Origin of the sequence: Chelatococcus sp. CO-6 (assembly GCF_001271345.1) — a bacterium.
Lineage (GTDB): Bacteria > Pseudomonadota > Alphaproteobacteria > Rhizobiales > Beijerinckiaceae > Chelatococcus_A > Chelatococcus_A caeni.
This window is the reverse complement of sequence record NZ_CP012398.1, coordinates 4,343,423-4,394,046: the sequence shown is the minus strand read 5'-3', so window position 1 is coordinate 4,394,046 and position 50,624 is coordinate 4,343,423. Positions and strand designations below refer to the sequence as shown.

General features: G+C 68.2%; 51 protein-coding genes, 2 tRNA genes and 1 pseudogene (1 of these 54 cut by a window edge). 34 read left to right on the top strand and 20 right to left on the bottom strand.

All coding sequences use genetic code 11. From position 1 onward, the window contains the following. Positions 1 to 73 precede the first annotated feature (73 nt). From AL346_RS20485 to AL346_RS25220, 10 genes and pseudogenes are all read left to right on the top strand, one after another. Positions 74 to 697, top strand: a complete 624-nt coding sequence (locus AL346_RS20485) for a hypothetical protein (protein ID WP_019403032.1) — start codon at positions 74 to 76, stop codon at positions 695 to 697. Between the two features lie 781 nt (positions 698 to 1,478). After that, a complete protein-coding gene (locus tag AL346_RS25455; RefSeq protein ID WP_197286583.1) occupies positions 1,479 to 2,123 on the top strand; it encodes a hypothetical protein in 645 nt (214 codons plus the stop codon). After that, a complete protein-coding gene (locus AL346_RS20465; RefSeq protein WP_020424491.1) occupies positions 2,101 to 5,091 on the top strand; it encodes a hypothetical protein in 2,991 nt (996 codons plus the stop codon). The genes AL346_RS25455 and AL346_RS20465 overlap by 23 nt, the downstream gene beginning before the upstream one ends. A gap of 2 nt (positions 5,092 to 5,093) precedes the next feature. After that, entirely contained in the window at positions 5,094 to 5,750 is a 657-nt protein-coding gene (locus tag AL346_RS20460) for a lysozyme (protein WP_019403034.1), read from the top strand. After that, a complete protein-coding gene (locus AL346_RS20455; RefSeq protein ID WP_019403035.1) occupies positions 5,747 to 5,986 on the top strand; it encodes a hypothetical protein in 240 nt (79 codons plus the stop codon). Before AL346_RS20460 ends, AL346_RS20455 begins: the two co-directional genes overlap by 4 nt. A gap of 144 nt (positions 5,987 to 6,130) precedes the next feature. Further along, positions 6,131 to 6,766 carry a M15 family metallopeptidase gene (locus tag AL346_RS20450; protein ID WP_019403037.1) on the top strand — a complete coding sequence of 212 codons (636 nt, stop codon included), beginning with the start codon at positions 6,131 to 6,133 and terminating at the stop codon, positions 6,764 to 6,766. A gap of 87 nt (positions 6,767 to 6,853) precedes the next feature. Next, positions 6,854 to 7,300: a helix-turn-helix domain-containing protein gene (locus AL346_RS24850; RefSeq protein ID WP_157672257.1), complete on the top strand. Its 447-nt coding sequence runs from the start codon at positions 6,854 to 6,856 to the stop codon at positions 7,298 to 7,300. Next, positions 7,281 to 7,376 (top strand): annotated as a pseudogene (locus AL346_RS25975) (helix-turn-helix domain-containing protein); the annotation flags it as partial. The gene AL346_RS24850 and the pseudogene AL346_RS25975, both read left to right, overlap by 20 nt. Positions 7,377 to 7,438: 62 nt before the next feature. Further along, on the top strand, positions 7,439 to 8,605 hold the full coding sequence (locus AL346_RS20440; protein ID WP_019403039.1) for a site-specific integrase: 1,167 nt from the start codon (positions 7,439 to 7,441) through the stop codon (positions 8,603 to 8,605). Further along, complete coding sequence (locus AL346_RS25220; RefSeq protein WP_019403040.1) at positions 8,580 to 8,741, top strand: hypothetical protein; 162 nt, start codon at positions 8,580 to 8,582, stop codon at positions 8,739 to 8,741. The genes AL346_RS20440 and AL346_RS25220 overlap by 26 nt, the downstream gene beginning before the upstream one ends. A 592-nt stretch (positions 8,742 to 9,333) precedes the next feature. Here AL346_RS25220 and AL346_RS24840 read toward each other — a convergent pair. Both AL346_RS24840 and AL346_RS20435 read right to left on the bottom strand, forming a co-directional pair. Further along, a complete protein-coding gene (locus tag AL346_RS24840) occupies positions 9,334 to 9,495 on the bottom strand; it encodes a DUF1328 family protein (RefSeq protein ID WP_019403041.1) in 162 nt (53 codons plus the stop codon). Positions 9,496 to 9,840: 345 nt separating this feature from the next. Next, on the bottom strand, positions 9,841 to 10,152 hold the full coding sequence (locus tag AL346_RS20435; RefSeq protein WP_019403042.1) for a hypothetical protein: 312 nt from the start codon (positions 10,150 to 10,152) through the stop codon (positions 9,841 to 9,843). A gap of 311 nt (positions 10,153 to 10,463) precedes the next feature. On the opposite strand from AL346_RS20435, the gene AL346_RS20430 reads away from it, so the two are divergent. Continuing rightward, on the top strand, positions 10,464 to 10,778 hold the full coding sequence (locus AL346_RS20430; protein WP_019403043.1) for a DUF2853 family protein: 315 nt from the start codon (positions 10,464 to 10,466) through the stop codon (positions 10,776 to 10,778). Between the two features lie 86 nt (positions 10,779 to 10,864). Here AL346_RS20430 and AL346_RS20425 read toward each other — a convergent pair whose 3' ends face one another. The 4 genes from AL346_RS20425 to AL346_RS20410 all read right to left on the bottom strand — a co-directional run bounded on the left by AL346_RS20425 (position 10,865) and on the right by AL346_RS20410 (position 11,843). Continuing rightward, positions 10,865 to 11,125, bottom strand: coding sequence for a hypothetical protein (locus AL346_RS20425; RefSeq protein WP_053194096.1), 261 nt, complete (start codon positions 11,123 to 11,125; stop codon positions 10,865 to 10,867). A gap of 148 nt (positions 11,126 to 11,273) precedes the next feature. Continuing rightward, positions 11,274 to 11,350: transfer RNA gene (locus tag AL346_RS20420), tRNA-Arg, on the bottom strand. A 22-nt stretch (positions 11,351 to 11,372) separates the two neighbouring features. Further along, positions 11,373 to 11,678 carry an ETC complex I subunit gene (locus tag AL346_RS20415; protein ID WP_019402415.1) on the bottom strand — a complete coding sequence of 102 codons (306 nt, stop codon included), beginning with the start codon at positions 11,676 to 11,678 and terminating at the stop codon, positions 11,373 to 11,375. Between the two features lie 88 nt (positions 11,679 to 11,766). Then, positions 11,767 to 11,843: transfer RNA gene (locus AL346_RS20410), tRNA-Pro, on the bottom strand. Between the two features lie 8 nt (positions 11,844 to 11,851). Between AL346_RS20410 and AL346_RS25215 the strand changes: the two genes are divergently transcribed. After that, a complete protein-coding gene (locus AL346_RS25215) occupies positions 11,852 to 12,199 on the top strand; it encodes a hypothetical protein (protein WP_156332817.1) in 348 nt (115 codons plus the stop codon). A gap of 165 nt (positions 12,200 to 12,364) precedes the next feature. On the opposite strand, the gene AL346_RS20405 is transcribed toward AL346_RS25215, so the two are convergent. The 3 genes from AL346_RS20405 to AL346_RS20395 form a co-directional block, all read right to left on the bottom strand. Next, positions 12,365 to 12,610, bottom strand: coding sequence for a hypothetical protein (locus AL346_RS20405; RefSeq protein WP_019402416.1), 246 nt, complete (start codon positions 12,608 to 12,610; stop codon positions 12,365 to 12,367). Between the two features lie 138 nt (positions 12,611 to 12,748). After that, on the bottom strand, positions 12,749 to 13,138 hold the full coding sequence (locus tag AL346_RS25450) for a hypothetical protein (RefSeq protein WP_019402417.1): 390 nt from the start codon (positions 13,136 to 13,138) through the stop codon (positions 12,749 to 12,751). Positions 13,139 to 13,960: 822 nt separating this feature from the next. Beyond that, entirely contained in the window at positions 13,961 to 14,170 is a 210-nt protein-coding gene (locus AL346_RS20395) for a cold-shock protein (RefSeq protein ID WP_019402418.1), read from the bottom strand. A 356-nt stretch (positions 14,171 to 14,526) separates the two neighbouring features. On the opposite strand from AL346_RS20395, the gene AL346_RS20390 reads away from it, so the two are divergent. The 3 genes from AL346_RS20390 to AL346_RS20380 are packed head-to-tail and all read left to right on the top strand — an operon-like array spanning position 14,527 to position 17,404. Beyond that, positions 14,527 to 16,257, top strand: a complete 1,731-nt coding sequence (locus AL346_RS20390; RefSeq protein WP_053193995.1) for a glycosyltransferase family 39 protein — start codon at positions 14,527 to 14,529, stop codon at positions 16,255 to 16,257. Between the two features lie 53 nt (positions 16,258 to 16,310). After that, complete coding sequence (locus AL346_RS20385; RefSeq protein WP_053193992.1) at positions 16,311 to 17,063, top strand: glycosyltransferase family 2 protein; 753 nt, start codon at positions 16,311 to 16,313, stop codon at positions 17,061 to 17,063. Then, positions 17,063 to 17,404, top strand: a complete 342-nt coding sequence (locus AL346_RS20380; RefSeq protein WP_019401434.1) for a lipid-A-disaccharide synthase N-terminal domain-containing protein — start codon at positions 17,063 to 17,065, stop codon at positions 17,402 to 17,404. Before AL346_RS20385 ends, AL346_RS20380 begins: the two co-directional genes overlap by 1 nt. A gap of 79 nt (positions 17,405 to 17,483) precedes the next feature. Here AL346_RS20380 and metC read toward each other — a convergent pair whose 3' ends face one another. Further along, positions 17,484 to 18,662 (bottom strand): cystathionine beta-lyase, encoded by a 1,179-nt coding sequence (metC, locus tag AL346_RS20375; RefSeq protein ID WP_019401433.1) that lies wholly within the window; start codon positions 18,660 to 18,662, stop codon positions 17,484 to 17,486. 356 nt (positions 18,663 to 19,018) lie between these two features. On the opposite strand from metC, the gene AL346_RS20370 reads away from it, so the two are divergent. The 5 genes from AL346_RS20370 to AL346_RS20350 all read left to right on the top strand — a co-directional run bounded on the left by AL346_RS20370 (position 19,019) and on the right by AL346_RS20350 (position 24,302). Then, positions 19,019 to 20,035 carry an amino acid ABC transporter substrate-binding protein gene (locus AL346_RS20370; RefSeq protein WP_026015001.1) on the top strand — a complete coding sequence of 339 codons (1,017 nt, stop codon included), beginning with the start codon at positions 19,019 to 19,021 and terminating at the stop codon, positions 20,033 to 20,035. A gap of 305 nt (positions 20,036 to 20,340) precedes the next feature. Next, on the top strand, positions 20,341 to 21,537 hold the full coding sequence (locus AL346_RS20365) for an amino acid ABC transporter permease (RefSeq protein ID WP_040403862.1): 1,197 nt from the start codon (positions 20,341 to 20,343) through the stop codon (positions 21,535 to 21,537). Between the two features lie 10 nt (positions 21,538 to 21,547). After that, entirely contained in the window at positions 21,548 to 22,699 is a 1,152-nt protein-coding gene (locus AL346_RS20360; protein ID WP_019401430.1) for an amino acid ABC transporter permease, read from the top strand. 81 nt (positions 22,700 to 22,780) lie between these two features. Further along, positions 22,781 to 23,497 (top strand): amino acid ABC transporter ATP-binding protein, encoded by a 717-nt coding sequence (locus AL346_RS20355; RefSeq protein WP_198301021.1) that lies wholly within the window; start codon positions 22,781 to 22,783, stop codon positions 23,495 to 23,497. 298 nt (positions 23,498 to 23,795) lie between these two features. Then, entirely contained in the window at positions 23,796 to 24,302 is a 507-nt protein-coding gene (locus tag AL346_RS20350) for a hypothetical protein (RefSeq protein WP_019401428.1), read from the top strand. A 12-nt stretch (positions 24,303 to 24,314) separates the two neighbouring features. On the opposite strand, the gene AL346_RS20345 is transcribed toward AL346_RS20350, so the two are convergent. Both AL346_RS20345 and AL346_RS20340 read right to left on the bottom strand, forming a co-directional pair. Then, the gene (locus AL346_RS20345; RefSeq protein ID WP_019401427.1) at positions 24,315 to 24,596 is read right to left on the bottom strand and encodes a hypothetical protein; all 282 of its coding nucleotides are present in this window, start codon (positions 24,594 to 24,596) and stop codon (positions 24,315 to 24,317) included. Positions 24,597 to 24,794: 198 nt separating this feature from the next. Next, the gene (locus AL346_RS20340) at positions 24,795 to 25,154 is read right to left on the bottom strand and encodes a hypothetical protein (RefSeq protein ID WP_156332816.1); all 360 of its coding nucleotides are present in this window, start codon (positions 25,152 to 25,154) and stop codon (positions 24,795 to 24,797) included. A gap of 169 nt (positions 25,155 to 25,323) precedes the next feature. Between AL346_RS20340 and uxuA the strand changes: the two genes are divergently transcribed. Then, a complete protein-coding gene (uxuA, locus tag AL346_RS20335; RefSeq protein WP_053193988.1) occupies positions 25,324 to 26,508 on the top strand; it encodes a mannonate dehydratase in 1,185 nt (394 codons plus the stop codon). 378 nt (positions 26,509 to 26,886) lie between these two features. On the opposite strand, the gene kduD is transcribed toward uxuA, so the two are convergent. From kduD to AL346_RS20320, 3 genes are read right to left on the bottom strand one after another with little or no spacing between them, the layout of a single operon-like run. Further along, positions 26,887 to 27,675 carry a 2-dehydro-3-deoxy-D-gluconate 5-dehydrogenase KduD gene (kduD, locus tag AL346_RS20330; RefSeq protein ID WP_019400237.1) on the bottom strand — a complete coding sequence of 263 codons (789 nt, stop codon included), beginning with the start codon at positions 27,673 to 27,675 and terminating at the stop codon, positions 26,887 to 26,889. 11 nt (positions 27,676 to 27,686) lie between these two features. Next, entirely contained in the window at positions 27,687 to 28,550 is an 864-nt protein-coding gene (gene kduI, locus AL346_RS20325) for a 5-dehydro-4-deoxy-D-glucuronate isomerase (RefSeq protein ID WP_053193986.1), read from the bottom strand. A 43-nt stretch (positions 28,551 to 28,593) separates the two neighbouring features. After that, complete coding sequence (locus tag AL346_RS20320) at positions 28,594 to 29,271, bottom strand: GntR family transcriptional regulator (RefSeq protein ID WP_019400235.1); 678 nt, start codon at positions 29,269 to 29,271, stop codon at positions 28,594 to 28,596. 196 nt (positions 29,272 to 29,467) lie between these two features. Between AL346_RS20320 and AL346_RS20315 the strand changes: the two genes are divergently transcribed. The 10 genes from AL346_RS20315 to AL346_RS20270 all read left to right on the top strand — a co-directional run bounded on the left by AL346_RS20315 (position 29,468) and on the right by AL346_RS20270 (position 41,946). Beyond that, positions 29,468 to 30,289 carry a 2-keto-4-pentenoate hydratase gene (locus AL346_RS20315; RefSeq protein ID WP_019400234.1) on the top strand — a complete coding sequence of 274 codons (822 nt, stop codon included), beginning with the start codon at positions 29,468 to 29,470 and terminating at the stop codon, positions 30,287 to 30,289. Between the two features lie 120 nt (positions 30,290 to 30,409). Next, a complete protein-coding gene (locus tag AL346_RS20310; protein ID WP_019400233.1) occupies positions 30,410 to 31,387 on the top strand; it encodes a TRAP transporter substrate-binding protein in 978 nt (325 codons plus the stop codon). 221 nt (positions 31,388 to 31,608) lie between these two features. Then, positions 31,609 to 32,142, top strand: coding sequence for a TRAP transporter small permease (locus AL346_RS20305; RefSeq protein ID WP_019400232.1), 534 nt, complete (start codon positions 31,609 to 31,611; stop codon positions 32,140 to 32,142). Next, positions 32,142 to 33,422, top strand: coding sequence for a TRAP transporter large permease (locus AL346_RS20300; RefSeq protein WP_019400231.1), 1,281 nt, complete (start codon positions 32,142 to 32,144; stop codon positions 33,420 to 33,422). The genes AL346_RS20305 and AL346_RS20300 overlap by 1 nt, the downstream gene beginning before the upstream one ends. Before the next feature lie 103 nt (positions 33,423 to 33,525). Next, positions 33,526 to 34,806 (top strand): acetylornithine deacetylase/succinyl-diaminopimelate desuccinylase family protein, encoded by a 1,281-nt coding sequence (locus tag AL346_RS20295; RefSeq protein WP_019400230.1) that lies wholly within the window; start codon positions 33,526 to 33,528, stop codon positions 34,804 to 34,806. 224 nt (positions 34,807 to 35,030) lie between these two features. Next, positions 35,031 to 36,530: an ABC transporter substrate-binding protein gene (locus AL346_RS20290; RefSeq protein ID WP_019402310.1), complete on the top strand. Its 1,500-nt coding sequence runs from the start codon at positions 35,031 to 35,033 to the stop codon at positions 36,528 to 36,530. 267 nt (positions 36,531 to 36,797) lie between these two features. Beyond that, the gene (locus AL346_RS20285; protein ID WP_019401765.1) at positions 36,798 to 37,745 is read left to right on the top strand and encodes an ABC transporter permease; all 948 of its coding nucleotides are present in this window, start codon (positions 36,798 to 36,800) and stop codon (positions 37,743 to 37,745) included. Next, positions 37,742 to 38,602 carry an ABC transporter permease gene (locus AL346_RS20280; RefSeq protein WP_019401764.1) on the top strand — a complete coding sequence of 287 codons (861 nt, stop codon included), beginning with the start codon at positions 37,742 to 37,744 and terminating at the stop codon, positions 38,600 to 38,602. The genes AL346_RS20285 and AL346_RS20280 overlap by 4 nt, the downstream gene beginning before the upstream one ends. Before the next feature lie 3 nt (positions 38,603 to 38,605). After that, a complete protein-coding gene (locus tag AL346_RS24835) occupies positions 38,606 to 40,447 on the top strand; it encodes an ABC transporter ATP-binding protein (RefSeq protein WP_082312590.1) in 1,842 nt (613 codons plus the stop codon). 47 nt (positions 40,448 to 40,494) lie between these two features. Further along, positions 40,495 to 41,946 (top strand): aldehyde dehydrogenase family protein, encoded by a 1,452-nt coding sequence (locus AL346_RS20270; protein WP_026015040.1) that lies wholly within the window; start codon positions 40,495 to 40,497, stop codon positions 41,944 to 41,946. A 141-nt stretch (positions 41,947 to 42,087) separates the two neighbouring features. On the opposite strand, the gene AL346_RS20265 is transcribed toward AL346_RS20270, so the two are convergent. Both AL346_RS20265 and purU read right to left on the bottom strand, forming a co-directional pair. Continuing rightward, the gene (locus AL346_RS20265) at positions 42,088 to 42,303 is read right to left on the bottom strand and encodes a hypothetical protein (RefSeq protein ID WP_026015039.1); all 216 of its coding nucleotides are present in this window, start codon (positions 42,301 to 42,303) and stop codon (positions 42,088 to 42,090) included. Positions 42,304 to 42,558: 255 nt separating this feature from the next. Then, the gene (gene purU, locus AL346_RS20260) at positions 42,559 to 43,422 is read right to left on the bottom strand and encodes a formyltetrahydrofolate deformylase (protein ID WP_019401636.1); all 864 of its coding nucleotides are present in this window, start codon (positions 43,420 to 43,422) and stop codon (positions 42,559 to 42,561) included. Between the two features lie 179 nt (positions 43,423 to 43,601). Between purU and AL346_RS20255 the strand changes: the two genes are divergently transcribed. Then, positions 43,602 to 45,371, top strand: coding sequence for an ethylbenzene dehydrogenase-related protein (locus AL346_RS20255; RefSeq protein WP_019401635.1), 1,770 nt, complete (start codon positions 43,602 to 43,604; stop codon positions 45,369 to 45,371). Between the two features lie 71 nt (positions 45,372 to 45,442). Continuing rightward, positions 45,443 to 46,591, top strand: coding sequence for a 2Fe-2S iron-sulfur cluster-binding protein (locus AL346_RS20250; RefSeq protein WP_019401634.1), 1,149 nt, complete (start codon positions 45,443 to 45,445; stop codon positions 46,589 to 46,591). 113 nt (positions 46,592 to 46,704) lie between these two features. On the opposite strand, the gene AL346_RS20245 is transcribed toward AL346_RS20250, so the two are convergent. The 3 genes from AL346_RS20245 to AL346_RS20235 all read right to left on the bottom strand — a co-directional run bounded on the left by AL346_RS20245 (position 46,705) and on the right by AL346_RS20235 (position 50,397). Beyond that, complete coding sequence (locus AL346_RS20245) at positions 46,705 to 48,744, bottom strand: methyl-accepting chemotaxis protein (protein ID WP_019401633.1); 2,040 nt, start codon at positions 48,742 to 48,744, stop codon at positions 46,705 to 46,707. Positions 48,745 to 48,751: 7 nt separating this feature from the next. After that, positions 48,752 to 49,546: a PstS family phosphate ABC transporter substrate-binding protein gene (locus AL346_RS20240; protein ID WP_019401632.1), complete on the bottom strand. Its 795-nt coding sequence runs from the start codon at positions 49,544 to 49,546 to the stop codon at positions 48,752 to 48,754. Positions 49,547 to 49,740: 194 nt separating this feature from the next. Further along, positions 49,741 to 50,397 carry a GntR family transcriptional regulator gene (locus AL346_RS20235; RefSeq protein ID WP_019401631.1) on the bottom strand — a complete coding sequence of 219 codons (657 nt, stop codon included), beginning with the start codon at positions 50,395 to 50,397 and terminating at the stop codon, positions 49,741 to 49,743. 137 nt (positions 50,398 to 50,534) lie between these two features. On the opposite strand from AL346_RS20235, the gene dctP reads away from it, so the two are divergent. Next, positions 50,535 to 50,624, top strand: partial view of a TRAP transporter substrate-binding protein DctP gene (gene dctP, locus AL346_RS20230; RefSeq protein WP_019401630.1) — the start only. Its footprint extends 909 nt past the window's final position; the window shows 90 of its 999 coding nt (coding positions 1-90); its start codon is at positions 50,535 to 50,537; its stop codon lies beyond the right edge, outside the window.

Here is a 50,624-nt window from a genome sequence, read left to right as displayed (position 1 = left end):
GGCGGGGGCTTTCTCGCCCGGATCTGCGTCGGGGTCGTCTTCGAGCTACGTGCGAGGGTGATGAGCCATGGGAATGGAGATCGTCCTCCCGCTGCTCGCCTCCGCGGCCCTCAGCGGCGCGGGCACCGTCATGTCGGCTCGCGAGCAGAACAGCGCGCGCCAGCGTGACGCGATGGCGCGCCTCGCCGCGACGGACCAGGAGATACAGAAGCAGCGCAAGTTCCAGCAGGAAGCGGCCGACATCTTCGGCAACACGATGCAGCGCTTCACGCCGGAACAGCAGCAGGCGACGCAGCAGGGCGAGACCGACAAGCGCACGCAGGCGCTCGTCGACAACCTGGAATCCAACGCGCCGAACTACACGCCGCCGATCTCCGGTTCGGCGCCGACCATCGTCGGGCAGACCCTTGCCGACGCCATGACGAAGGCCATGGACCGCAGCAAGGCGGATGCGACGCGCCTCGGAAAGCTCCTCGGCAGCGAAGGAACCATGCTGTCGAACAGCCTCGGCCTCACGCAGGGCGCCCGCGGCATCAGCACCGTGAACGACTTCTCCAACGTGTCGGCGAGCCTCTTCCCGACCCGCATGGAGTCCATAAGGAACGCAGCCTTCAAGCAGCCGTCCGGCTTCGGCGACGTGCTCCGCTCCGGCGGCCAGCTCTTCGCTTACGGCGCCGGCCGCGGCTGGTTCGGGTGAGGTAACAGATGCCGTCGCAGCGCATTCCCGGTGTCCTCTCGCCGGTGGCTGATTCCATGAGCAGCCTGCTCAAGGTGCTCATGTCGGCGCCGGACGACGCCACGGTGGCCGCGAAGCGCGGTACGGCCGAGAAGCTGATGCGCGAGAACGAGGCCGCGGCGGCCCTCGGCACGCTCATGTCCGGCTTCAAGCCCGGCGGCAGCGTGGCCGACCTTTACGGAACCGCACTGCGCGGCGGCATCAACCCGCAGCACGTCGGCGACGCCATTCGCGGCGTCACGGCGGTGGCCCCCGACGTTGACGACCTGATGCGGTCGCGCGCCTTCCTCGGTGCGGGAGGCGCCTGGAGCAGCACGCCGACCGGCTTCGCGCAGGGGCAGGCGACCGAGATCCAGAAGCAGCGGTTGGCCAACGACGCCGCGATGGCGCGAGCGCAATTCGAGCTGAACAACAAGCCGACCGAGATCATGACGCCGGAAGGGCCGCGCATTGCTCGGACGCAGGACGCTATCGGGCAGATGCCGCTCGCGGCCGAGTCCAACGTGCGGGCGGCTTCCTCGCGCAGAACTTCGGCAACGTCGGCGCGCTGCCGCCGGCCGAGCAGCGCATCCTTGGCGCGGAGAGCAAGACGCAGCCGACGCCGCGGAACTACGTCGCCGGGGGCCAAAGCTTCATCACTTACGACGGCGTCACCGACGCGCGCAGCGGCCAGCCGCTGCCGGCCGGCGGCTATATCGCCAACGCGCAGGGCACCGCGAACGACGTCGGGCTGCGGCCGAACGTGCAGGGCGACCTCCAGACGCGCGTCATCAACGCGAACTCGGCGCTGGAGGTCGGCAACCAGATCCTCGGCATTCTCGCAAAAGACCCCGCGGTGGTCGGCCCGACCGGCAACACGCGCCGCCTATTGCAGGACGCGACCGACGTCTTCGGCTCGGTGGCGACGGTGTTCGGGGGGCAACAGCAGCTCGTCGGGGAGATCGACCGGGCGCGCCAGGATCTCGTGCAGACGCTCGGCCCGCAGGCGCAGACGCTGCTCCCCGAACTGTTCAACCCGAACCTCAACAGCATCGAGACGCTCAACGGCTTCCTCGTCTACAAGGTTGCCGAGGCCTCGGGCAGTCCGGGCGGGGCGCCAGCGACCAAGACATCCAGCGTGTCATTCAGATGGTCGGCTCGCCGTCGAGCTGGCTCACCGGCCCGACCACCTACGAGAACAAGATCCGCACGATCCTCGACCTGGTCACGTCCAGTCGTGATGCGGCGCAGCGGGCGCTGTCCGGCGGAGCCGGCGCCTCGGCCGGTGCGGCACCCGCAGGCGACCCCACGGTCGGCACAACCCCGGCGCCGGCCGGCGATCAGCCGCGCCGTCGCCGCTACAACCCGGCAACGGGGCAGATCGAATGATCGAGATCGAGGCCCCTGACGGCAGCATCGTCGAGTTTCCCGATGGCACGCCGGACGACGTGATCACCGACGCCATGCGGCGCGCCTTCGGCGGCCCGCAACAGAGCGGCACGCCCGTGGCGCAGGCCCCGGCGGCTGCGCCGCAACCGGCGCCGGGCGCTCAGCCCGCGCCGCCGATCTCCCTCGGCGACTCGCAGGTCAACTGGCAGGACCAGGTGCCCCCGCCTGCGGCGGCGCAGGCTCCCATTGAGCCGCCGGGCGCGGCCAAGTCGCTTCTGTTCGGCACGCAGGCGGTCGGCCGTGGCCTCGCCGACGCGGCGGGCGCACTGCCGGACCTGTCGAATTTCGCAGCCAACATCCTGCTCGGCGGCGCGGACCTCGCAGCCCGGCCGTTCGGTGGCAGCGTGGACTTCCGCTTTGGCCCGAGCCCGATCGGGTCGAACGCCATCGCCGACAGGGCGTCGCAGCTTGTCGAGAGCGCGGGCATAGACTTGGTGGACCCGCAGGAGATGCCGGCCGGTCAGCGTGTCCTGTACGATGCGGCCCGAGGCGGCACCGCCGCGGCGGCGACCGCCGCGCCGCTCGCCCGCGCGGCGCCCACCCTCGTGGCGGCGCGGGAAGGCGGTCAGCGCATCGCGCCCCCGGCGGCCGAGCGGCTGATCGAACCCTACGTCTCGAGTCCGGCCCGGACGATCGTCGGCGACATCGCGGGGGGCGCCGGTGCGCAGACCGCCGCCGGCCAGGTGGAGCGCAGCGAGACAGTTCAGGATGCCCCGCCGTGGTTGAAGGGTATTGTTCAGATCCTCGCGCCGTTCGTCGGTGCCGTTGGCGGAGTCGGCCTCACCGAGGGCGTAGGCGGCCTCGGCAGCGCCGCACGGACTGCGGCATTGCGCCGGTCGACTGACACGAACCTCGCGCCCGATCCGTTCACCGGCCAGTCGTTCAACCGGGCCGACGTCGAGCAGGTGGCGCGCGAGGTGCAGGACGCCAGCCGGCAGGGGCTCCCGATGCGCCAGGCTGGTGCAGCGCCGGAGCGCGCCGCGCAGACGATCGAGGATCGGGCAAACGAGTTCCGCGCTGCCGGCCTGCCGGTGCCGACAACCGGGCTCATCGCCGACAACGTCGGATTGGCCGGCCTGGAAGGGCAGCAGCGCGTCACGAATCGCGCGCCCTTCATCAACAGGGATGACACGGTCTCGGGCGCCGCGAGCGAGCGTGTGCGCTCCATCCGCGACGAGACGGCCGACCCGCAGGCCGCGCGGGAGTATGCACAGCGCTATGGCGAGACGCGTCTCGACCAGGCACAACGGGAGGTGGACCGCGAGCGCGGCCGGCTGCGGGAAGTCGAGACGGCGCAGGCCGCCGACCGCGGTGCGCAGGTGCCGCTGGCCTCGCGCGCGGCCCGCGATGAGGCCAGCGGCCGGCTGCACCAGTCGGTCGTCGAGGACTACACCGCCGCGCGCGCCGAGAAGAACCGCCAGTTCGACGAGGCGCCGGGGCGCGTTGAGCAACTCCCAGCCGACAGCGTGACTGCCGCTGCGCAGCGCGTGCGGGAGCGTGTCAATGCGCTCAATCCCCGCCAACGTGAGGAACTTCCCGGCGATTTCGTCGAGCGGCTGGAGGCTCTCGCACCGGACATTCGACAGCGGACGGTTACAAGCCCGGTCCTCGATGAGAGCGGCCGGCCGATCACCCGCGTAGAGGAGGTGAATGTCGGCGGTCCCGGCACGGCAGCAGGTGGCGACTTGGCCGAGCTGCGTAAGACGCTCAGCACTGCCGAGGAGGTTGCGCGCACGCGGGGCAACTTCAAGCTGGCCGATGGCATCCGCGATCTGCGCGGCGCCATCAACCGGACCATCGAGGAGGCGCCCGGCTACGCCGAGGCCAACCAAACGTACCGCGAGTTCGCCGGCCGCTACCGGCCGACTCCGACCGACGAGATGGCGAAGTTCACGCGCGAGATTGATCGGGGGCGCGAACCGCCGCCGTCGCAGACCGCGTCGCGCTTCCTCGGCAGCGGCCCCGAGAAGGTCGCGTCGCTCCGGCGCGTCATCAGCGAGCGGGGGGAGGGCGCCGCGACGGATTACCTGCTCGGCGAGGTGGCGAACATCGCCCTGTCCGGCAGCAACCGTCTCAACTGGCAGGCCGTGTCGAATTGGGCTTCGCGTAATGCCTCGGTGCTGCGCGAGTTCCCGGCCGCGCAGCGGGAGGTCAACAGCATCATCGCGCGGGCGCGCCGCGGCGACCAGCTCTCGACGGAGCAGCTCGACCGCCTCCGGCAGGCCGAGCGCCAGCTCGGCGCAACGCAGCGCGACCTCGATCGGAGCGCCGCCGGCATCCTGATGGACAAGGATCCGCAGCGTGCCGCGCGCGCCATCCTTAACGACAGCGACGACCCGGTTGGGAGGATGCGCGAGGCCGTCAAGCTCCTCGGCCGCAACGAGAAGGCGCTCCGTGGCTTCCGGGCGGCGGTGGCCGACGAGATGCTTGAGCGTGTCACGACCACCAAGCCGGATGCGCTCAAGCCGGACGAGTTCGCGACCACCTACGCGCAGCTCACGCGGAACTTCGAGAAGAACCGCGCAGCGCTGGCCGAGGTGCTGACGCCGGAGCAGATGAACGCGCTCCAGCAGGCGCACAGCCTGCTCAAGAGCTTCACGACCATGGGCAAGCAGGCGCTCCCCGGCTCGCAGACGGGCGAGCGCTTCGGGAACTTCCTCCGGCCGCTCGAAATGGCCGTGCGCATCCGCTACGGCGCCCTCCAGGGCGGCAGCATCATGAAAAAGGCGCGGCTGCTCCTGTCGAACATCCCGACCAACGAGGAGAGCGTCAACGCCCTCAAGCTCATGATGGCCACCGACCCTGATGTGGCCGTCTACCTGCTCCGCAAGGACGTGCGGAACTTCGACGCCCCGGCGGCCAACGGCCGCCTGCAACGCCTTCTCGCCACCGCCAGCGCCGCCCGTGCCACCAACGAAGAGGATTGAGGATGGCACGTAGGGTCAATGCGGAAGGGCTCCGGCTCATCAAACAGTGGGAGGGCCTGCGGCTGCGGGCCTATCGGGATTCGGGCGGTATCTGGACGATCGGCTACGGCCACACGTCGGACGAGAAGCTCACCGTTCGCGAGGGGCTCACTATCACGGAGGCGATGGCCGAGGAGATGCTCGTGCACGACCTGCGCGAGGCCGAGGCCGCCGTCGAGCGCCTGGTGAAGGTGCCTCTCACCGACAACCAGTTCGCCGTTCTGGTGTCCTTCGTCTTCAATATCGGCGTCGGGGCTTTCGAGAAGTCGACCCTGCTCAGGAAGCTCAATGCCGGGCAGCACGACGCCGTGCCGGGCGAGCTGGCCCGGTGGGTGCACGTCAAGGGGCAGCGCGTGCAGGGGCTCGTCAACCGCCGGGCGGCCGAGGCCGGGTTGTGGGCCAAGGGCTCGTTCGTCTGCTCGAACACCGTCGAGCCGCAGCCCGACAAGCCGCCGGTCGTGGACAAGGAGACGGTGTCGTGGGGCGCCGGCATCCTGTCGACCCTTGGCGCGCTCTTCGCCGGCAGCGGGCCGGTGCAGTGGGCGCTTGCGGTCGTCATCGTTGCGAGCTTCGGCGTCGGGCTCTGGTTCTTCATCAGGAAGCGGGTGAGGGCGGCATGACGGCGGCGCTGGCGTGGTTGTGGGGCAAGGCGAAGGACTTCGCCATCTGGATCGGAATCGCTGTCGCGCTGCTCGTCACCATTGTGGTCGAGGCGCGTCGGGCCGGCGCCTACAAGGAGCGCCTCGCGCAGCGCGAGAAGACGGATGCGATGCGGGAGAAGTGGGATGAGGTTGATCGCGAGCGTGTTGATTTTGACGCTTCCCTTGGCCGCCTGCGCGACAGGTCGAAGCGTTGAGTGCCCGCCGCTTGCCGGCCCGCCCTCCGCGGTGGTCGACGCTCTGGAGAGCGCTGGCCGCACGGATCCGAGCGCGGCGGCGTGGGTGATCGATCTCGACCGCCACTACCAGAAGCTCGACGCGTGCCGGTGAGGAGGTAGACCGTGGCCAACATCGACCTCGCCAACTTCCTCGCTCCTGGGCAGGACGTCAGCCACCTCCGGCTGCAAGAGGCGCTGATGCGCGGCCTCACGGGATTGCTCGCCGAGGCGCCGGACATTGTCCGGCAGAACCTCCGCATCAACAGCGGCTATCGAAGCCCCGAGCGCCAGGCGCAGCTCTTTGACCAGGCGCTCGCCAAGTACGGCTCGGAGCAGGCGGCGCGGAAGTGGGTCGCACCGCCCGGCCGCAGCCGGCACAACTTCGGCATGGCGGTCGACCTCGGCTACGGCCAGAAGGGGACGCCGATCTACGACGAGGTTCGGCAGTGGGTCCACCAGAACGCCAATCGCTTCGGCCTGCACTTCCCGATGGCTCATGAGCCGTGGCATGTCGAGCCGATAGGCTCCCGCCGCGAGATTCCGGGTAGCGCTCCTGTTGCAGTTTTCGCACATAATTCTCAATTCCCGACATCCGCAAGCGGATACGCGCCCGAATCGACGCCCGCGCCGCAGGAGAACCTCGGCTTCTTCCTGCGCAACGCGTATCTGCAAAAGGATTTGGGATCAGGCGCTTACCTCGATCCGAAGAAGGCGGAGATGGCGCTGGCCGAACTTGCGAGGCTCGGCCCCTTCGGTTGAGCGGCTCAGTTGTGCCCGTGCGCGTTAATGTCTATATTCGCGTTTGTCGCGAAAACGCGATTTTTGACATTTCCGCACGAGGAGAGGATGGCCAAACACTACATAAACCCGCCCCCGACGAGTGAACCGTCCGAGGGGGTATCGTCCCTGGATGCGCGTAAGGAGTTCGCTCGGCGCCTCCAGGCGCTTCGCAGCGCCAAGGGATGGAACCAGTCGGAGCTTGCCCGTCATGCGTCCAAGCACATGACGGCGGGAACCGACTTCAACCGCAGCAACATCTCAGCCTACGAGCGCGCAGTGACCCTGCCGCGCACCGAGCATCTGCACGCGCTGGCGAAGACGCTCGGTGTCAACCCGGCCGATCTTATCCCGGCCCGCGGCGTCGCGTCGGTCAACACCAAAGCCTCGCCGGTGTCGATGCAAGATCTCGGCGACGGTCGCGTTTGGTTGCGCGTCAACAGCACGGTGCCGTGGGAGACGGCGCTGGAGATCATTCGAAAGGTGAAAGAGTCGGATGAGCCTACTGACAAGTAAGGACGTCGCCGCCGCGCTCGGGGTTGACACTCGCACGGTGCAGTCGTGGGTCCGCAGGGGTGCCCTCGTGCCGGATTCCATCACCCTCGGCGGCCACGCTCGATACTCGCCCGAGACCGTTGAGGAGCTGAAATCCAAATGTCTAGAGCGAAACGGGATCTCCCCTGGGTCGACACCAGGGGCGGTGTCTACTACGTCCTCTGGAGCGTCAGCAGCGTCGATGCTGCCGGCCGGAAGCGGACGTCAGTTGAGCGCCTCAGCCTTCGCACGCGCGACCCGGACGAAGCGCAAACTCGCTTCGCTGCCTTCCTCGCGGAAGGGCAAGACGTCCTGCGCCCCGCTGCCGAGCGTCGAGGAAATGCTGGCCTGACGATCAAGCAGGCACTCGACGACTATTGGCGCGAGCACGTCAACGCGCTGGACGACCGGGGGCGGCCGAACGTCGCCGACCCGACCCGCCAGGAGAATGCCATCCGTCACCTCAAGGCCTTCTTCAAGGAAGACCTCGTGACGGACATCGACATCCCGAAGTGCCGGGCCTACACGGCGGCCCGCCGGGCAGGGACGATCGGCGGCGGCAAGCGGCGCAAGAACAAGAAGGGCAGCGACAGCACCATTCGGCGCGAGCTGGTAACTCTGCATGCGGCGGTCGAGCACGCCATCAAATGGAAGCGGCTTACCGGCATCACCGTCGACCAGCTCCCGCAATTCGAATACCCGTCCGATCGTCGCGACACAGAGGAGAGCGGGGAGGCCCCGTGGCTGACGCATGCGGAGCTGGCGATGCTGCGCGCCGCAGCCACTGGTCGGCTCGCCGACTTCATCGAGATCGCCTACTACACGGCCAGCCGCAAGCGCGCCGTCGAGACGCTCCAATGGTCGCAGGTGAGGCTCGCCGAGGGCAAGATCCATCTGGCCAAGGTGGGCGAGCGGAAGACCAAGAAGCGGCGCCCCATCGTGCCTATTGATGCAGAGCTACGGCCGACACTGGAGCGTCTGCACCAGGAGCACGTCGCAGAGAAGAGGGCGACCGATTGGGTGCTCGGCACCCCGACTTCGCTCTATCGCCCTTTCGTGAAGCTGTGCGCGAGCCTCGGCATCAAGGCGAGCCCGCACATTCTGCGTCACACCCGCGCGACGCATCTCCTCATGGACGGGGTGTCGATCTACGACGTGGCGCGCCTGCTCGGCGACACGGTGCCGACTGTCGAACGGGTCTACGGCCACCACTCGGCCGAGTACCTCGCGAAGTCGATCGAGAAGAAGAAGGGGAAGCGAAATGGAGAAGGCCGAGAAGCTGCTTGAGACGACCGCCGCAGCGGTCGGCGCGTTCGAGTGGACCGACATTGGGGCTGCGTGGGGCTGGTTCGGAATCGCGGTCGCGCTGTCGCTGGGAATCATCCAGATCGGCGACCGGATCCTGGCGAAGTTTGGCTTGTGATACTGGCCATTGATTGTCGCGTTTTGCGCGTTTCAGTTATGGCAGATTGTTGATTTATAAGGCGAAAATGCGTTTTTGCAACTTGCACGCAGCCCTTTCACGGCGAAAACAGGGGTTCGAGTCCCCTTGGGCGCGCCACTTCGGAACCAATCTGCGAACGCTTGCTGTAGCCGCCTTCGCGCCCGAAGCGTCCATTTCGATCCCATCATCCGAATTTGCAGCTCTTCCACTCTGACGCGTTGCGGAATGTCAGGCGTATCGCTGTCGGGCAGGCGGAGACGTTTACGTGCCGCCTGCGAACGCTGACGGACGACCATCGGCTTCGTCGTTCGTCTCGGGGCCTCGCGGACGCAGCCCTCGGACGTCCTGCAGCCCGAAGACGGCCTCAGGCACGACGGCCTCTCGTCGTGATGCGGGGCGCATGGCCGAGGCTGATCTTGGTGAGCGGTGGAGAGCGCGAGAAATGGCCGGAGAGGGGACCGGCGCCGGGGGCTGCGCCGATCCGTTCCGTCGGCTCGGTGGCGTCGGCTGCGATGCCGCAGCGACGATCGCAGGGCGATGATCGCCAGGGTTCCTTGCCCTTAGCGCGTGCTCAGGCGATGGCAACGACGCCGAAGAGGACCAGGAGGAAGAGGACGAGCACGATGGCGATCAGAATGCGAGCGCCCGTCGCCGCTGCACCCGCCAAGGCGTGAAAGCCGAGAAGGCTGGCAACGGCCGCGACGACGAGAAGAATCAGAATCCACTTGAGCATGGCGAAGTCCTTCCATCGGCGGAAACGTCCACCGCCGGTACAGACATGAAACACCTTCGCCCGAATTTCGGTTCCAGATCCGATCCGCCCCGGTCATTCAAGCCGGGATCTCACCGCAGGCTGCTCTTGCCGGCATTTCAGCCGCAAAAGAGGGGGGCGGCGTTCGGGAAGCGCTTGCGTCATCCGCAGCGCACGCGCCAAAGACACGAAGGGAGCAGCACCGCTGCTCCCTTGTCGGCCGTGAACGGATCCTGTCCGCTTGTACGGCGCGGGAGACGTTTCGGGGCGCTTTCGCGCCCCGACGATGTCGCTCCCGTCAAACGGTCGATTCGCGCCTGTGGCGCGTCAGGCGTCGTCTTCCCCGTCGTCGATCGGCACGAGGAAGAGCACGTCGAGACCTTCCTCTTCGCCGTCGAGCGTTTCGTCCTCGTCGAAGGCTTCCGCGTCCTCTTCCATCATCAGGTCGAAGGTCTCGGATTCCTCCTCGCTTGCCGGGCGCAGATTCAGCGGCGCCACGCCGTCCCACAGCGGCTCGCCGTCGCTCGTCATCTGCCTGAGGTCGTTCCTGAAGGCCTCCTGATCGAAGACGGAGCGGGCCTGTTCCTCGTCGGCGTCGATCACGGCGACGGCCTTGCGGCCGATTTCCAGTGTATACATGTGAGGTCCTTCATCTCGGAAAGCGACGCGAAAGCCTCTGCGCGCTCGGCTGCGGCTGTAGCGCGTCCGGGCCGGCGGCACCAGCGCCATCTCAGCGAATTTCTGTGTCGGATGCGTGGCGGATGCAGCGCCGGAAGCGGCGCGGCCGGTCATTGCCAAACCGGGCGGCAACGCTTTGAATGGCGCCGCGGCGCTTCCGCCGCCTCTGATGGCCGGCGATTCGAGGAGGCAGCAGGCCGGCGCTTCTCTTCCTGATCTTTACAGCTCGTGTTGCGTACTTCCATCCAGCAACCCAAGCCCGGAGAGGGACGATGTCGGAACAACTTGCCGATGTTCAGAAGTATGCGAAGAAACCGGTCAACGAGGCCGCCTTGGCGGGCCTCGCCAAAACGTATCAGCTGGTGCTCGGCAAGTCCGACAGCCGCTATGTCGCATGCTCCGATCCGGAAGAATGCGCCCGTATCCGCGAGAATTTCCTGAAGAAGAAGCTGGGGCTGACGAGCGGCGATCTCGACGGCGCCATCAAGACGGTCTGCCAGACCATGAAGGACGACCGCACGAAGTCGCGTCTGACCTTCTATTACCTGCTGGCCGAGCATTTCGGCAAGCTGGACGCCTTCGCCTGAGCGCGGAAGGCGCTCGCCGGAGCTTCGAGCCCAGAAAAAAGGCCGGCGGGATGTCCGCCGGCCTTTTGCATGGAATGACACCCGTGTCAGCAGTCGCGATAGCGGCGGCCGCGGTAGTAGTAGGTCTGGCACTGGGGCGCCGTGGCCGCGCCGATCATGGCGCCGCCGGCCGCGCCGATGGCGCCGCCGACGACCGCGCCGCCGGCCGTGCCCGTGGCCAGGCCGCCGACGAGGGCGCCGGCGCCGCCGCCGATGAGAGCGCCGCCGACCGCACGGTCACCAGGGTTGTTGGTGTTGCAGGCGGCGAGACCGAAGGCCAGTGCGCCCAGAAGAATGATCTTTTTCATGAACGGGCCCCTCGAAAGGAACAAGCGAATCCGGGCGCACCGCGCCCGGCACCTTTCCTCATACGTGGCCGAGGCCGGAAAGCAAATGGCCTTTGCGCACGGTGGCGATGCCGCCACTGCCGCGCGTGCCGCCCCGGCACCGGAGTGTTGGCGACCCCTGCAGGGCTCGAACCTGCGACCTAGTGCTTAGAAGGCACTTGCTCTATCCAGCTGAGCTAAGGGGCCGTCGCGTGGCTCGCCGGCGGCGTCAGTGCGTCCAGGGCGTCACGCGGTTGAACTTGAAATTGTCCGAATAGGAGATGATGCGGCGCTTCGGGGCAAACGGCTGCTCGATGCGATAGGGGATGCCGTTGCGGCGCGCGTAGGCCTCGGCCTCCTCCCGGCTGTCAAAGGACAGCTTGAGCTGCTGGCGCATGTCCGACGAACTCGTCCAGCCCATCAGCGGCTCGACCTCGCGCGGCTTCTCCGGCTCGAATTCGAGCAGCCAGCGCTTCGTCTTGGCGGTGCCGGATTGCATGGCCGTCTTCGTCGGCCTGTAGATGCGTGCGATCATTGGTCGTCGCGGCTTTCTCTAGGAACTGGCCCCAACCGCGCCGGAGAGGGGCCAGAAGGCGACCTGCCGGCGCAGCCGTCGAACATGATGGTCGGGGCAGCAGGATTTGAACCTGCGACCCTCTGCTCCCAAAGCAGATGCGCTACCAGACTGCGCTATGCCCCGAACCGTTCATGCTCAAGGTTTTCCTAGTGTTTCCGACGGGGGAAGGCAAGGGCATCCAGCGCCGATGTGGAACGGAACGGAACCGACATGCACAGTTCGGGACCGAAAGTCCCGAAAAAATCCCGAAGCGTGTTCCCACCCTGTTCACGGTGCACTCGTTCCCTTTTCCGGGGCTGGGCCGGCCGCTTCCGACGTCCCTTGGCGACATCCTCCATCGCCTCCCTCAGATCGTCGTCATCGGCGTGGGCGTACTTCATCGTCGTCGCGATATGCGCGTCTATGTCTGTTCCATTTTAGATACATCTGTCGGCGGGAGTTCCACTTTTGTTGATCACCGCGGCGAGTTGCCCTGCTAAGGAGAAACGATCCCTTCCGGGGGCTTCCGGCAGATTTGCGATGCGCGTATAGGCGGCAGCCTGCCGGCGCGAGAGCAGCACCAAACATGAGGGACGGTTAATCGATGGCTACGCTCTCCCTGTCGTCGTGCTCGTCATTCTGAGCAGAGAAATCGAATTTCATGGCTATCCGGGAGTGTGCGTCAGGAAGCCGAACAGCAGAATAGCTGCACCAACGACAATCATCGCAAGCCCCGGCCAATTGTCCCTAACGCCAAGAACGCGGATGCCGCTGCGCTTCGGTTCCAGCGTAGGAACTCCCGCCTGCGTCGTGTGGGGATTGCTCATGCGGCCGCGAAAGATAGCGACGTGTGCCGAATAGAGCACTCCGATCATGACGAGAGCGGCGCCTAGCCAAGTGATCCACACCATTTCTAACCTCCACCACGATGAACGAGCGTAGTGCTGGCAAGGTTCCGGTGGCCAGAGTGGGACAGCGGCGCTGCCCTCCGGGCGTTTCCTCCCTGACTTGGCCCGCCCGGTTCGCCGATGGCGGGGCCTTTTTGCGTTTCAGGGCGTCGTTTGGTCGATCAGGGACATCAGGCGGCGCCTGCTTGCCTCGCGGTCGCATTTTCCACCATCGCACCATTTGTCATAGGTAGAGCGCGGCACGCGCAGCTCCTCGGTGCACTGGTTGCGCGTCCAGCCATGGGCGGCGCAGGCGGCGGCGAACGTGAGGCCGGGATCATAGTTGCCCCGGATGCGCTCCGGCGGCGTCGGCATGCCCCAGGTCGCCATAACCATCTCTCGCTCACCGTCCGTGCCGATGCGGACGATCGGTGCGAGCGTGCCGGGGTAGATGTCGCGCGACGGCTCGTTCCAACCGATTCGGTCGACCATGCCGCGGGTAAGATCGAGGATCGCCTCGCGGTTGGATCGGACGTTGTAGAGGTTGCACATGGGCCGCTCCAGTCGTGATCCGACGGGCGTAACAGAATTTCCCGAAAAAAGTCCCCAACTGGAGCGGGCAGACCTGTCAAGGTCCTTGCTGGCCAATGGGTCCAGCAGATTGGAACCGATGCTCGGTCGCGGAGGCTACCCAAAGGCGAAGGTCGGTCGCAGCCTGCCGCGCCGCAATCCACCCATCGTGGCGGAGATCTCATTGCGAGCGCTTCGCGAATCGTGGCAAATTCTAGGCAAGAAAGAGTTGAAGCGGCGGCGTGGAAAGCAGACACGCGGGTTGCGGAGACAGTGGTTAATAACACGCACCGGAGTGGGTGTGTCTCTCATGGAGCACAGCGCGCCACTAGAGCGAAGAGCGAAGCAACCGGACCACTAACCCTCATCTAGCAGGATGTTCGCCGGAGTTGCGCCCGGCCCGTATCAACCAGACTGAAGCCTTGGACCGCTCCAAACCAGAGCGGTTTTTTTATGCCGCCTGGTGCTGCTGAACGGATATCGGGGCAGGGCGCGCCATCGCCATTGGCCCGGTGCCGACCGTCCGGGCGTGCCTGAGCCGCTGGACAACGCTGCCTTGCAGTTGTCGCCGCCACGCCCTCGCGGCGCGTCTTGCCCTGGAGGAGCCGAGCTGCAGCCTTTCGCCAGCCCGCACTGGTCCGGCGCCTGGCGACTGCGGGCCGAGGAGGAAGGCCCGGTATCTCATCGATGTCGTGCTGAAGATGCGGCGGCGCCGGGATGGTCCGGATTGGTGCCTGCACGCGGGCTCGCGCGAGGGCGCGGCCGAAGGGGGAGGGCGCTTGCGCCCTCCCGCCGGGGCAGGCCTCAGGCGGCCTGGAGGTTGCCGGCAGAGGTCTTGCCGGTGCGGCGGTCCGTCTCGAGCTCGTAAGAGATCTTCTGGCCCTCGTTCAGGCTGCGCAGGCCGGCGCGCTCGACGGCGCTGATGTGGACGAACACGTCCTTGCCGCCGTCGTCAGGCTGAATGAAGCCATAACCCTTCTGCTCGTTGAACCACTTCACGGTGCCGGTGCTCATTGTCGTATCCTTCGTCTTCAGGTTGCACGCGGGCGCGCGCACGCCAAGCGGGCGAGCGCCATTGTCGTCGCAGATTTTGGGGAAGAAGTAGGTAGGTGCGCCTGACTGCGAGGCGTGACAGACCAATATTCCGGCCAAATCTCGATAAGGTAACGATAGGGCCCAATTGTGGTCGATGCAAGGCGCTTGGCCGGCCGGGCGGCGAGAGCGGCTCAAAGGGGCGGCAGGGCAAGCCATTGCCGGCAGCGCATGCCGCCGCTAAAACGGCGCTCGTTCGACATGCGGGGCGTCGAGGGCGAATGCGGGCCAGGGCGCCGGGGGCGGCGCTGGGCGGGATTTCCGGAACGGGCGAGAGAATGGCCTTGATCGGTGAAAGCACGGCGCCAGCCGGTGTGCGGAAAAAGGGCGCGGTGCAGGGCGGCGACTGGGCGCAGCGGCTCGTCGCGGCCCTGAGTGCGAGCCATGCGAGGGCGCTCGTCGTCCTCTTCCTCCTGTCCTGCGCGGCCTTCGCGCCGGGTTTCGCTTCCCTCCAGCCGATGGACCGGGACGAGCCCCGCTTCGCCCAGGCGAGCAAGCAGATGCTCGAGACCGGCGATTTCGTCGACATCCGCTTCCAGGACGAGGCGCGCCACAAGAAGCCCGTCGGCATCTACTGGCTGCAGAGCGCTGTCGTCGCCGGGGCGGAGGCGCTCGGCGTCGACAACGCGCGCGCCACCATCGCCTATTATCGCATTCCCTCCTTCCTCGGCGCGGTGGCGACGGTGCTCGTCACCTATTGGGCGGCGCTCGCCTTCGTGTCACCGGGCGGGGCGCTGCTCGCCGGCGCCTTCATGGCCGCTTCCGTCCTCCTCGGCGTCGAGGCGCGGCTCGCCAAGACGGATGCGGTGCTGACGGCCACGACCGTCGTGCTGTTCGGCGGGCTGGCGCGGCTCTACCTCTGGCGCGACAGGATCATCCCGGCCGGCACGATCGCCGCCTTCTGGGCGGCCTTCGCCCTGTCCATCCTCGTCAAGGGACCGATCGGCCCCATGGTGGTCGGCCTTGCCGGGGCCGCCCTGTCGGCCCGCGCCCGCACCGTCGGCTGGCTGAAGGGCCTCAGGCCCGGCTGGGGGCTGCTGCTGACGGCTCTCATCGTCGCGCCGTGGTTCATCGCCATCGCCATGAAGACGGGCGGCGCCTTCTTCGATGAATCGGTCGGCAAGGACATGCTGGCCAAGGTCGGCTCGGGCCAGGAGAAGCACTGGGCTCCGCCCGGCTTCTATCTCCTCGCCTTCTTCGGCACGTTCTGGCCGGCGGCCGTGCTCACGGCCATCGCCCTGCCGCTCGCCTGGCGATGGCGGGCGGAGCCCTGGGTCGCGGTGTGCCTCGCCTGGGTGCTGCCGTCCTGGATCATCTTCGAGGCCGTGCCGACCAAGCTGCCGCATTACGTGCTGCCCCTCTATCCGGCCCTTGCCATCTTCACGGTCAAGGTCATGGAGCTCGGCGAGGTCGGGCCGCATCGCCCCGCGGCGGTGCCGGCGGCCCTGCTCATTCCCCTCATTCCGCTCGGCTTGCTGATCGGCCTCGGCATCGCCGGCTATCAGCTCGACGGGGTGCCGCCCTATGCGGGCATGCCGGGCATGCTCGTCGCCACCCTCGTCGCCTTCTGGGCGTGGCTTGCCTTCCGGCGCCGCGCGGTCGTCAAGACGGCGGTGCTCGCCGTCGCCGCCTCGCTCGTGCTGTCGGTCTCCGTCTGGGGCCTCACCCAGCCGCTGCTGCGCGCGCTGAAGCTGTCGCCGCGCCTTGCGGCGGCGGTCGAAGCCATCGGCTGCCCGTCGCCGCAGGTCGTGACGGTCGGCTATCGCGAGCCGAGCCTCGTCTTCCTCGTCGGCACCGATCTGGCGATGGCGTCGGACGGAAAGGCGGCGGCCGCCTTCCTCGATGGTCCGGGGTGCCGCATCGCGCTCGTCGAAGCGCGGGCGGAAGAGGAATTCCTTGCGTCGCTCGGTGAGATGGGAAAAACACCACGTCTCGTCACACGGGTGCCGGGATTCAATATCAACGGAGGGCGCAAGCTCGACATCGGCGTCTACGCCACGGGCGATTGAGCGAGAGCCACCCGTGAGCCACGCCGGTCCTTCGGCCGCCTGCAAGGTTTGAAATGAACGATCAATCTGAGATCGACGCCCCGGCACCGCGTGTGAGCATCGTCGTGCCGGTCAAGAACGAGGCCGGCAACATCGCGCCGCTTGTGGCCGAGATCGAGCGCGCCTGCGCCGGGCTGGCCCCTTTCGAGGTGGTCTACGTCGACGACGGGTCGAGCGACGGCACGGGCGCGGAGCTGGCGCGGCTCGCGGCCGAGCGGCCGTGGCTGAGGCGGTTGCGGCGCGAGCGCTCGGCCGGGCAGAGCGCCGCCGTCCGGGCGGGCGCGCGCGTGGCGCGGGCGCCGATCATCGTGACCATCGACGGCGACGGCCAGAACGACCCCGCCTTCATCCCCGAGCTCGTCGCCGCGCTCGAAGCGGGCGGGCCGGGCGTCGGGCTGGCGGCCGGCCAGCGTCTCGGGCGCAAGGACACGGGCTTCAAGCGCGTGCAGTCGCGCATCGCCAACAAGGTGCGCAGGGCCGTGCTCGGCGACGGCACCCGCGATACCGGCTGCGGCCTCAAGGCGGTGCGGCGGGACGTCTTCCTGAGCCTGCCCTATTTCGACGCCATCCATCGCTTCATGCCGGCCCTCGTCAAGCGCGAGGGCTATGACGTGGTGCTCGTCGACGTGGTCGACCGGCCGCGCCTGACCGGGCAGTCCAACTACGGGCTGTTCGACCGCCTGTGGGTCGGCATCCTCGATCTCTGCGGCGTGTGGTGGCTCATCCGCCGCTGCCGGCGGGCGGCGCCCGCCGAGGAGTTGAAGTAATGCTCATCATGTCGTTGTCGCGCGAGATCGGCGGCTACCTCTACGAGGTCTTCATCGCCAACTTCGACGTCTGGCTGGCGCTCGGCCTCATCGGCCAGCTGCTCTTCGCCATGCGCTTCGTCGTGCAGTGGGTGGCGAGCGAGCGCGAGCAGCGCAGCGTCATCCCGGTCGCCTTCTGGTTCTTCTCCATCGGCGGCGGGCTCATCACGCTCGTCTACGGGCTCTACAAGCGCGAGCCGGTGATCATCCTCGGCCAGGCATTCAGCATCTTCATCTACCTGCGCAACCTCGTCTTCATCACCCGCGAGCGGCGCGCCGCGCGCTCGGCCGCCAAGGGCTGAAGGCGCCGCGCTGGTTGTCGGGCGGGAAACGCAAGCGGGAGCAACGCGTTATGCCGCGTTGCTCGGAAAGTGAATCCGCTCAGCCGGCAGCTTTCAGCCGCGCGAAGCCGGCATCGAGATCGGCCTTCAGGTCGTCGAGGTCCTCGAGGCCGACCTGCAGGCGCAGGCACGGCCCGCCGGGATTCCAGGCGCTCGCGGTGCGATAGCTGCGGCAGTCGAAGGGGATGATCAGGCTCTCGAAGCCGCCCCATGAAAAGCCCATGCCGAAGAGTTCGAGCCCGTCGAGCAGCGCGGCGACCGCCTTCTGCGACGCCGGATGAAGGACGATGGAGAACACGCCGGTCGAGCCGAGGAAGTCGCGCTTCCAGGTCTCGTGGCCGGGGCAGGAGGGGAGCGCCGGATGCAGCACCTGCTTCACCTCCGGGCGCGCCTCGAGCCAGGCCGCGAGGTCGAGCGCCTGCTTCTCGGCTTCCTTGAGGCGCAACTGCATGGTGCGCATGCCGCGCAGGGCGAGGAACGTGTCTTCCGGGCCGGCGCAGGCGCCGAAGGCGTCGAAGGTGGCGCGCAGGGCCGGCCAGCAGCGCTCGTTGGCGGAGACGAGGCCGATGAGCAGGTCGGAATGGCCGCCGAGATATTTGGTGCCGGCCTCGATGGCGATGTCGGCGCCGCGCTCGTGCGGGGGATAGAACAGCGGGGTCGCCCAGGTGTTGTCGAGCAGCACGAGGGCGCCGCGCTGATGGGCCACCTCGGCGATGGCCGGCACGTCCTGCACCTCGAAGGTCTGCGAGCCCGGCGTCTCGGTGAAGACGACCGACGTGTTGTCCCTCATCAGCGCGGCGATGCCGGCGCCGACGAGCGGGTCGAAATAGTCGACCGCGACGCCCATGCGCTTCAGCACCGTGTCGCAGAAATGGCGCGTCGGCTGGTAGACGCTGTCGGTCATGAGCACGTGGTCGCCCGCCTTGACTGAGGCGAGTAGCGCGATCGTGACCGCCGCGAGGCCGGAGGGGACGACGACCGTGCCGGCGGCGCCGGTCAGGTCCGTCCAGGCGCTTTCGAGGGCCGAGATCGTCGGCGTGCCCTTGGTGCCATAGGTATAGCGGGCCTTGCGATGGACCAGCGCATCCATCGTCGGATAGAGCACCGTCGAGCCGCGGTAGACCGGCGTGTTGATGAAGCCGAACTGCTCGTCCGGGTTGCGCCCGGCGGTGACGAGGCGCGTGCGGATGCCGCGCGGTCTATCGGTGCTGGAAGACATGCCTGTGGAAAACCCTGGGGGTCGTGAGCGTGGATGTCCGGATGTTTGGACTGGCGTTCCCGCTGCCGTCAAGCCGTGCCGCTGCGACGGAGCCACGTGTTTTGCGGGGAGAGCGGCGGGCGACCGTCGTTCTGCCCCTTTTGCGCCATGAGTTTGTCACGGTTGTGCTTGACCGGCTCAACAAAGTCGAATGTGATGCATAACAGTCCGTGATGCATGGAGCCTGCGCCGGTGATGCCGTTCCCCGCATGGCCGGGTATGGTGACCGGTCGCGAAGGGCCAGCCCGGAGCGACGGAAGTCCGATGCACTGGCCTTCCCCGGCTCCGACGGACCTTCAGAGTGGGAGATTCAATCAATGAAACGTATGATCGCTTCGGTCGTAGTCGGGCTGGCGGCCGGCTTCGCGGCAACGGCTGCCTCGGCTGCGACGCTCGACCAGATCAAGCAGAAGGGCTTCATCCAGTGCGGCGCCAACACCGGCCTTGCCGGCTTCGGCGTGCCGGACGACAAGGGCAACTGGACCGGCCTCGACGTCGACCTCTGCCGCGCGCTGGCCGCGGCCGTCTTCGACGATCCGAACAAGGTCAAGTTCATCCCGCTGTCCGCGAAGGACCGCTTCACGGCCCTTCAGTCGGGCGAGGCGGACGTCCTCATCCGCAACACCACCTGGACGATGTCGCGCGACACCTCGCTCGGCCTCAACTTCACCGGCGTCAACTACTACGACGGCCAGGGCTTCATGGTCCGCAAGAGCCTCGGCATCTCCTCGGCGCTCGAGCTCGACGGCGCCTCGGTGTGCACGCAGCAGGGCACGACGACGGAGCTCAACCTCGCGGACTATTTCCGCGCCAACAACATGAAGTACGAGGTGGTGGCCTTCGCGACGTCGGACGAGACGGTCAAGGCTTATGATTCGGGCCGCTGCGACGCCTTCACTACCGACGCCTCGGGCCTCTATGCCGAGCGCCTGAAGCTCACGAACCCCGACGATCACATCGTTCTGCCCGAGATCATCTCCAAGGAGCCGCTCGGCCCGTCCGTGCGCCATGGCGACGACCAGTGGTTCGATATCGTGAAGTGGGTTCACAACGCCATGCTGAACGCCGAGGAGCTCGGCGTCACCAAGGCCAACGTCGACGAGCAGCTGAAGTCGGACAACCCCGAGGTCAAGCGTCTGCTCGGCACCGAGGGCAAGTTCGGCGAGGCGATCGGCCTCACCAACGACTGGGCCTATCGCGTCGTCAAGCACGTGGGCAACTACGGGGAGATCTTCGAGAAGAACGTGGGCGAGGGATCGCTCCTGAAGATCAAGCGCGGCCTCAACGCGCTGTGGACCAAGGGCGGCCTGCAGTACGCGCCGCCGATCCGCTGAGATGAGCGGCGCCCCGGGCCGGGGAGGACGGCCCGGGGCGCCGGTGACGGTCACAAGCAAGCAACCGCCTGTAAACAGGTGAAGGAATCCGGCTGGCGGTGCTATAATAAAAAACGTCCAAGGTGGGCCGTCAGACGCCTGCCGTTACAAGGGGAATGAAAATGAAAAAAGAACGGAAGATGACGGGAGTGGGGTGCTTCGGCTGTTAGCCTGACCGACAAGCGAACGCTGGCCGACATCTTTCATGCCGGCCGGAATGAAGTTGCCAAAACGGGAGCGTTCCGCGCGTTCCCGTGTCGGGAGGCATGTCAGTGACCGACATTACCCAGAGCACAAGTCCGCGCACGAGCGTAATCAACGATCCTCGGGTGCGCGGCGTCGCCTATCAAGTAATCCTCGTCGTCGTTCTCGCCTTCCTCGTCTACGAAGCGACGACCAACGCCATCGAGAACCTGCGCCGGGCGAGGATCGCCTCGGGCTTCGACTTCCTCTCGACCACCGCGGGTTTCGACGTCAACCAGACGCTCATTCCCTTCAGCAGCTCGGGCGGCTCGACCTATGGCGACGCCTTCATCGTCGGCCTGCTCAACACGCTGCTGGTCGCCGCCATCGGCATCGTGCTCGCGACGATCCTCGGCTTCATCGTCGGCGTCGCGCGCCTGTCGTCGAACTGGATGGTCGCGAAGCTCGCCAAGGTCTATGTCGAGGCGATCCGCAACGTGCCGCTGCTGCTGCAGCTGTTCATCTGGTACAACGCGGTCCTCAAGGCGCTGCCCAATCCGCGCCAGTCGTACGAGGTGGGCGGCGGCGTCTTCCTCAACAACCGCGGCCTCTTCGCGCCCCAGCCGCTGCTCGAGCCGGGGGCGGGCCTCGTCATCGGCGCCGTCGTCGTCGGCCTCATCGGCTCCTTCGTCTTCCGCGCGTGGGCACGGCGCCGGCAGGAGGCGACGGGGCAGCAGGCGCCCATCGGCACCGTGGCGCTGGCGCTCATCGTCGGCCTGCCGCTGCTGGTGTTCCTCCTGACGGGACGGCCGATCGCCTTCAGCTATCCCGAGCTGCGCGGCTTCAATTTCGCGGGCGGGGTGCAGATCTTCCCCGAATTCGTGGCGCTGCTCGTCGGCCTGTCGACCTATACGGCGGCCTTCATCGCCGAGATCGTGCGCGCCGGCATCCTTGCCGTCTCGCGCGGGCAGACCGAGGCGGCGCACGCGCTCGGCCTGCGCGAGGGGCCGACGCTGAGGCTCGTCATCATCCCGCAGGCGATGCGCGTCATCGTCCCGCCGCTGACGAGCCAGTACCTCAACCTCACCAAGAACTCGTCGCTGGCGGTGGCCATCGGCTATCCCGATCTTGCGCAGGTCTTCATGGGCACCGTGCTCAACCAGACGGGGCAGGCTGTCGAGGTGATCGCGATCACCATGGCGGTCTATCTCGCCATCAGCCTCATCACCTCGCTGGTGATGAACCTCTACAACCGCCGCGCGGCGATCGTCGAGCGATGAGGAGGTGACGATGGCCATCACGACCGAACCCGTCGCCTACGTCCGTGGCACTCCCATCGCCGAACAGCCGCCGCCGCTGCTGGCGCGCGGCTGGGTCGCCTGGGTGCGCGAGAATCTGTTCTCGTCCGTCGGCAACACCATCCTGACGCTGATCGCGCTCTACATCATCTACCTCGTCGTGCCCCCGGCGATCCGCTTCTTCTTCCTCGATGCGGTGTGGACCGGCAGCGACCGCGAGGCCTGCCTTGCGGCCAACGTCGGCCGCGAGGTGGGGGCCTGCTGGGCCTATGTGGACGCCAAGTTCAGCTATTTCGTCTACGGCTCCTATCCGTGGGACGAGCGCTGGCGCGTCGACATCGTCTTCGTGCTCGGCGCCATCGGCATCGCCTGGCTTCTGTGGCTCGACGCGCCGAAGCGCAACCTCGGGGCGCTCTACTTCTTCGTCATCTTCCCCGTCGTCGCCTTCATCCTGCTGCGCGGCTGGACGGCGGTCGGCCTCGAGCGGGTCGACACCTCGCTGTGGGGCGGCATCCTCGTGACGCTCGTCGTCTCCATCGTCGGCATCGTCGTGTCGCTGCCGCTCGGCGTGCTGCTCGCCCTCGGCCGGCGCTCGCGCCTGCCGCTCGTCAGGCTCGCCAGCGTCATCTTCATCGAGGTCGTGCGCGGCGTGCCGCTGATCACCGTGCTGTTCATGGCCAACACGATGCTGCCGCTGTTCCTGCCGGGCAACATGTCGCCCGACAGGCTGCTGCGGCCGCTGGTGGGCGTCGCGCTCTTCGCCTCCGCCTACATGGCCGAGGTGGTGCGCGGCGGGCTGCAGGCGATCCCCAAGGGCCAGTACGAGGGGGCGATGTCGCTCGGGCTCGGCTACTGGCGGATGATGCGCCTCATCATCCTGCCGCAGGCGCTGCGCATCGTCATTCCCGGCATCGTCAACACCTTCATCGGCCTGTTCAAGGACACGACGCTGGTGTCGATCGTCGGCATCTTCGACCTCATCAAGACCGTCGAGGTGACGCTCGTCGACCCGACCTGGGCCACGCCCGTGACACGGCTCACCGGCTACGCCTTCGCGGGACTTTTCTATTTCATCTGCTGCTACGGCATGTCGCGCTATTCACTGGCGGTGGAACGCCGGCTCGCGGCTGGACAAAAGAGGTAAGAAACGATGGCAATGGCAACCGCAACGGACCGTCCGGCCCAGCTCAAGCCCGTTTCGCTGAAGACCGAGACCGCGGTCGAGATGCTCGGCGTGCACAAGTGGTACGGGGAATTTCACGTGCTGCGCGACATCAATCTCAAGGTGACGCGCGGCGAGCGCATCGTCGTGTGCGGTCCGTCGGGATCGGGCAAGTCGACCATGATCCGCTGCATCAACCGGCTGGAGGAGCACCAGCAGGGCAAGATCATCGTCGACGGGGTGGAACTGACGAACGACCTGAAGCGCATCGACGAGATCCGCCGCGACGTCGGCATGGTGTTCCAGCACTTCAACCTGTTCCCGCATCTCACCATCCTCGAGAACTGCACGCTGGCGCCGATCTGGGTGCGCAAGATGCCGAAGAAGGACGCGGAAGAGGTCGCGATGCACTATCTCAAGCGCGTCAAGATCCCCGAGCAGGCCAATAAATACCCGGGCCAGCTGTCGGGCGGGCAGCAGCAGCGTGTCGCCATCGCGCGCTCGCTGTGCATGAGCCCGAAGATCATGCTCTTCGACGAGCCGACCTCGGCGCTCGACCCGGAGATGGTCAAGGAAGTGCTCGACACCATGGTCACGCTCGCCGAGGAGGGCATGACCATGATCGTCGTCACCCACGAGATGGGCTTCGCCCGGCAGGTGGCGAACCGCGTCATCTTCATGGATGCGGGCCAGATCGTCGAGATGAACACCCCCGACGATTTCTTCAAGAACCCGCAGCACGAGCGCACCAAGCTCTTCCTGAGCCAGATCCTGCACTGAGGCGGGCCGCGGGGCACGGATGGCCTGCCATCCGGCACGCGTCGCGGGCTGGCGGCTGCCACAGGGCGGGGACCTGCGGAGCAGCATGCAACGTTTCCCGCGTCATGGCCGGGTTTATCCCGGCCATCCACGCCTTCGACCTTGCAGGCTTTCGAGCCGTGGATACCCCGCGACGAGCGGGCATGACGGCGGCCGGCGTCACGCATGTCGCGTCGCGTGGTCATTGACAGTTCGGCAGCGTGTGAAAACCATCGGGCGGGCCGGGCGGTCCGCCCGATGGCCGTTTGGGGGGAAGAGCATGTTGCGCCTCGTGCTGCTGATCGCTGCCGCGCTTGCGGTTGCCTTTGCGATTTCCTTCGTTCTCGGGCGCAGGGGCGTCTTCGTCGCCGCGGCGGCCTTCGTGGTCGGCGCGGCGAGCGGCATTCTCTCGACCATCGTTACGGCCTGCAACCAGTGCTGGACGGAGGCGCTGAGCGTCGGCGCCTTCGTGTCCATGCCCTTCTTCGTGGTCGGCTGGTTCGCGCTGGCGCAGGCGGAGGTCGAGCGCCGGCACAGGCGGCTGCTCCTCGGCCTCGGCGCGCTGATGCTGGTGCAGGTCATCTGGGCGGCGCGCATGACGGTGCTCGCCACCTTCCAGGGCGTCTGCCCCTGCGGTGCGCAGCTGTGGTGGCTGCGCACCAGCGAGATCGCCTCCGTCGGTTTCGACAGGCTGGCGGGGCCCTGGTTCATGCTCGAGGCGGTGATGACGCTCGCGGTGCTGTTCAGCGCCGGCCGCCGGCTCGTCGAGGACGCGCCGGCGCGGTGAGCCTCCCGAGCCTCAGGGGCTCTGGTCCTCGGCCGGTTGCCGGTCGAGGATCTCGACGGAATGGCCCTTCAGCTCGACGTCGATCACCCGGCGGGTGAACTTTGCGAGGATGGCGAGCCCGCCGGCGGCGAGCAGGGCCGTCAGCGCCAGGGTGACGACGTCGCCGAGCTCCATGAGGCCGCCGATGGCCCAGCCGGTGGCGACGGCGACGCCGAGGATCTCGGTGCCGACGAGAATGACCGCGCTCACGGCGGTCGCGCGGGCGACGCCCTTCCTGGAAAATTGGACGGACATCGCTCACCTCCGCGGCGACTGGAGAGGGGCGGCGGGGTGAAGGGCGCGCGCAGCTGCGCGCAAGCGGCCGGCAGCGGCCGCAGGATCGGTCGAAGAATACATGGACGTGACCTCGTCAGCCGCCCGACGGGCGGCGAGGCAAGCTCCAGCCGGCATGGCCGACTGCGTGAAACCGGCGCGGCGGACCGCGCCGCCGGTTCACGCCGCGGGCGGGCCCGTCTGCGGACGGGCGCAGGGGGCGTGGGAGCGCGCCGGCCAGGCGGCCGGCCGGTCGAACGTGCACCGCGGAGCGGCTTCGGGTGCGGCCGCTGCGGCCGCACAGGGCGTCAGCGGTGCCGGCGGATCGGAGGGACCGGCGAACGGCTGGCTGCTTCCGCCGCGCGGGGCCAGGACATCGTGGAGCGTGGCCGGCGAGAGGTCGCCGGTGGCGACGGTCCGCGCCGCGACCACGATGTCGGGGGACGGCGGCACGAGCGGCCGCCCGCCCTGCAGGGCAAGGAAGAGGATGCCTGCGAGGAGCGCCAGCAATGTCAGCGGTGCGTGGGAGCGCTCCGTCACCGTTCGTTCGACCCTTCTCCTGGCGTGTGCGGCTCCGCTATAGCGCGTGACGCCGCAGGCCGCAAAGTGGACAGCCGCGGCGGGGGCTTCGCGCCGCAGGCTAAATCGATATAAGGGGCGGCAGCATGGTTGAGATGGGCGCGCCGCGCCCGAAAAGCGAGGGGCTGTGATGGAACAGACTTGGCGGTGGTTCGGCCCGCAGGATCCTGTGACCCTGGCCGATGTGCGCCAGACGGGCGCCACGGGCATCGTCAGCGCGTTGCACCAGATCACCAGCGGCGAGGCCTGGACCGTCGAGGCGGTCACCGAGCGGCGCGCCATGATCGAGAAGGCGGGCCTCACCTGGTCCGTCGTCGAGAGCATCCCGGTCCACGACGACATCAAGACGCGCTCCGGCAACTTCCGGCGCTACATCGACAACTGGATCGCGTCGCTGCGCGCCTGCGCCGCCGGCGGCGTCACCACCATCTGCTACAACTTCATGCCCGTGGTGGACTGGACGCGCACCAACCTGATGTGGCAGGTCGCCGACGGCAGCTATGCCCTGCGCTTCGACATGGTGGATTTCGCCGCCTACGACGTCTTCATCCTGGAGCGCCGGGGCGCCGAGGCGAGCTATCCCGAGGCCATCCTCTCGGCGGCCCGCGCGCGCCTCGCCGCCATGAGCGAGGCCGACAGGGACGCGCTCGAGCGCAACATCATCGCCGGCCTGCCGGGCTCGGACTTCACCCATGACCGCGCGGGCATGCGCAAGCTGCTTTCCGCCTATGACGGCATCGGCCCGGCCGAGCTGCGCGCCAATCTCGTCGCCTTCCTGCAGGAGGTGGCGCCGGTGGCGGAGGAGGTGGGCGCGCGCCTGTGCATCCATCCGGACGATCCGCCGTTCTCGCTCTTCGGCCTGCCGCGCGTCGTCTCCACGGCCGAGGACGCCCGCGCCGTCCTGGCCGCGGCGGACACGCCGGCGAACGGGCTCACCTTCTGCGTCGGCTCCTACGGCGCGCGGGCGGACAACGATCTCGTCGCCATGGTGCGCGAGTTCGGCCCGCGCATCCATTTCGCCCACCTGCGCAACGTGAAACGCGAGGACGACGGCTCCTTCTTCGAGGACGACCATCTCGCCGGCTCGTCCGACATGATCGGCGTCATCGGGGCGCTCCTCGACGAGGAGGCGCGCCGGCGCGGCGAGGGGCGGGCGGATGCCGCCATCCCCATGCGGCCGGACCACGGCCACCTCATGCTCGACGACGTCGGCAAGAAGACCAACCCCGGCTATTCCTGCATCGGCCGCCTGCGCGGCCTCGCCGAGCTGCGCGGCGTGATGATGGCGCTGGAGCGGGTGCAGGGCAGGGCGTAAGGGCGCGCCGGCCATCCCCGGGGGCATGGCCGCGCTCGTCCATGGCCGTCGTTTGGCAAGACGAAGCCACGGAGTGCAACGCCCCAGTCGTCATGCCCCGCGCCTGATCGGCCGCCTGCGCGACAGGCCGCGCAGTGCCAGTCCCCCGCCGTCATGCCCGCGCTCGTCGCGGGCATCCGCGGGGCGACGCTGGCACGAGCGCAAAAGGCGTGGATGGCCGGGACAAGCCCGGCCATGACGGGGGGGGGGGGAGGCGTCGCTCGCGTCCGCGGGCTTCGGCGGCCTGCACGCGTTGCGGCGCGCGCGGCAGGGTTCGGCGGTGCGGGGAGACTTCGGCGGTGCGGGGAGACTTCGGCCGCGATGGCTATCCGTATGCCGTCACCGCGCCATCCAGCCGCCGTCGACCGGCAGCACCGTGCCGGTGACGTAGCCGCTTGCCGGGGCGGCGAAGAAGAGGACGGCGGTGGCGAGGTCCTGCGGCGCGCCCCAGCGGCCGGCGGGGATGCGGTCCATGAGCTGGCGCGTGCGCTCGGGGTCCGCCCTGAGGGCCGCCGTGTTGTCCGTCTCCATGTAGCCCGGGGCGATGGCGTTGACGGTGATGCCCTTCGGCGCCAGCTCGTTCGCCATGAGCTTGGTGAGGCCGGCGACGCCGTGCTTCGCTGCCGTGTAGGCCGGCACCCGGATGCCGCCCTGGAAGGAGAGGAGCGAGGCGACGTTGACGATGCGGCCCTGCCGGCCGCTCGCCACCATGTGCCGCCCGACCGCCTGCGAGAGCTGGAAGAGGCTCTTGAGGTTCACCGTCATTACCGCGTCCCAGTCCTCCTCCGTATAGTCGAGCACGTCCTCGCGGCGGATGATGCCGGCGTTGTTGACGAGGATGTCGATGCCGCCGGCTCTTGCGACGATGTCGGCGACGAGGGCGTGGAAATCCTGCGGCTTCTCGAGGTCGCAGACGACCTCGTGGAAGCTGCGGCCCTGGGCGGCGACGGCACTGGCCGTCTCGGGCATCGGCCGCGAGCCGAGGCCGACGACATCGGCCCCGGCGCTGGCGAGCGCCTCGGCCAGCGCCTTGCCGAGGCCCGTGCGCGCGCCGGTGACGAGGGCGACCTTGCCGGAGAGGTCGAAGAGGCTGGCGAAAGCCGGCGCAGGGCTGGTCGTGGTCGTCATGGGCCGGCTCCTCAGCGAAGGTCCTGCATGGCGATCATGTCCATGTCGGTGAAGGTCTGGTTGTCGCCGGCCATGCTCCAGATGAAGGCATAGCTCGTGGTGCCGGCGCCGCAGTGGATCGACCAGGGCGGGGAGACGATGGCCTGTTCGTTGCGCACGACGAGATGGCGCGTCGCCTCGGGCCGGCCCATCAGGTGTACCGTGAAGGCGTTCTCCGGCAGTTCGAAATAGAGATAGGCCTCCATGCGCCGGTCGTGGGTATGGGCCGGCATCGTGTTCCAGACGCTGCCGCTCTCGAGGCGGGTGAGGCCCATGACGAGTTGACAGGTCGGCAGCACGTCCGGGTGCAGGTACTGGAAAATGGTGCGCTTGTTGGCGGTCTCCTGGCTGCCGAGCGGGACGGCCTTCGCCGCCTCCTTGGTGATGTGCCGGGCGGGATGGCGCGCGTGGGCCGGGGCCGTGTTGATGTAGAACTTGGCCGGATTGGCGGGATCGACGCTGGCGAAGGTCACGTCGGCCGTGCCGGAGCCGAGATAGAGCGCGTCCTGGAAGCTGAGATCGAAGGTCGTGCCGTCGGCGGTCACGCGGCCGGGGCCGCCGATGTTGATGAGGCCGAGCTCGCGGCGGGCGAGATGATGCTCGCTGCCGACGAGCTGCGCATGGGCCTCGGTGAAGGCGAGGGGCTCGCCGAGCGGCACGGCGCCGGCGAGCATCAGCCGGTCGTAGTGGGTGTAGGTGACGTTGAGCGCGCCGGGCACGAGCAGGCCGGGCACGAGGAAGTTCTCGCGCAGCGCTTCCGTGTCGAAGGTCTCCGCCTCGCGCCAGTGGATGGCGTGGCGGGTCTCGATGGACGTAGGGGTTCCTTGGGCGGGCATGGATTCGGCCTCGTGGTTGTGGATGGACGGTGCCGCCGGCCGCTCACTCGAAGAGGTGAGGGTGGTCGGCCTCCACGCGCGGCAGGGCGCGCAGGATCTCGTTGAGGTGATGGCGCATGGCCTTCTCGGCGGCATCGGCATCGCGCGCGTCGATGGCGGCCATGATGCCGCGGTGCTGGGCGACGAGCGGGCGCATTGCCTCGATGCCCGGCAGCGTGAGGTAGCAGACCCGGTCCATGTGGGCCTTCAGGTCCTCGATCGCCTGCCAGGCGAGCATGCAGCCGGTGCCCTCGACGAGGGCGAGATGGAACAGCTCGTCCGCACGCTGGAAGGACGTGTGGTCGCCGCGCTCGGCCGCCTTCTCCTGCAGGTCGAGCAGGTCGTCGATGCGCCGGCGGCTTTCGAAGGAGAAGCCTTCGCAGGCGCGGCGGACGACGGCCGCCTCCACCGCCTCGCGCACGAAGCGCGCCTCCATCATCTGGCGCGCGGAGAGCAGGGCGACGATCGTCCCGCGCTGCGGCAGCGTCGCGACGAGGCGCGACTTGGCGAGGGCGATGAGCGCCTCGCGCACGGGCTGGCGCGACACGCCCCAGCGCTGGGCGATCTCCACCTCCGACAGGCGCGTGCCGGGGGCGATGGCGAGCGTGATGATGGCTCGCCGCAGCTCGCGCTCCACGCGCCGCGCTGCCGATTCGAAAGTGGTCTGCGCCTCTGCCAGCACGGGCTTCGCCCCCTATTCAAACGGTTCAAACTATGTTTAAAACGTTTCAAATGGCTGTTGCTCGATATAGCAGAGCATACTACCATACACAAATATACGATTGCGGAGGGAGCCGCGGCGGTCGACATTCACCGCCAGGGACGCAATCTGGAAGGATAAAATGCCGGGCAATACCGGCAGGGGAAGGGGAGGAGACATGCAGGATCTCGGGCGCTCGCCTGCAGCTTCCGCCGAAATCGCGAATCGCTTCGTCGCGGCCCGCCGCGCGGCTGTGGCGCTCGATTCCTTTCCCGGTCCGCTGCCCGCCTCTCTTGATGCGGCCTATGCCGTTCAGGACGAGGCGATCCGCCAATGGGGCGCGCCCGTCGTCGGCTGGAAGGTCGCTATCATCCATCCGGACCTTCGCCCGGCCTACGGCGGCGCGGAGCGGCTCGTCGGCCCGGTCTTCGCCGGCACGCTGGTCGAAGCGCGGGGCGAGACGGTGGCCGCGCCGGTCATCGAGGGCGGCTTTGCGGCCATCGAGGCCGAGTTCGCGGTCCGCCTCGGCGCGGACCTGCCGGCGCGCGAGGCGCCTTACGGCCTCGACGAGGTGACCCGGGCGGTGGACGACCTCCTCCTCGCCGTGGAGGTCGCCAGCAATCCGCTCGCCGCCATCAACGATCTCGGGCCGGCCGCCATCATCAGCGGCTTCGGCAACAATGCCGGCATCATCGTCGGGCCGCAGGTGAAGGGCTGGCGCGACGCGCCGCTCGATGCGCTCGCGACCCGTGTCGTGGTCGACGGTGCGACCGTCGGCGAGGGCAGCGCGGCGAAGGTGCCGGGCGGGCCGCTCGGCGCCCTCGTCTTCGCCGCCAATTGCCTGTCGGCACGAGGCCTGGGCCTCAGGGCCGGCGACATCGTCTCGACCGGGGCGAGCACCGGCATCCATCCGGTGCGCCCCGGCATGGGGGCGATCGTGTCGTGCGGCGCGGCCGGCGACATCCGTCTTTCGGTTACCCGCGCCGTCGGCGAGGGGTGATCCGCGGCCGGCCGGCGCCGGGGGCTTTCCCCGCTGCCACCGCCGCCGCTGCGGCCTGTCGGGTCCGCCAAGAAAACGAGGGCGAAAAGCCCCGGTTCCATTTCCAGGGAGGCATCTTCAATGCTCAGGTTCGGCACTCTCGTCGGCACGGCGCTCGCGGCAGCGGCGCTGGCCATCGCGCCCGCATCGGCGCAGACCGTCCTTCGTTCGGCGGACGTTCACCCCGACGGCTATCCCACCGTCGAGGCCGTGAAATACATGGGCTCCCTGCTCAAGGAGGCCACCAACGGGCGCTATGACATCAAGGTCTTCGTCTCCGAGCAGCTCGGCAGCGAGAAGGACACGATCGAGCAGACGCGCTTCGGCGTGCTCGACCTCAACCGCGTCAACATGGCGCCATTCAACAATCTCATTCCGGAAACGGGCGTGCTCTCGCTGCCGTTCCTCTTCCGCTCGGTCGACCACATGCACAAGGTCGTCGACGGGCCGATCGGCGACGAGATCCTGAAGGCGTTCGAGGCGCACGACCTCGTCGGGCTCGCCTTCTACGATTCCGGCGCACGCAGCCTCTACACGACGAAGAAGCCCGTGCGGGGCCTCGATGACGTGAAGGGGCTCAAGATCCGCGTGCAGCAGTCGGATCTCTTCATCGGCATGGTCAAGGCCATGGGCGGCAACCCGACGCCGATGCCCTACGGCGAGGTCTACTCGGCGCTGCAGACGGGCGTCATCGACGGGGCCGAGAACAACTGGCCGAGCCTCGAGAGCTCCAAGCACTTCGAGGTGGCGAAGTTCTACACGCTCACCGAGCACTCCCTGTCGCCGGAGGTGCTGGTGATGTCGAAGAAGGTGTGGGACAAGCTCTCGCCCGAGGATCAGGCGGCCTTCCGCGACGCGGCGAAGAAGTCCGTCGTCAAGATGCGCGAGCTCTGGCAGGCGCGCGAGAAGAAGTCCGAGGATATCGTGCGGCAGGCCGGCGTTGAGGTGATCACCATCGACAAGGCGCCGTTCGAGGAGGCGATGAAGCCCTTCTACGAATCCTTCGTGAAGGATCCCAAGCTGCAGGCGCTGGTCGAGAAGATCCGCGCGGTGCAGTGACCGGATAAAGCGCGCCGTCCGGACCTGCCGCGGTCCGGACGGGGAAGCGCCATACCAACGGCCCCGATTTCACCACCGTCATGCCCGCGCTCGTCGCGGGCATCCACGCCTTGGAAACGCGAGCAGCGTCGGAGGCGTGGACGGCCGGGACAAGCCCGGCCAGGACGCCGGGGAACGTCGTTTGCGACGACTGATGACAACGGACTGCCATCGGACCGCCCATGACATCCATCCTGACATCCCTGCACCGCCTGCTGCGCGTCCTGTCGACGGCGGCGCTCTGGCTTTCCGCCGCCGGGCTCGTGGCGATGACCGCCGCCGTCGCCTGGCAGGTCTTCGGCCGCTACGTCCTCAACGACACGCCGAGCTGGACGGAGCCGATCTCGCTCCTCCTGATGAGCTGGTTCATTCTGCTCGGGGCGGCCGTGGGGGTGCGCGAGAACTTCCATCTCGGGCTCGACATCGTCCGCTTCTTCGCCCCTGACCGTGTGACACGCTTCATGGACGGGGTCAGCCTCGTCGCCATCACGGGCTTCGGCATCGCCATGGCCTGGTTCGGCTGGACGCTGGTCGTCGGCACCTGGTCCGCCACCCTTCCGGTGCTCGGCATACCGGGCGGCATCGACTATCTGCCGCTCGTCGTCGGCGGCGGGCTCATCGCGCTCTTCGCCGTCGAGCGGCTCGTCGGCATGATCGCCCACCCGCGCGAAGACATCGTGGCCGCGAAGACCGCCGCGGATCTGGAGGCGCACTGATGGAACTCTGGGTCCTCTTCGGCACGTTCTTCGGCCTGCTCGTCCTCGGCACGCCGGTGGCCTTCTGCCTCGGCATCGCGTCGCTCGCGACGGTGCTCTACATGGACATGCCGCCCTTCATCGTCTTCCAGCGGCTCAATTCCGGCATCAATGCCTTTGCGCTGATGGCCATTCCCTTCTTCGTCTATGCCGGCGACCTCATGGTGCGCGGCGGTATCGCCGGCAAGCTGGTGCGCCTCGCGGCCGCCCTCGTCGGCCACCTGCGCGGTGGCCTCGGGCAGGTCAACATCGTTGCTTCCACGCTCTTCGGCGGCGTCTCCGGCTCGGCGGTGGCGGATGCCTCGGCGGTCGGCGGGCTGATGATCCCGCAGATGCGCGAGCGCGGCTATGCCGCCGACTACGGCGTCAACGTCACGGTGACCTCGGCCATCATCGCGCTGATGATCCCGCCTTCGCACAACATGATCATCTATTCGATGTCGGCGGGCGGGCGCATCTCGATCGCCGACCTCTTCACCGCCGGCATCATCCCCGGGCTGCTGCTCGCCATCGTGCTCATGGTGGTGGCCTACATCGTCGCCCGGCAGCGCGGCTATCCGGCCGGCATCTTCCCGGGCTGGCATGCCATGCTGCCGATCCTCGTCGGGGCGGTGCCGGGCATCCTGCTCATCGGCATCATCTTCGGCGGCGTGCGCTCGGGCGTGTTCACGGCGACCGAGAGCTCCTGCATCGCCGTCGTCTATGCCGCGGCGATCACGGTGCTCGTCTATCGCGAGATGGGCTGGCGCGATTTCGTCGAGGCGACGCTGGGCGCCGTGCGCACCACGGCGATGGTGCTGCTCGTCATCGGCAGCGCGGCGTCCTTCGGCTGGCTGCTCGCGCTGCTGCAGGTGCCGACGGCGATGGTGGAGGGCATGCGCGCGCTCTCCGACAATCCCATCGTCATCTTCCTCCTCATCAACCTCCTCCTGCTGGTGCTCGGCTGCTTCATGGACATGTCGCCGCTGATCATCATCACGACGCCGATCTTCCTGCCCGTCGTCACCGCCTTCGGCATGGACCCGGTGCATTTCGGCGTCATCCTGGTGCTCAACCTCGGCATCGGCCTGTGCACGCCGCCGGTCGGCTCCGTGCTCTTCGTCGGCTGCGCTGTCGCCCGCATCGGCATCATGCAGGCCGTGAGGACCATCTGGCCCTTCTACGGCGCGTGCTTCGCCGTGCTGATGCTCGTCACCTACGTGCCGTCGCTGTCGCTGTGGCTGCCGGCGCTCTTCCGGTAGGGATGCGAAAGTTTCCCGAAAACGTGTGCGTACAAACGAAAACCGTCTTGCAGGTGGCCCGGCGTGGTGAAACCATGCCGGGCCCAATCGATCCGAGACGGTCATGTCGATCCGAGACGTCCTTCAAGCCGTTCAAGACCGGCGCGATGAGCTGGCCGCCCTGACGGCCGACCTGATCCGCATCCCGACGGTCAACCCGCCGGGGGAGAATTACCTCGACTGCGCCGAATTCGTCGGCGAGCGGCTACGCCGGCGCGGCTTCGACATCGCCTATGTCCGCGCGGAAGGAACGCCCGGCGACAGCGACCGCTATCCGCGCTGGAACGTCGTCGCGCGCAAGGAGGGCGCCCGGCCGGGGCCCTGCGTCCACTTCAATTCCCATATCGACGTCGTCGAGGCCGGGGCGGGCTGGACCCGCGACCCCTTCGGCGGGCAGATCGAAGACGGCAAGGTCTATGGCCGCGGCGCCTGCGACATGAAGGGCGGGCTCGCCGCCTCCATCATCGCGGCCGAGGCCTTCATCGATCTCATGCCCGATTTTCCCGGCGCCATCGAGATCTCCGGCACGGCCGACGAGGAATCGGGCGGCTACGGCGGCGTTGCCTATCTCGCGGGCAAGGGCTTCTTCTCGAAGCCGCGCGTCGACCACGTCATCATCCCGGAGCCGCTCAACAAGGACTGCATCTGCCTCGGCCACCGCGGCGTGTGGTGGGCGAAGATCGAGACCAGGGGCCGCATCGCGCACGGCTCCATGCCCTTCCTCGGTGATTGCGCCGTGCGCCACATGGGCGCGGTCCTCAACGCCTTCGAATGCGAGCTCATCCCGGCGCTCGCCGCGCGCCGCACGGCGATGCCCGTGATCCCGCCGGGCGCGCGCAGCTCGACCCTCAACATCAATTCCATCCACGGCGGGCAAGGCGAGGACTACGACGGCCTGCCGTCGCCCTGCGTGCCGGATTCCGCGCGCATGGTCATCGACCGCCGCTTCCTCATGGAAGAGCGGATCGAGGAGGTGAAGGCCGAGGTGATCGGCATCCTCGACCGGCTGGCCGGGGAGCGGAAGGACTTTTCCTACGCCATCGAGGACCTGTTCGAGGTGCAGCCGACGATGACCGACCGCGAGGCGCCCGTGGTGCAGGCTGTCGCAGGCGGCATCCGTGAGGTCATGGGCCGGGAGCCGAGCTACGTCGTCTCGCCCGGCACCTACGACCAGAAGCACGTCGACCGCATCGGCCGGCTGAAGGACTGCATCGCCTACGGCCCCGGCATCCTCGACCTGGCGCACCAGCCGGACGAGTATGTCGGCATCGACGACATGGTCGATTCGGCGAGGGTCATGGCGCGCGCCTTGCATGAGCTTCTGGAAGGCGGCGGCAAGGCGTGAGCGTGTTGTGCACCCGCCGTCATGGCCGCGCTTGTCGCGGGCATCCACGCCCTGCAGCCTGTGCAGAAGGCGTGGATGGCAATGCAGCGCGGATACGCGCTGCGCTTACGGGAAGTGTCGCAAGTCGGGCAAGCCCGACTTGCGAGGACGAGCCCGGCCATGACGAAAGGCGTGCCTGGCATGATATGGACAACAAAAGACCTTGCGACGAAGGAGGGGCCGGAATGTATCGCCGTCTGATGCAGCATCTGGTGAGGGGGACGGCCGCTGCCGCCGTATCGGCCGGCATCCTCCTCGGCACGCCGGCCCTGGCGGCGCGGACCGACGTCATTCTCGGCATCCGGCTCGAGCCGCCGCATCTCGACCCGACCGCGGGCGCCGCGGCGGCGATCGCGGAGATCGTCTACAACAACGTCTTCCAGGGCCTGACGCGCATCGACCGCGACGGGACGGTGAAGCCCTCGCTCGCCGAGCGCTGGGAGGTGTCGGAGGACGGCAAGGTCTACACCTTCCACCTGCGGCAGGGCGTGAAGTTCCACGACGGCACGACCTTCGACGCGGAAGACGTGAAGTTCTCGCTCGACAGGGCGCGCGCGGCCGACAGCGTCAACCCGCAGAAGGGGCTTTTCGAGCCCATCGACATGGTCGAGGTGGTCGACCCGCAGACGGTGCGGATCACGCTGAAGCGCCCGAGCGGCAGCCTGCCGTTCAGCCTCGGCTGGGCCGCGGCCGTCATCGTGGCGCCTGAGAGCGCCGCCGACAACAAGACGACGCCTGTCGGCACCGGTCCCTTCAAGCTCGCCGAATGGGTGAAGGGCGACCACGTCACGCTGACGCGCAGCGACGGCTATTGGGGCGAGCCCGTCGCCCTCGAAAAGGCGACCTTCAAGATCATCGGCGACCCGACCGCCTCTTTCGCGGCGCTGATGGCCGGCGATGTCGACGCGTTCCCGATCTTCCCCGCGCCGGAGAACGTGCCGCAGTTCGAGGCCGACCCGCGCTTCACGGTCGTCGTCGGCGACACCGAGGGCAAGACCGTGCTTGCCATGAACAACGGCAAGAAGCCCTTCGACGACATCCGCGTGCGCCGCGCCGTCTCCCACGCCGTCGACCGCAAGGCGTTGGTCGAGGGCGCCATGTACGGCTACGGCAAGCCCATCGGCTCGCATTTCGCGCCGCAGGACAAGGGCTATGTCGACCTCACCGGCAAGTATCCGTTCGATCCCGAGAAGGCCAAGGCGCTCCTGAAGGAGGCGGGGGCGGAGAACCTCTCCGTCCGGCTCGTGCTGCCGCCGCCGGACTATGCCCGCCGCGGCGGCGAGGTGCTGGCGGCGCAGCTGCGCAACGTCGGCATCTCGGTCGAGATCGTGCCGATGGAATGGGCGCAGTGGCTGAGCGAGGTTTTCCGCAACAAGAACTTCGACATGACCGTCGTGAGCCACGTGGAGCCGCTCGATCTCGATATCTACGCCCGCGACGACTATTACTTCGGCTACAAGGACCCGGAATACCGCGCGCTCTACGAGCGTTTCGTCGCCTCGACCGACGAGAGCGAGCGGCTCGCGCTCCTCGGCCAGCTGCAGGAGAAGCTGGCGGACGACGCCGTCAACGCCTGGCTGTTCCTCCTGCCCAAGATCGGCATCTGGGACGCGCGGCTCGAGGGCCTGTGGGAGAACACGCCGATGCCGGCCAACGACCTGACGGAAGCCAAGTGGCGCGAGTAGCAGTGATCTCGGTCGTGTCCGGCTCCCCGCGCGCGGCGTCCCCTTCTCCCTCCCCCCACGAAGTGGTGGGGAGGGTCGGGGTGGGGGGCGGTGCCGCAGGCAGATGTTTCCCGGAATTGTCGACGATTGCGCACGCGTGCCCCCCACCCCTAGCCCCTCCCCGCCGCAAGCGGGGGGAGGGGGATCGCGTTGCGCCCGCTGCTGACGTCCGCTCTCAAGCCGATCAGGTTGCTCCCTCCGGGACGGCCTGCGGGTGGGGCTGACCTGATGCTCGTCTATCTCGCCAAGCGTCTCGCATCGCTCGCCGCGACGCTCGTCATCGCCTCGGTCGTCATCTTCGCGGTGATGGAGGTGCTGCCCGGCGATCCGGCCGAGATCATGCTCGGCACCAATGCGCGGCCGGATACCCTTGCCGCGCTCAGGGCCGATTTCGGGCTCGATCGGCCGGCGCCGGAGCGCTATGCCGCCTGGGTCGCCGGCTTCGTGCAGGGGGATCTCGGCCGCAGCTATACCTATTCCGTGCCTGTCGGCGAGCTCGTCGCGCAGCGCCTGTGGGTCAGCCTGCCGCTCGCCGCCATCTCGCTGCTTCTCACGGTGCTCATCGCCGTGCCCGTCGGCGCGCTCGCTGCGGCGCGGCGCAACGGGCCCGCCGATGTCGGCATCATGGCGGCGACGCAGGTCGGCATCGCGGTGCCGAACTTCTGGTTCGCCATGCTGCTCGTCTTCGTCTTTGCGGTGAGCCTTCGGCTCCTGCCCGCCGGCGGCTTTCCCGGCTGGGGGGCGGGCCTGTGGCCGGCGGGGCGTTCGCTCATCCTGCCGGCGGTGGCGCTCGCTCTGCCGCAGGCGTCGATCCTCGCCCGCGTGATGCGCTCCTCCCTCATCGACGCGCTCGGCGAGGACTACGTGCGCACCGCCCGTGCCAAGGGCTTGAGCCGGAGCGAGGTGGTGCGGCGGCACGCCCTGCGCAACGCGCTCATTCCCGTGCTCACCATCATGGGCCTGCAGTTCTCCTTCCTGCTCGCCGGCACCATCATCATCGAGAATGTCTTCTTCCTGCCGGGCCTCGGCCGCCTCGTCTTCCAGGCCATCACCCAGCGCGACCTCATCGTGGTCAAGAGCATCGTGATGCTGCTCGTCGCGAGCGTCGTCATCGTCAACTTCCTCGTCGAGGTGGCCTATGCCGCCGTCGATCCGCGCCTGAGGAGGCGGGCATGAGCGCGACCATGGCCGCCGGCCGGCGCAGCCTCGCCGCCCGCGCGCTCGGCCACCCGAGCTTCCTCCTCGGGGCCGCGATCTCGCTCGTCGTTGCCGCGATGGCGCTCCTGTCCTTCGTCTGGACGCCGCACGACCCGACGGTGCTCGACATCGCCCGCAAGCTGCAGCCGCCCTCGGCGACGCACTGGCTCGGCACCGACCAGTACGGCCGCGACGTCCTGTCGATGATCATGCACGGGGCGGTCACGTCGATGGCCGTGTCCTTCGTCGCGGTGGGCATCGGGCTCGGGCTCGGCGTGCCGCTCGGGCTCCTCGCCGCGGCGCGGCGCGGCCTCGTCGGCGAGGCGGTGATGCGGGCGAACGACTTCGTCTTCGCCTTCCCGGCGCTCATCATCGCCATCATGCTGCGCGACATCTTCGGCCCCGGAGCCATCAACGCCATGGTCGCCATCGGCATCTTCAACGTGCCGGTCTTCGCGCGGCTCGCCTATGGCGCGGCGCTGCCGCTTTGGACGCGCGAGTTCGTCATGGCGGCGCGAGTCGCCGGCAAGGGCGGCGGGCTCATCACCCTCGAGCACATCCTGCCCAACATGCTGAGCCTCGTCATCGTGCAGGCCACCATCCAGCTCTCGCTCGGCGTGCTGGCCGAGGCGGCCCTGTCCTATGTCGGGCTCGGCGTGCAGCCGCCGGCGCCGAGCTGGGGGCGCATGCTCAACGAGGCGCAGACGCTGATGGCGCTCGCGCCGCGCCTTGCGCTGGTGCCCGGCCTTGCCATCGTCGTCACGGTGATGGGCCTCAACCTCCTCGGCGACGGGTTGCGCGACCTGCTCGACCCGCGCCTTGCCCGGGAGCGCTGAGCCATGAGCATGTTCAGCGTCGAGGGGCTCGACCTTTCCATCTACGGCCTGCCGATCCTCAAGGGGGTCTCGCTCTCGGTGGGCGAGGGCGAGATCCTCGGCCTCGTCGGTGAATCCGGCTCCGGCAAGTCCATGACGGCGCTCGCGGCGATGCAGCTGATGCCGCGCGGCGCCAGCGCGGCGGGGCGCATCCTGCTCGACGGCGAGGACGTTCTTTCCAAGAGCGAAGCGCAGATGTGCGCCTTGCGCGGGCGCGACATCGGCATGGTCTTCCAGGAGCCGATGACGGCGCTCAACCCGCTGAAGACCATCGGCGCGCAGGTGGCGGAGTGCTTTGCCCAGCACCTCGGCGCCCGGCGCGCCGAATGCACGGCCTGGGCCGGGCAGGCGCTGGAGCGGGTCGGCCTGCCGCCGTCGCGCTTCCCGCTCGACCGTTATCCGCACGAGCTCTCCGGCGGCCAGCGCCAGCGCGTCGTCATCGCCATGGCGGTGGCGCTGAAGCCCAAGCTCATCATCGCCGACGAGCCGACGACGGCGCTCGACGTGACGACGCAGGCCCAGATCCTCGAACTGATGCGCGAGCTGGTGGCCGAGGAGGGCACGAGCCTCCTCATGATCACCCACGACCTTGCCGTCGTCGCCGAGATGGCCGACCGCGTCACCGTGATGCGTTACGGCGAGGTGGTGGAGGAGGGCACGACGGCGGCCTTCTTCTCCGGCATGCGGCATCCCTATTCGAAGGCGCTGCTAGAAGCATCGACCCACGTGCCGGCGCGGCGCAAGTTGACGGCGCCACCGATCCTCCCCCGTGAGGGGGAGGTGGCGCCGCATAGCGGCGACGGAGGGGGCGGCGCGGCTGCCGTCGAGGGCACTGCTCCCAGCCCGGACCCCACCCGTCTCGCGCCGAGAGGCGCGAGCCACCCTCCCCTGAAGGGGAGGGATCAGCCGTATCCGTCACCCTCTCGCCGAGAGGAGGGACCAGGCACTCCTATCCTTGTTGCGCAGTCCGTCGTCCGTGAATATCGCGGCCGGCGCCGGTCGCTGTTCAAGGCGCCCGAGAAGCGGCGCGCGGTCGATGCCGTGAACCTCGCCGTCCGGCCGGGTGAAAGCGTCGGCCTCGTCGGCGAATCCGGCTGCGGCAAGTCGACCCTGGCGCGCACGCTCATGGCGCTGGAGCCGCCGCAGGGCGGGGCCGTGCTGTTCCGCGGCCGCTCCTTCGCCGATTTCTCCGCCGCCGATCTCACCGCCATGCGGCGGGCCGTGCAGGTGGTGTTCCAGGATCCCTACGGCTCCTTCGATCCACGCCACAAGGCCGGCCGGCTCGTCGCCGAGCCGCTCCATCTCCTGCGCGGGGAGATCGACGCGGCGGAGCGCAACCGACGCATCGCCGCGGTGCTGCGCGACGTCGGACTCAGGCCGGAGGATGCGGACAAATATCCGCACGAGTTCTCCGGCGGCCAGCGCCAGCGCCTCGCCATCGCAAGGGCTCTCATCACGCGGCCGGCGCTCATCATCCTCGACGAGCCGGTGTCGGCGCTCGACGTCTCCATCCGCGCCCAGGTGCTCGACCTTCTCGCCGACCTGCAGGCGGAGCACGGGCTCGCCTATCTCTTCATCTCGCACGACCTTACGGTGGTGCGTGCCATCACCGACCGGGTGCTCGTCATGCGCGCCGGCCAGATCGTGGAAGAGGGGCCGACGGCGGAGGTGTTCGCGGCGCCGCAGCACGCCTATACGCGCGAGCTTCTCGCCGCCTCGCCCGACCTGTCGCGGGCGCTCGCGGCGCGAGCCATGCGGCCGGCGGGGGCGGGCCCGGCGGCGGGCGAGGTCCCCTCGGGCGGCTGAAGCGGCTACAACGGCGTCAGCGACAGATCAGCGAACGGGTGAACGAGATGACTGCTGCCTTTGCGACCGACCGCGTCCTCATTGCCGGCGAATGGCGGGCGCCGGCGAGCGGCGAGACGCTTCCCCTCGTCAATCCTTCCGACGGCAGCGAACTGGCGCGCATCGCCGCCGGCGGCGCCCGCGATGTCAACGCCGCCGTTGGGGCGGCGGAAGAGGCCCTGTCCGGCGCCTGGGGCCGGATGACGGCGACCGAGCGCGGGCGCGTCCTCTCGGCCATGGGGCGGCTCGTGGCCGAGAAGGCTGACGAGCTCGCCCGCCTCGAGGCGCTCGATGTCGGCAAGCCGCTGAAGCAGGCGAAGGCCGATGCGCTGGCGCTGGCGCGCTATCTCGAGTTCTACGGCGGCGCGGCCGACAAGGTGCATGGCGAGACCATTCCCTATCTCGACGGCTACACCGTGCTGACCCTGCGCGAGCCGCACGGCGTCACCGGCCATATCGTGCCGTGGAACTATCCGATGCAGATCATCGGCCGCTCGGTCGGCGCGGCGCTCGCCATGGGCAATGCGACAGTGCTGAAGCCGGCCGAGGAGGCCTGCCTGACAGCGCTCGCCTTCGCCTATATCGCGCAGGAGGCGGGCCTGCCCGCCGGCGCGCTCAACGTGGTGCCAGGCACGGGCGAGGCGGCGGGGGCGGCGCTCTCGGCGCATCGCGGCGTGCATCACCTGTCCTTCACCGGCTCCGTTGCGACCGGCGCGCTGGTGCAGGCCGCCGCGGCGAAGAACGCGGTGCCGGTGACGCTCGAGCTCGGCGGCAAGTCGCCTCAGGTCGTCTTCGCGGATGCCGATCTCGACGCGGCGCTGCCCTTCCTCGTCAATGCCGGCATCCAGAACGCCGGCCAGACCTGCTCGGCCTCCTCGCGCATCCTCGTCGAGCGCGCCGTCTTCGACGAGGTGGTGGCGCGCATGGCCGAGCGCTACCGGGCGCTGAAGGTGGGGCCCGCGCTCGCGGACCTCGACGTCGGCCCCATGGTCTCGGCCCGGCAGAAGGAGATCGTCGAGCGCTATATCGGCATTGCCAGGGCCGACGGCCTCGCCATCGCCGGCGAGGGCGGCATCGTGGCGGATGCGCCGGCCGGCGGCTGCTACGTGCGGCCGACGCTCGTCGCCAATGTGTCGGGCGACCACAGGCTGGCGCAGGAGGAGATCTTCGGCCCGGTGCAGGTCGTCATCCCCTTCGAGGGCGAGGAGGAGGCCGTGCGCATCGCCAACGGCACCGACTTCGGCCTCGTCGCGGGGGTGTGGACGCGCGACGGCGGCCGCCAGCTGCGCATGGCGCGGGCGCTCAAGTCCGGCCAGGTCTTCATCAACAACTATGGCGCAGGCGGCGGCGTCGAACTGCCCTTCGGCGGCGTCAAGCGCTCCGGCCACGGCCGGGAGAAGGGGTTCGAGGCGCTCTACGGCTTCTCGGTGCTGAAGACGGTGGCCATCCTGCACGGCTAGGCGGTCAATAGGGCCGGTCGAAGGACGGCATCACGCATCGTGAAAATCCGTGTTGCGCGATGCCGTCCTCGCTGCCCGGCGGGCGCCCGTCACCTGCCGGTCGATAGGTGCGGGGCCGCCAAAGCCCGGACTGCTTCCGCCTTAGCCGGCGGCATTTCCGGGATTGTTGGCGCCGGCTCCCGGGTTGGCGGCGTTTGCGGGATTGGCGGCGTTGCCCGCGCCGATCCCGGGATTGGCCGGGTTCACGGCAAGGTGCTGCTGGCCGGGCGGGAGCTGCTGGATGGTCTGGGTGAGACCTCGCGTCCAGGCATCGGCCTGGGCGGCAATGCTCTGTCCCGGCAGGTGCGTTCCGGGCATGTATCCGCGCTCCGGGGCGATCTTGGGGGGATTTGGCATGGTCGAACCTCTATTCATGCGTCATGCAAATGGCGGCTGTCGCCAATCCGTGAAATAGAGGTTTCTGCAAGTTCTGTCTGTTCTCGATATGGAAATTGCAGGTGCGGCGATCAGTTCAATTCGAAATATATGTTTATCTTATACGCGCCATGTGCATTGCATGGCGCGACCTTTGTTTCCAATTCTCTCAAGCGCCCGGCGGCGCTCGGGCCGTGATCAATCCGTAAACACCACCGTGCGCTGGCCGTTGAGGATGACGCGGTCCTCGAGGTGATAGCGCAGGGCCCGGGCCAGCACGCGCCGCTCGATGTCGCGGCCCTTGCGCACGAGGTCGTCCGGCGTGTCGCGGTGACTGATGCGCTCCACGTCCTGCTCGATGATCGGACCCTCGTCGAGGTCCGAGGTGACGTAGTGGGCCGTGGCCCCGATGACCTTCACGCCGCGCGCATGCGCCTGGTGATAGGGCTTGGCGCCCTTGAAGCCGGGCAGGAACGAGTGGTGGATGTTGATGCAGCGCCCCGCGAGCTTGGCCGCGAGCCCGTCGGACAGCACCTGCATGTAGCGGGCGAGGACGACGACCTCGGCGCCCGTCTCGCGGACGAGCTCCCACAGGCGCGTTTCCTGCTCGAGCTTCGTCTCCTTCGTCACCGGCAGGTGATGGAAGGCGGCGCCGTCGAAATCGAGCGAGCCGTAGGTCTCGCGCGGGTGGTTGGCGACCACGGCCACGAGATCCATCGGCAATTCGCCGAGGCGCCTGCGATAGAGCAGGTCGACGAGGCAGTGGTCGAACTTGGAGACGAGAATCATCACCCGCCTCTTCTCCGCCCGGTCGCGCATCGTCCAGGCCATGGAGAAGCGCTCGGCGACCTGCGAAAAGCTCTTCCTGAGCTCCTCCAGCGTCGGGGCGCCGTTCAGCGGGTTGAAGACCACCCGCATGAAGAAGCAGTTGCTCTCGGTGTCGTCGAACTGCTGCGCGTCGAGGATGTTGCAACCCGATTCGAACAGATGCGTCGAAACCGCCGCCACGATGCCGGGGCGGTTGGTGCAGGACAGGGTGAGGACGTAGTGCGGTTGTGACATGGCCGCCCTTTTGAGCCTTTTTCCAGAATCTGCAAGGGCTACGGCGTCGCAGCACCACAGAATTTCGCCGCACGATCAGTCTTGGCTATTGGCGACCGGTCTGATTTGATAAAAGATAGATTAAAATTTAAATCAAAACAGCATTCACGGATCCGACTTCCTCGATACGGGTGACGAGCATGGCCGATATCGGACATCTGCGAGAAGGGATCGACAGATCCCGACCGGCCGGACGGGCCACGGCCGGGGCGGCAAGGCAGGCCGCAACCCGCGACAGGGAGGGGCCGCCCCGCACCGATATCGGCACCATCTTCCTGCACTGGCTCGTCGCCATCGCCATGGTGGCGAGCCTGCTGACGGGCCTGCGCATCTCGGCCGACGCGCCCGAGGCCGTGATCTCCAAGGCGCTGGAGCCCATCCTGCCGCAGGGGGAGATCTGGACCGTCCATTTCGTCGCCAGCCTCGTCCTCTTCTTCTCCGCGACGGCCTATGCGCTCTACATGCTGCGCAGCGGCCTGCGCCATCGGGTGGCGCTGAAGAAGACGCGGGCGCTCGTCATGCCCGCCGCCAACCGCCTGCGCTGGGGCGCCGTCAACGTCATCCTGCACTGGGTGATCTACGGGCTCGTCGCCGTCCTCACGGCGACCGGTATCGCGCTCTACCTCGGCTACGGCGGCTGGATCGTCGCCGTCCATGCGGCCTGCGCCCTTGCCGTGCTGGCCTACATTGTCGTTCACGTCGTCGCGCATTTCCTCTACGGCGGCTGGGCGCAGATCCTGCGGCTGTTCCGGCCGACGCGGCTCGTGGCCAACAGCGGCATGAAGGCCCGCCCCCTGCTCACGGCGGTCCTGGTCGGCGTGCCGGTCGCGGGCGCGATCGCCGCCTTCGACTGGGGCACGCGCGACACGCTGACGGTCGGCGTCGTCGACGAGGCGCCGACGCTCGACGGCGTGCTCGACGATCCCGCCTGGCGGCGGGCCGGCCCGGTGCGCATCCGCACCCAGCAGGGCGCCAATCTCGGCGGCAGCGGTGAATCGCTCGTCGAGGTGCGGGCGGTTCGGGATGCCGACAACATCTACTTCGCCTTCCGCTGGCAGGATCCGTCGCGCTCGCTGCGCCGCCTGCCGCTCATCAAGCGGGAGGACGGCTGGCACCTCATCCACGATCACGCCGATACCGCGGACGTGTTCAATTTCTACGAGGACAAGCTGTCCGTCATCTTCTCGCGCTCGCAGGCCTTCGGCGGAGGCGGGGCGACCCATCTCGGCCCGCGGCCGCTTCCCGACAAGCCGGGCGCGCTCAACAACCGCGGCCTGCACTACACCACCGACGACAGCTACATCGACATGTGGCAGTGGAAGGCCTCGCGCGGCGGTCTGCTCGGCCAGGTCGACGACCAGTTCATCGGCCCGCCGATCGAGCCGAAGGAGGCGGACTGGAACAAGACGGCCCGCTACCAGGGCGGCTACACCGGCGATCCGGGCAAGGCCTTCTATGTCTACAACTACGTCTCCGAGCCGCCGGGCGGCTACCGCGGCCCCGTGCAGCTGAAGCGCCTGCCGGTCGATTACCGGCAGACCGTCGCCAAGCTCAAGACCTTCGACCTCGACCCCGACAGCATCGACAGCGAGGGCGCGCAGTGGTGGATGATGGAGGCGGAGACGGCCCCCTATTCGCCGGAGCTCGATGCCGCCATCCCCGTCGGCACCGTGATCCCCGGCGTGCTCATCATGGGCGAGTACAGCGGCGATCGCGCCGATGTCACCGGTGCCGCCCGCTGGGCGGACGGGTGGTGGACGCTGGAGACCAAGCGCGCCCTGGCCACAGGCAGCAAGTACGACGTCGATTTCGTGCCTGGCGAGCCCTTCTACATGTGGGTCGCCGTCTTCGACCACACCCAGACCCGGCACACGCGCCACGTGCGTCCCGTCAAGCTGGTCGTCGAGTGATGCGCCCGCTGCCCGGCGCAGCGTCCCGTTCTGCCGCGCCCGCGGGGCGGATGCGGCGCCAGAGGTGAGACATGGCAAGCAAGTGCAACCTGACGGTCAATGGACGCACGGTTCGGGCCAGCGTCGGCGAGACGCTGGTCGATGCGGCCATGGGGGGCTGGATCGCGGTGCCGCACGACTGCTGCTCGGGGCAGTGCGAGACCTGCCGCGTGCGCGTCGTCTCCGGGGCGGTCGACGACCAGGGCACCGGGGAGGGCGACACGGTGCTCGCCTGCCAGGCGACGCTCGAGGGGGATGCGGTCATCACCTATGACGAGGTGCCGGAAGCGACCAAGCGCTCGGGCCAGGTGGCCGCGATGCGCGCCCTCTCGCACGACGTGGTCGAAGTGGTCGTCGAGCTGCGCAGCCCGCTCGACTACCTGCCCGGGCAATATGTGAGCGTCACCTTCGCCGGCTTTCCGCCGCGCGACTACAGCCCGACCCTGCGCTGGGACGGCACGCGCGCGGCGCACGAACTCGTCTTCCACATCCGCATGCTGCCGGACGGCATCGTCTCGTCGGAACTCGGCCGCAGCATCATGCCCGGGCATCGCGTGGATGTGCGGGGGCCGTTCGGCCATGCCTTCTTTCGCCGTGGCGACGGCCTCATGGTGCTGGTTGCCGGTGGCACCGGCTGGGCACCGATCTGGGCCGTGGCGCGCGAGGCCGTGCGGGCCCGGCCCCGCCGCGACATCATCGTCATCGCCGGTGCACGCGACCTCGACGGGCTCTACATGCGCCACTCCCTCGACTGGCTGCGCGACCACGGTGCGCGCGAGGTCATCGCGACGGCGCAGCAGGGCGGGGGCGGGCTCGTGCGTTCGGGACGGCCGACGAACTACCTGCCGCTGCTCGGGCCGTCGGACATGGTCTATGTCGCCGGCGCGCCGGGGCTGGTCGACGCCGTCAAGCTGAAGGCGCTGTCGGCCGGGGCCTTCTGCTTCGCCGATCCCTTCCTGCCCAGCCAGCAGCGCATGTCCTTCATGAACAGGATGGCGCGGCTGCTGCGCACGCCCGGCCGCACGCCTGTGCCGCAGGATGCCGGCCTCTTCGCTCCGCAGATGGCCGGGATGGACGACGCCGGCCGCCTGCCGGCCGCGCGGCCGGCGAGCCGGCCCGCGGCGCGGCGGCCGCTGCAGGAGACGCTTTTCGCCGCACGGCGGCTGATGCGCCGGGAATAACCAGGCGGGCGCCACGGCTCTTTCCAACCAATTGAATCAGAAAGAGCGCCTATCCTTTTGAGAATCTGGCGTTTTCTTCCGCCGATCCGGCGGCCGCTCCGGTCGAAGATGCTTTAAGCCGAGACTTCGGTCAGGAAGGTGCGGACGGTCTGGTCGAGGCGGCGGGCCTCCTCGACCATGACGGTCGCCGTGTTGACGACGTGGACGGAGGTGCTGCGGGCATCCCCGATCGTCGCCTTGAGGCGATCGACGCTGTGCGACAGGTCGACCGTGCCGTTGGAGGCGGCATAGACGCTGCCGGCGATCTCCTGCGTCGCCACGGTCTGGCGCTCGATGGAGATCTCGATCGCCTTCGTATGCGCCATGACGTTCTCGAGGGTGCGCGCGATCATCTCGATCGAGCTCACCGCCTCGCCGGTCGCCTCCTGGATGGCCGCGACCTTGCTCGCGATCTCGTCGGTGGCCTTCGCCGTCTGGCCGGCCAGGGCCTTCACCTCGTTGGCGACGATGGCGAAGCCCTTGCCGGCATCGCCGGCGCGGGCGGCCTCGATCGTCGCGTTGAGGGCGAGGAGATTGGTCTGGGCCGCGATCTCGTCGATGAGGCGCACGACGGCGCCGATCTTGCTCGCCGCCTCCGCAAGGCCGTCGACCTTGGCCGTGGCCGTGCGGGCGACGGCATTGCCGTCGTCGACCACGGTGGCCGTCTCCTGCACCTTGCCGGCGATCTCGGCGATGGAGGTGCTGAGCTGCTCGGTCGCCTGCTTCACGAGCGTGACGCTCGAGACGGTGCTTTCCGAGGCGGCGACGGCCTCGACGGCTTCCCTCTCGGCGGCAGCGGACACGTCGGCGAGCTGGTGCGCCATGGCGTCCATCGTGTCGATGCCGCCGCCGACGCGCACAAGAACCGACCGCATCGTCTCGTCGAAGCGGTGGATGGCCTGTTCCAGCGCCTCCCGGCGCTGCTTGACGGTCTCGGCGAAGGCGACGTGGGTGCGCAACTGGTCGCGTTCCTGCAGCGAGCGCTGGAGCAGGACGACGGCGCGCGCGATGTCGCCCACCTCATCCTTGCGGTTGGCGCCGGAGACATGGGTGCGCCAGTCGCCCTGCGCGACGGCGCCGACAGCCTCGGTGATGCGCTCCAGCGGCCGGGTGACGTGACGGGCGGTGGCGAGGGCGATGGCGGCGAAGGCGATGAGCGCGAGGCTGGCGCCGCCGACGAGCCAGGCGACGAGAGCACGGGTCTCGGCTGCGCCGATGCGCACGGTCTCGTCCCTGAGCTGGTAGGCCTCGGTGCGCGGAGCGAGGGCGCAGACGCTGAGGTCCGCGGGGAAGCCGATGCAGCGGGCGAAGAAATGTCCGTCTGGCGTTTCGAGCAGGTTGTTGTTGGTGTGGGACGAGAAGCTTCCCGTCAGGGGCGGCAGGCCCGAGCGGGAGACGATCCTGTCCCCGGAGAGCACGGCCACGCCCGTGTTCGTCAGGCGCGAGAACTCGTTGAGGAGAGGCTCGCTGGCGCGCAGCGCCCGGTGGGCGATGAGCGCCGCCACCACGTCTCCGAAATCGTCGAAGATGGGCGTGACGACGATGGCGGCGGCCGGGGCCGGGGCAACGGCGCCGATGGCCGTCGCCGTCTGTTCGTCGAGCGGCATCACCACCTCGAGGATGCGCGGCCGGCGCCTGTCGTTGTCGGCTAGAAGGGGGCGGATGCGATCGGCGAGCTGGCTCTTCTGCAGCGCGTCATCGGCGCCGAGGATATCGAGCCACTGATCGTGCGAGCCCATGACGTGCATCTTGTTGTCGATGACGAGGATGCCGTCGATCTTGGCCACCTCGGCGGCGCGCGAGAGCAGTTCGCTCATCGCAACGACGTTTCGCGACGTGATGGCGCGCCCCACATCGGCCCTGAGTGCGATGGCGTTGATGCGGTAGGTGACCTCGTCAAAGACATTGTGCAGGCGCGCGGCGGCGAGCTTGGCATCGGCATCGAGCCGCTCGGAGAGCTTCGTTTCGGCGAGCGCCTCGAGCTGCAGCGCCTGCCGGTTGAGCCCGCGATCGAGGCGCATGACCGTGAGCGCCACCAGTGCTGCGAAAGCCGCCAGGGCCGTGGCGACGATCGCGATGGTGAAACGCGTGCCGAGCGACGACAGGCTTTTCACGTAGACCTCACTTCGTGGGCACGCCGCCCATGCGGCGCATGATCGCACGGGCTTCCGGCGAGGAGAGGAAGGAGAGGAAGTCGCGCGCCTGCGGGGTCACCGTCTTCTCGCTGTAGATGATGTCGACCGCATTGGCGCTGGGATAACCGTCGTCCGTCGGAAACAGGCCGTCCACCTTCAGCACGACGAGGTCGTCGGGCAGGTTGGCGGAATAGGGGCCGAAGCCGATGGCGCCCTCCACGTCGCGCACGGTCTCGATGCCTTCCTGCGTGGTGAAGGCGGTCTTCGATTTCTCGGTGAAGACGAGCTTGTCCCAGCCGGGCATGGTCGCGCGCAGGACCAAGAGCGTGCTGTCACGGTCCTCGCGGCGCACGACACGCACGCGCAGGTCGTTTCCGCCGACCTCGCGCCAATTCTCGATGCTGCCGGAGAAGAGCCCGCGGATCTGCGCTCCCGTCAGCGACGAGACGCCGGTGCTGCGATGGACATAGAAGGCCGAAGGGAGCTTGACGAAGGGGACGGCGACGACGCCCTGCGCCTTTTCGGCGTCGGTCAGGGGACGCGCGATTCGGCCGAGGATCTCCCTTCCCGAGCCGACGGCAAGAATACCGCCGCCGGAACCAATGCTCGGCGGCACGATGATCGTCGTTTCGGGCTGGCGCTCCATGTAGAGCTCGCCCACGGCGCTCAGGATCTCGATGCCGTCGCCGGTGCCGACGATGCGCAGTTCTTCCGCCTTCGCGGCTGTTGGCAGGCCGAGGCCGACGACGGCGGCGCAGATCAGGCCGACGAGCTTGCGCATGCTTCCTCTTGTCTCGTTATTGCCCCGATTGTTGCATGATAGGAGACAGAGGGTAATGAAAGGTGAACTTACCGAAAGTTGTGGCGTTCAGTGCAATGCGCCCCACGAACGGTCATGTTGTCGGTTAACCGTCCGCTACTTCCGCAGATCAAATCAGTATTTACGCTCGCCGAGCGTTAAATCGCGCAGCCGGCTCAGGCCGTGTGCTCGGCGAGATTGGCGACAAGGTCGCCGAAGCGCTCGCCCTGGATGATGATGTGCGCCTTGAGCAGGTGGGAGGCGGCTTCCGCATCCCCTCGCTCGATGGCCGCGAGGATGCCGTCGTGCTCGGCGAGCGAGGTGTGAAGGCGACCACGAACCCGGAGCTGAAGGCGCCGATAGGGCTTGAGACGCCGGTGCATCAGTGTGGCCTGCTCGGCAAGGAAGCCGTTGCGGGAAGCCTGGTAGATGGCGTGGTGAAAGCGCTCGTTGGCGTAGTAGTAGCCGTCCGTATCGTCGGCCTCGGCAGCCGCGCGGCAATCCTGTTGTGCCGCCGCCAGCGCCGTCAGGTCGCTCCCGTCGGCCCGGCGGGCGGCGAGGCGGCCGCACATGCCCTCGATCTCGGCCATCACCTCGAACATCTCCATGAGCCGCGAGGGGCCCACCTGGGCGACGACCGCGCCGCGATGCGGGCGGATCTCGACGAGGCCCGTGGTGGCGAGCTGCAGCAGGGCCTCGCGGATCGGCGTGCGCGAGACGCCGAAGCGCTGCGCGAGCGTCGCCTCGTCCAGCCGCTCTCCCGCCTTGAGAAGGCCCATGGCGATGTCGTTCTCCAGGGCGTCCCTGAGGACGAAGCCGCGTTTGCCGCTCATGTGATCGCACCATCGCATACGAGACGATCTGTATTGTATACAAAATCGTTGACAGCGGATGCAAGTTTGATTTCGATAGCGCCAAGGCCCGCAAGAGGCCCGGCTCCCAGGGAGCCAGACCATTCGGAGGAAACGACATGCGCAAGACGTTGTTGGCGACGGCCGGTGCCGTGGCCGTCCTGATCAGCGGCCTGATGCCCGCCGCCGCGGAGATCGTGCTCAAGGCC

Bases quoted from the DNA above. Each gene is read 5' to 3' on its own strand.
- AL346_RS20315 (WP_019400234.1), top strand. From the start codon at position 29,468: ATGCAGGATCTCGGGCGCTCGCCTGCAGCTTCCGCCGAAATCGCGAAT.
- kduI (WP_053193986.1), bottom strand. From the start codon at position 28,550: ATGCCCGCCCAAGGAACCCCTACGTCCATCGAGACCCGCCACGCCATC.
- AL346_RS20265 (WP_026015039.1), bottom strand. From the start codon at position 42,303: ATGCCCGGAACGCACCTGCCGGGACAGAGCATTGCCGCCCAGGCCGAT.
- AL346_RS20430 (WP_019403043.1), top strand. From the start codon at position 10,464: ATGTCGGAACAACTTGCCGATGTTCAGAAGTATGCGAAGAAACCGGTC.
- AL346_RS20425 (WP_053194096.1), bottom strand. From the start codon at position 11,125: ATGAAAAAGATCATTCTTCTGGGCGCACTGGCCTTCGGTCTCGCCGCC.
- AL346_RS20305 (WP_019400232.1), top strand. From the start codon at position 31,609: ATGACATCCATCCTGACATCCCTGCACCGCCTGCTGCGCGTCCTGTCG.
- AL346_RS20255 (WP_019401635.1), top strand. From the start codon at position 43,602: ATGGCCGATATCGGACATCTGCGAGAAGGGATCGACAGATCCCGACCG.
- AL346_RS20310 (WP_019400233.1), top strand. From the start codon at position 30,410: ATGCTCAGGTTCGGCACTCTCGTCGGCACGGCGCTCGCGGCAGCGGCG.
- AL346_RS24840 (WP_019403041.1), bottom strand. From the start codon at position 9,495: ATGCTCAAGTGGATTCTGATTCTTCTCGTCGTCGCGGCCGTTGCCAGC.
- AL346_RS20345 (WP_019401427.1), bottom strand. From the start codon at position 24,596: ATGTCCGTCCAATTTTCCAGGAAGGGCGTCGCCCGCGCGACCGCCGTG.
- AL346_RS20365 (WP_040403862.1), top strand. From the start codon at position 20,341: ATGTCAGTGACCGACATTACCCAGAGCACAAGTCCGCGCACGAGCGTA.
- AL346_RS20415 (WP_019402415.1), bottom strand. From the start codon at position 11,678: ATGATCGCACGCATCTACAGGCCGACGAAGACGGCCATGCAATCCGGC.
- AL346_RS20405 (WP_019402416.1), bottom strand. From the start codon at position 12,610: ATGGTGTGGATCACTTGGCTAGGCGCCGCTCTCGTCATGATCGGAGTG.
- AL346_RS20290 (WP_019402310.1), top strand. From the start codon at position 35,031: ATGTATCGCCGTCTGATGCAGCATCTGGTGAGGGGGACGGCCGCTGCC.
- AL346_RS25215 (WP_156332817.1), top strand. From the start codon at position 11,852: ATGCTCAAGGTTTTCCTAGTGTTTCCGACGGGGGAAGGCAAGGGCATC.
- AL346_RS20370 (WP_026015001.1), top strand. From the start codon at position 19,019: ATGAAACGTATGATCGCTTCGGTCGTAGTCGGGCTGGCGGCCGGCTTC.
- AL346_RS20300 (WP_019400231.1), top strand. From the start codon at position 32,142: ATGGAACTCTGGGTCCTCTTCGGCACGTTCTTCGGCCTGCTCGTCCTC.
- AL346_RS24850 (WP_157672257.1), top strand. From the start codon at position 6,854: ATGGCCAAACACTACATAAACCCGCCCCCGACGAGTGAACCGTCCGAG.
- AL346_RS20390 (WP_053193995.1), top strand. From the start codon at position 14,527: ATGGCCTTGATCGGTGAAAGCACGGCGCCAGCCGGTGTGCGGAAAAAG.
- AL346_RS20350 (WP_019401428.1), top strand. From the start codon at position 23,796: ATGTTGCGCCTCGTGCTGCTGATCGCTGCCGCGCTTGCGGTTGCCTTT.
- AL346_RS20465 (WP_020424491.1), top strand. From the start codon at position 2,101: ATGATCGAGATCGAGGCCCCTGACGGCAGCATCGTCGAGTTTCCCGAT.
- AL346_RS20395 (WP_019402418.1), bottom strand. From the start codon at position 14,170: ATGAGCACCGGCACCGTGAAGTGGTTCAACGAGCAGAAGGGTTATGGC.
- AL346_RS20455 (WP_019403035.1), top strand. From the start codon at position 5,747: ATGACGGCGGCGCTGGCGTGGTTGTGGGGCAAGGCGAAGGACTTCGCC.
- uxuA (WP_053193988.1), top strand. From the start codon at position 25,324: ATGGAACAGACTTGGCGGTGGTTCGGCCCGCAGGATCCTGTGACCCTG.
- AL346_RS20355 (WP_198301021.1), top strand. From the start codon at position 22,781: ATGCTCGGCGTGCACAAGTGGTACGGGGAATTTCACGTGCTGCGCGAC.
- AL346_RS20250 (WP_019401634.1), top strand. From the start codon at position 45,443: ATGGCAAGCAAGTGCAACCTGACGGTCAATGGACGCACGGTTCGGGCC.
- AL346_RS20240 (WP_019401632.1), bottom strand. From the start codon at position 49,546: ATGCGCAAGCTCGTCGGCCTGATCTGCGCCGCCGTCGTCGGCCTCGGC.
- AL346_RS20270 (WP_026015040.1), top strand. From the start codon at position 40,495: ATGACTGCTGCCTTTGCGACCGACCGCGTCCTCATTGCCGGCGAATGG.
- AL346_RS20280 (WP_019401764.1), top strand. From the start codon at position 37,742: ATGAGCGCGACCATGGCCGCCGGCCGGCGCAGCCTCGCCGCCCGCGCG.
- AL346_RS20435 (WP_019403042.1), bottom strand. From the start codon at position 10,152: ATGTATACACTGGAAATCGGCCGCAAGGCCGTCGCCGTGATCGACGCC.
- purU (WP_019401636.1), bottom strand. From the start codon at position 43,422: ATGTCACAACCGCACTACGTCCTCACCCTGTCCTGCACCAACCGCCCC.
- AL346_RS20385 (WP_053193992.1), top strand. From the start codon at position 16,311: ATGAACGATCAATCTGAGATCGACGCCCCGGCACCGCGTGTGAGCATC.
- AL346_RS24835 (WP_082312590.1), top strand. From the start codon at position 38,606: ATGAGCATGTTCAGCGTCGAGGGGCTCGACCTTTCCATCTACGGCCTG.
- AL346_RS25450 (WP_019402417.1), bottom strand. From the start codon at position 13,138: ATGTGCAACCTCTACAACGTCCGATCCAACCGCGAGGCGATCCTCGAT.
- AL346_RS20360 (WP_019401430.1), top strand. From the start codon at position 21,548: ATGGCCATCACGACCGAACCCGTCGCCTACGTCCGTGGCACTCCCATC.
- AL346_RS20295 (WP_019400230.1), top strand. From the start codon at position 33,526: ATGTCGATCCGAGACGTCCTTCAAGCCGTTCAAGACCGGCGCGATGAG.
- AL346_RS20380 (WP_019401434.1), top strand. From the start codon at position 17,063: ATGCTCATCATGTCGTTGTCGCGCGAGATCGGCGGCTACCTCTACGAG.
- AL346_RS20235 (WP_019401631.1), bottom strand. From the start codon at position 50,397: ATGAGCGGCAAACGCGGCTTCGTCCTCAGGGACGCCCTGGAGAACGAC.
- AL346_RS20485 (WP_019403032.1), top strand. From the start codon at position 74: ATGGAGATCGTCCTCCCGCTGCTCGCCTCCGCGGCCCTCAGCGGCGCG.
- AL346_RS20285 (WP_019401765.1), top strand. From the start codon at position 36,798: ATGCTCGTCTATCTCGCCAAGCGTCTCGCATCGCTCGCCGCGACGCTC.
- AL346_RS20440 (WP_019403039.1), top strand. From the start codon at position 7,439: ATGTCTAGAGCGAAACGGGATCTCCCCTGGGTCGACACCAGGGGCGGT.
- AL346_RS20460 (WP_019403034.1), top strand. From the start codon at position 5,094: ATGGCACGTAGGGTCAATGCGGAAGGGCTCCGGCTCATCAAACAGTGG.
- AL346_RS25220 (WP_019403040.1), top strand. From the start codon at position 8,580: ATGGAGAAGGCCGAGAAGCTGCTTGAGACGACCGCCGCAGCGGTCGGC.
- kduD (WP_019400237.1), bottom strand. From the start codon at position 27,675: ATGACGACCACGACCAGCCCTGCGCCGGCTTTCGCCAGCCTCTTCGAC.
- metC (WP_019401433.1), bottom strand. From the start codon at position 18,662: ATGTCTTCCAGCACCGATAGACCGCGCGGCATCCGCACGCGCCTCGTC.